Origin of the sequence: Formosa sp. S-31 (assembly GCF_051172795.1) — a bacterium.
GTDB lineage: Bacteria > Bacteroidota > Bacteroidia > Flavobacteriales > Flavobacteriaceae > Formosa.
Genome location: NZ_JAENDK010000007.1, coordinates 226,231 through 271,241, shown reverse-complemented (window position 1 = coordinate 271,241; position 45,011 = coordinate 226,231). Strand labels below are relative to the sequence as shown.

Genomic DNA, 45,011 nt, shown 5'->3' with positions numbered 1-45,011 from the left:
AATATTATTGTAATCAATAAATACAAAATTATTCATGTTATTAATTTTATTCTTTTTTAAAATTTTAAAAACTAATTTTATATTTAGTAAAGTCGATTTAATTAGGCTCTTGTATTTTTGAGGTAATAGATAGTAGTAAATATTTTTATGTTTACCTATAAACAAGGAGTTGTAGCCTTTTTCTCCTTTACACTCGTTAATTACAACGGCTCTGTCTCCTTGTTCTATTAACCCTTTGGCAATATATTCAACTTTAGTATTACATGCTGAAAATCTAACAGGAAAACCTTGAGTGCTATCTAAGAACACAACATTATTTTTTACGTTCATATTATTCATATCTGCTTAATTACTTTACAAGGGTTACCCGCAGCAATCACATTTGCAGGTATACTTTTAACTACAACACTATTAGCTCCAATGATGGTGTTTTCTCCAATGGTGACTCCTTTTAATACAACAGCATTTACACCAAGCCAAACATTGTTTTTTATTACAACAGGTTGTGATTCACTTACTCTAGGGTCATCTGTATGCCAGTCAGAATCAGTAATTAAGGTGTTAGCACCACATCGAACAAAATCGCCTAGAGTTATTGTTGAAAAAGCACCAATTACAGTTCCGCTAAACCCGCAATTGTCTCCAATTTTAATAATAGCTTGTTCTGATTGGGTGCTTAATATGCATTTTCTATTAATGCCGATTAAATTGGAGGTAGGTGAGGAAAGGAATTCATTTTCTGAACCAATAACAATTTCACTATTAGGCGTTCTTTTTACACAAGGTATTCCAATAAATTTATTATTACTTCCTGATTTTACACCATTTAACCATAGTGAGATACTAGTTATGGGACTAAAAATAAACAGCTTAGTTTTTCTTTTAATGATGAGGAAGATTTGCATAAGTTCTCCTCTAAAATCAGATTTAAAATATGAAAGATGTTTCTGGATTTTAATTATCATTTTAAGATGTAATTTGTTTTAGTATTTTTTTGTCGGTTAATTTTACGTTTTCTTTAGATAAACAACACCCTGTTAACACCCAAAAAGTCACACTTTCTAATGAAAATGCAGGAGTAATTCCTATAAATGATAACGCAAAATATGTAGAAAGAGCCATTGCTGTAATAATTAAAAACTTATTATTTGAATGCTTTATTGCGTAAAAAATAGCAATCCAAACTAATAGAGTTTCCAGTATAGCATAAATCAGTCCTCCACGTCTTAAATATTCTAAAAACCCGGCTTCTAGAAATTGTCGTTTACCGTCCTTTACAGTAGGATCTACAAATGATGGTAATTCTGTTTTTATAGTTCCGTTCATTCCTTTACCAAATAATAATGCTTCATTCTTACTTAAATCATTAAATACTTCCTTCCATATAAAAGTTCGAGTGTCTTTAGAAGTATTTTTATCACTTGCTAAAAATTCAAACTCTTCACTTAGGTTAAAAATAGAAAAGCCTGTAAAATGGCCAATCGAAAGAAATAAAAAGGGAATTGTTAGAAGGGTTAATGCAAAAGGTTTTGCAATTTGCTTTAAAGTGTTTAAGGAAGGAGAAAAATTATAAATACAATAAATAAAACCCATTAAAAAAGTTACAATAAATAGCGAACGGTTATCTACATAGAAAGCATTAATGATGCTTGTGATAATTAATAATAAAAACATAAGCCATCTTTTTTTTCTGTTTTCGATAAAGGGGATAAAAGCAATAAAGAAATAGCTTACAACATTTGTAATATTAGCTGTACTAGTAGAAAATAAAAACAACAAGCAAGGAATACTAATTATAAGAACCCAGTAAATCATCATATTTGTTTTTTTTAAAATATAGGGAGCCAAACTTAATAACATGAAAAAAGGTAAACAATGGTATAATGTATAACCAGAATTGCCCAAAACAGTAAAAATGGAATTATATCCACGGTTCATGATACCTAATATTATTATGATAATATTGAAAATTAGAAAAACACAAAAAAGAAGTATGCTTGGGTAATAAAAATGTTTTTTTAAAGCAAATAATCTTTTATAGGGTAAAAAAAATAAAGCAAGCATGTTTAAACTCATAAAGAAATACTTTCCTTGAGGAAATAAACTGAAGCCAAGATTAGCTATAAAAATTAAAATAAAAATTGTAATCGTTTTGTTTAAATACATATAATTTGAAGAGCAAAGACTACTTATACCAAATACCTTTTGCTTTTTTATTTAATATTTTTGAAACTTGAATAACCTGTATGATACACATCATAAGTTTTGATGTTAAAAAAGCAATCGTAATACTTATACTATTATGGAATAGTTTGTCGAAACAATAAATGCCAACTAAATAAATGACAATTTCTAGATAAGTTAGCCGGGTTGTTAATTGAATTTTACCAATTCCATTTAAAAAAACAGAAAAAGGCATAATAATTACTAAAAGTATAGCATACGCAGCCATGCAAATTTTTAGTAGGTAAGGTATTTTAATTTCACTGCCAAGCCAAAAATGAAAAATCACATTACTACAAATAAGCATTATTAAAATGCCAATACTAAAAATTATAGATATAGATTTTAATTTTTTTAATGTTCGTTTTAACCATAAATAATCCTGTTGATAGAATGCGTCTGTTACTGCAGACCATATAGGGTTGGCAATAATGGCATAGCTTACAATAAAAATTTGAAAGTATTTGTAGGTACTATTATAAATAACAACTTCTTTTGGACCGTAAAGTTGAGCAACAAAAAAATTGCTAGACATAAAGAGTAACATGGCTGAAATTTGTAAAAAGAAAAAATTAGCTCCCAAATTAAAAATACCTTTTCCTGCTTTAAGATCTACATATTTAAAAGATGGTTTTAAGTGTTGATATTCCCTGTTAAAAGCACGCTGTGATATTATTATGTAAATAAGTACTGGAACTCCACTTATAATTAATCCTACAAGTAATAAGTTACCTAATTCTTCAGTTTTAGAGATGAAAAGGATTAATAAAAAAGACAGTAAACTTGCGCAACCATCCACTATATCTTTTATCGAAGATTTCTGGTTGGCTTGATAAATAACTACAATATTTTGTGTTATTAATCTTATAATTACCATACTAAATAAAGTGCTTGTTAATAGAACTAATTCATTTTTAGTAAAAAGGGAAGTGTTTAAAAGCTGTTGCCAATTGATAAACTGATTGCAAAGTAGAAAGATAAATAACAAAGGAATAAAAATACAGAATATGTAGAAATACGTTGTACTAACATAAATTTTGCCTAATTCATCATTATTACTAGCAAAGGTTGGAGTAAGTTTATTCCTTAAACCGTTACCAAGGCCTAAATCAAATAAGCTCATCCAATTAAATATTACTGAAAGTGTTAACCAAATACCATATTTTTCTTGCCCTAAAACCTGAATTAAAAGTGGGACATAAAAAAATCCAACTAAAATATTAATGCCTTTAAAAATAAATGATTGGCCTATTTGTGTCTTTACTTTTCCAGTCCTACTTTTATCATTTAAAGATTTTGAAATAATTGCAATTGCACTTTTCATTTTATGTTCCGAAACTTAAAATTAAATAAGGTAATCTTGAGTAAATTCTTTTTTTAATTTAAATCCATTTAAGAATTTCCTGTAATCTATTCCTGAATAATTATCTACTTCTGTAATTACTAGTCCTGTGTTTTTTTTGAAATTGTTTAAGATTTGTAAGTTATTTTTTAAACTATAATTCTGGCGTAAAACAATTATTTTATAGTCTATATTTTTTTCCAAATTTTGTGAATCGGAAAACAAAGCTATCGGAGCAGTTTCAATAATAATATATTCATAGGTGTTCTTAAAGTTGCTAATAAGTTCATCCATTTGTGGTAACAAAAATAAAGCTTCAATATCTTCATTTATTAAGGTTGTGTTGTTTCCTATTGGTATGAAATCTACATTTTCGTACTTAGTTTTTACTATTAATTGAGATAAATTTTTGCCATCTCTTAAATAGTTTATAATGCCATTGTTATTTGTATACCCTAGAGTTTTAGTTAGTTCTGGTTTTCTGAAATCTAAGTCTAATAGTAAAGCTTTTTTATTAGCTTGAGCAATGGTTGTTGTTAAGTTTATGCAGCAGTAAGTTTTATTTTCCCCACTTACACAAGAGGATACTTCTATTACTTTAGGTGATTTGTACTTCAAAATTTTAAATACCTCGCTTCTTAATCTGCGAAACGCTTCAAGGGTATTTGTAGAATCATTCGGAACTAATAAATTATTTTTTTTGTTCGAAGATTTAGGGATCAGACCTATAATGGGTAAGGTTGTAAGTAATTCTATTTCTTTTAAGTTAGTAATTTTTGAGCTAATAGCTTCTTTTCCTATTAAAAATATACAAGGAATAAAAAGGGCTAAGCTTACAGGGACTATTAAAGACAGTAACTTATTGAATAAACTTGAAGATGTTGTTTGCTGGGATGCATGATCGATAATACGAATATTAGGAACCGTTGAAGCTCCTGCAATACTTACTTCAGCTTTTTTTTGTAATAAAAAATTATAAATTTTATCATTTAACTCAAATTTTCGCTCAAAACCTACCATTTGTAATTCAGTTGTTGGCATTTCAGAAATTCTACCATTTATTTGGTAAATTTGGTTGTCTATATACTGCATCTCTGTTATAGAGCTTTCTATTATATTAGTAACAAATTCTTTAATAGAATCAATATTCGCTTGTATAGTTGTGTTTAACTGTATAAGTCTTGGGTTTTGAGGCGATACAGACCTTGAAATCATGGTTTTTTCGTTATATGCATCATTTAAATCTTTAATTAATTTGTTTAGTAACGGATCGTTAATATTTGCTCCTGGTGGAGAGATAGTTTTGTTAACTTGATCTGATTTATTGATATAATTCAATATGTTAGAATAATATTTAAGTTTAATTTCTAATTCAGATTTATCTTTTTCTAGTGTGTTTAATTTTTCTAGGTATACATAGCCTTCTTTCCCTAAATCAACAATTTTATTATCTTGACGAAATGATTGTAGAGCTCCTTCTGCTATTTTTAAGGAATCTACAACCTTAGCTAGCTGAGCGTCTATAAAGTTTATAGTATTATGAGCTGTAATGTTTTGATTATTTAAATCCACTTCAATATATACATCCATTAGTTTATTAAGAAAGTCTACGTTCCTTTTGGCTATATTGCCACTAAATCCTAGATTTATAATATCAGCATCTTCATTTGCTAAACTAACTTTTAATTTTTTTTGGTAATCACTTGCAAGTTGGTTTAAATTATTTATAACAAAGTAAAAAGAACCCGAGCTAAGAGAACTATTGGAGTCTTCTTTTATAATTTTAAATGCAAATCTGTCATTAATTAACCATTCATTGAATCTTATAATAGTATCTGTTTTTATTGGGTTTTGTATGTGTATTCTACAACTTATATCATTTATCTCTCTTACAAAAATGGGTTCATTGTGAAGTTGGGTATGCTCTGGGGCTAGTTTTATTTGAAATGGAGATTCTTCGTATAATTCTTTATCGTCAAAAATTTCTTCTTTAAAGTATGAAACGTCGACGGATAAACGTTCCAATGCTTTTTTTGTTAGATGAAGTGAATTTAAAACAATAAGTTCTGTTTCAATTTTTTTAGTGTTTATGGGGGTGTTTTGTTTAAATTGTTGAAATATAGTAGCAATATCATCAGTTTGATTATTTTGATTATATAATAAGGTCGCATAAGTGTAATAATTATTTTTATTCATTAGTAAAATTGAAAGTACTAATGCCATAATAAAAAATATCAGAAACAAATTCTTATGCTTTTTTAAGACTAATAAATATTTGTTTAAGTTAATGTCTTCTTCTTTATATTTTTTGTTCATAATAATTTATGGGAATCTAAGAATGTAGGTTTGGAATAATACTATTTTACAGATAATTGAGATGAATTATTGTAAGGTAATATATAATTCGTCATGTGTACTGAGTTAAAAAGTTATCTAATTGGCTGCATGGAAAACTGTTTAATACTAGAGATTTTAGAACCAATTAAATGAAACATAAAAATCACCCCATAATAAATGTAGCGTTTCCACATGCGTTTAGGTTCATTTAATAGCCGTCCCAGCCATTCTAATCCTAGGTTTATCCATTCTTGGCTAGGTCTGTTAACCGTGCCGGCATAGAAATCGAATACAGCTCCTATAGAGCAAATAGCGCCAACGTTTAGGTCAGGTTTATTTTTACTCACCCATTTTTCCTGCTTTGGAGCAGTCATGCCTACAAAAAGAACATCAGGTTGGAAGTCATTGATGGCTTTAATCATAATTTTATTTTCCTCGTTGTTGAATTCGTCTTTGTAAGGGGGCGAATAGAAACCAACTTTAATATTGGGGTATTCTTTAGTTATTCTTTCTTGAATTTTTGATAATGTATTAGAGGACGAGCCGAAGTAATAGCAACTGCCATTCTCCTTATTGAGTTTTTTTAAAATAAACTGATGAATATCTGCCCCTGCAATTTTTTTTATTTTTTTATTCCTTAAAAATTTATAAGCTAAAGTTATTCCTATACCATCTGGTAGTAGAATGTTACTGCTATTAAGAGCCTCCTTAAATTTCATGTCTTTTTCTGCAATACAAAATGAGTATTGATTAATAGTGTTGATTACAAGCTTATCTCTAAACTTAATTTTTGATAGTTTACCATTATAAATGGAATAGCCTAAGCAGTTTACGTTTAAATCCTTTTTCATAGCAATTATTTTAGAAATTATTAAAAACTGAGGTTGGTAATAATAGGCTAAGAAAATGGAGTGGTAATTGATATAGTTATCAGTAATAGGGACCCTAATAACTAGATGATTTGATTTAAGGCTTAATTTGTGGGTGTTTTATTGTTTTATATAGGCGTTTGTGATTTAATTATTTATTTTTTTAGTATGGCTTTTAATGCCCTTTATTTGAATTGGAAAAAGGTTCAATTTAGGAGCAGTTGATATTTTTTGTCTAGATTAAGTAAAAACTAACATAGGCAATAATATCTAAGGATTTATAAATCAATTTTCTATGGTGTCAAAATTTTAAGGCGCCAGCTTCGGATACTCTAGATGATTTGGGAGGCTCATAAACGATGTCGTTGGATTGTAAGTAGAAATATGGATCGTTAAAAATTTTACTGGATGTTAAATCGATTCCTTGAAATATTTTTAGACTTTCTTTTTCTCTTATTAAATACAACTTCTTCCTTATTGCCGTGAATGGTAATATCGCCAGCCATACTAAGGGCTTCTAAAATGGATATTTTTTCACTTGGTATAGTAAAGACATCCGGGTTTTTCACTTCACCTAAAACAGATATCCTAAAATTAAGATAACGTATATCTACAATAGGATCTAAAAGTAGTTTGCGATCAATTAAGGCTTGGGTTATTTCATTTCGGAGTTCTTTTTTTGTTTTTCCTGCAGCTTTAATTTTTCCGAGTATGGGAAATCTTATTAGACCTTCTTGGTCAATAAGGTATCCTGAGGCTTGTGCCAAAACACCACTAACAGAAGTTGTGCCTGTAGCTACTTGGTTTGAGGAATTAAACATTTGAGTCGCTTCCTGATTTTTTACTGCCGCATGACGTGACAAGGGGTATTGAGATTAGAACACAGATTTTATGAATCCAGTTTATTCTAAAAAGTATTTTTAAGGCTAGTGTTGAGTTAATCATAATTATATTACTTAATATTAATGGTAGATTCGTTTTTTTGTGGCACGGCTTCGCCTCTTAAGTCACACTAAAGAAATAATTGAAAACTGATTTTTTAGGTATGGTGAAGTGGGGTTAATGTGTTGTAATACAGGTTATTTGGTGGTTTTAAATTAAGGTAATTAAATTTAAAATGGTTAAAGTTTAATTGAAAAAATGAGTTTTAACTTTCGAATTATTGTATTAATAAATTTTATTATTTTTTATTAAAAATTAATAAGAACTACTTTAGTTAAATTTTTGATAATGCATTGTTTAGCGTTGTTGTGTTAATTTTTTATCTGCATACTAGAGATTTGAGTAGCCCTTATGTCGTTATAGTTTTTTTGGGGTAGTTTATTTTTAGGGTTTTAAAATGATTCATTTTTCCCTGTTTAATGGTTTCAATTTCTTCGTCGGTGGCAAGCGCAGGTTTTCCGTCCGTGGTGAAAAAGCCTAATACATGGGGTATGCCAAAAATGACCCCCCTGTACTTTTTAGCTAGCTTTACAAAGAGATAAGATTTGTTAGGAGTTATTTCTTTATAATCTTTAAAGGTATTTACCGTCTCCTGTTTTGCTTCTATATTAGGACAAAACGTCTCGATATTCATCTGATGAAATATATCGGCTACGTGTTGTGCTTCATTTGATTTGATGTTTAATAAAAACCAGTTCATAATTAAAGTTGTTTATAGTTGATTAATAAGCTTTATCTTCTCCTTTAATGACATTATATACTGTGGAATAAATAATTCTTAAGTCAAGACCTAAAGAATATTTTTCCACATACATAATATCAAGTCTAATTCTGTTTATAATATCTCGAGGGCTGCAAATTTCACCCCGGTAACCTCGTATTTGGGCCAGACCAGTTATTCCTGGTTTTACCCAATGTCTTACGAGGTATTTGTTAACAGAAATTTCAAAATCTTCAGTATGTTTAGCCATGTGGGGCCGAGGCCCTACTACACTCATGTCTCCTTTAAAGACATTAAAAAATTGAGGCAATTCATCTATACTGGTTTTGCGTAAAAATTTTCCAATTCCTGTAATTCTTGAGTCATTTTTAGTTGCCATTTTTTTATTAGCTTCCGCATTAGATGTCATAGACCTGAACTTGTAACACCAAAATGCTTTCCGTTTATATCCATGTCTTTTTTGCTTGTAGAACAATGGGCCAGGAGAATCTAATTTTATAATGATAAATAATAGAGGGGTAAGCCAGGACAATACTCCAAGAATAATTATGGAGGAAAAGCAAATATCGAAAATTCGCTTAGCGATTCTTTCTATTTCAAAATCTAAAGGGACTGTTCTTAAATTCAATACAGGCGTATTGTCGTACTGCTGTATTTTCATGGATCTGGTGAAAACCTCCTTGTTGTCAGGTATGATTTTTAATTTAATTAAATTATTGTCAGCGAAGTTTATAAAGTTTTGTAATTCTGATTTGCTTAACACAGAAGCTGTACAATACATTTCATCGATATGTTCATCTATGATAAACTTAAAAGCATGAAGTATTGGGCCTAAATATGTGGGGCTTTTAGAGGTAGTGTTGTCAAAATATCCGCAATACCGATATCCCAGATCAGGCGTGTCAAAAACCTTACGTATACGTTTTAAATTTTTATCTCTTCCAATAACTATTACTTTAACATAATTACCTCCTTTAGATCTATAATTGCTTATAAAAGTGTAAAACAGCCATCTGTAAATTGTAAGACAAAGACAGAGAGAACCATATACGAATAATTGATATAAAACAGATTTAGGATTTGTACCTGATACACTAAACCAGGCAAAGTAGGATAATCCGTAAATGAGATATAGATGAATCAACTTTTTTATGTTGGTCATAAATCGTTCTGTTCGGGATGTAGGGTAAAAATCAAGACTGTAAGTAATAATTAGCCAAGAAAAATTATAGAAAAGAATATTGAATGGTTTTAGGTAAGTCTCTGGAGTCAATAAGAAAAACACACCATTTATTATCGTTAAGTGGATAATTAATGATATTGGCTTGATTAAATGTTGATATCCTCCAAATTTCATATAGCAAACAGACTGCAACTCTAATTGTTTTGATTAATAATCAAATTTTCGAGTTAATTAATTCTAATTTTAAAAAACATAAACGGAGTAATTCTGGTTAGTAATTACTCTGTTAGAAAAAGGGGCAGTGTGCTTTAATACAATTAGTTAAGTTTGCTAAATGCAATTGTATATTAAAGGAAAGCAAAAAATAAAGTTTAAAAATAATTTAATCTTTAAGTTGCTTGTATTATCGGTAAAATGCAGATAGTTAGTGTTTTGTATTACATTGGCGTCGAAATCGTCGAATTTCTGTAAGGTAAATAGTGTTAAATTACGAATTAGCTAAATGTTGTTTGGTAATATTAAGTAGAGCGTAATTATTGCTGGGATTTAGATGATAGTATTGTGAATGTGTTAAAAACTTTATTAGCTAAGAGTAGCTGATTTTTTAATGTTGAATTTAAACATTAAAAAAACTCCCCTGAGATTTCAGGGGAGTTTTAAAGTGGAGTCGGAGAGAATCGAACTCTCGTCCAAACAAGTTACCAAAGGGATTTCTACACGCTTATTCTTTTCTTGGGTTTTCGATTGAAACCTGGTTAAAGACAACCTAGTTGCAACTTATCTTCTTAAGTTTCAAAAATTAGTCGAAGCGCCTAACTTTCTATATTGACTTTTACGATGCCTCTAAATAGAACGCCGCCAATCAAGGCTTTCAGGAGACATTTAGCTTGTACACCTTGTGTACCTAGGCAAATCTTACTATAATTCAGATTAAGCAGCTAAAGCGTAGTTATTCTCGCCGTTTAAAAGTTCGACCTAGCCTTTTACGTGTTTCAATGTCATTACACGACGTGCTTACCGTTCAATAAATCTCGCTGTCAAAACCAGTCGACCCCATTGTAGTAAGTGTTTTTGTCTCCTTTTAAAAGGACTGAATTTCGCAAACATCAATTCTTAAAAAGAGCTAAGATGTTTGACTAAAACTTCAGACAAATTATTCTCTATAATATAAGAGAAAATTTGGAGAGCAAAGCTATTAAAAAATTTGTTTAAACTCGCATTTCCGATTAATTTAGTGCAAAAGTTATGCCATTAAACCGGCTGTCAGGTCACCTATAAAATCTGAATTATGAAATTTGCGATTATTAAAGAACGTAAAACACCTCCGGACAGACGCGTGGTGTTTTCTCCCAAAACCTTATTACAAGTACAACAGCAATTTCCTGAAGCCGATTTTATAGTAGAGAAATCTAAAATTAGAGTGTTTCCAGATGAGGTTTATAAGTTAGCCGGTTTTTCTGTGGTGAAAGATGTCTCCGATTGCGATGTGTTTGTTGGAGTAAAAGAAGTGCCTGTAGATGCTTTAGTTCCAGATAAAAGTTATTTCTTTTTTTCTCATACTATAAAAAAACAACCGTATAACAGAAATTTATTGAAAGCCATTTTGACTAAGAATATTACGTTGTACGATCATGAAACTATAGTCGATAAAAGAGGATTAAGATTAATCGGTTTCGGGCGTTACGCCGGAATTGTTGGAGCTTATAACGGATTTCGTACTTGGGGATTGAAATATAATTCCTGGGATTTACCAAAAGCCAACACTCTGGCAGATCAAAAGGCCTTGATTAAACAATTACGTGCAATTACTTTGCCTTCAATTAAAATTTTATTGACAGGAGGAGGTAAGGTGGCTTCCGGGGCTCTGGAAATGCTCGAAGCTATGAAAATAAAAAAAGTGAGTGTTTATGAATACTTGAATCTTACTTTTAAAGAGCCAGTGTATTGTAACATAGATGTTTTAGATTATAATAAACGTAAGGATGGCAAACGGGCTACTCAGTCACATTTTTTTAAAAATCCGTCAGCATATGAATCAGATTTTATGAGATTTACGAAGATGACCGATTTGTTTATTGCTGGTCATTTTTACGGGGATGGAGCGCCTTTTTTATTTACCAAAGAAGATGCCAGACAAAATGACTTTAATATAAAAGTTGTGGCTGATATAAGTTGCGATATCGATGGTCCCGTTGCTACAACTATAAAGGCATCCACAATAGAGAATCCAATTTACGGCTATGATCCAAAATTAGAAGCTGAAGTAGATTTTAAAGGCGAACGGGCTATAGCAGTAATGGCTGTAGATAATTTACCTTGCGAGCTCCCTAAAGACGCGAGTCAGGGTTTTGGAAAAATGTTTTTAAAACATGTTATTCCTGCTTTTTTTAACGGAGATGCCGATGGTATTCTAGAGCGTGCCCGCATAACTCAGTATGGAAAACTAACAGAACGGTTTGCTTACCTTCAGGATTACGTGGACGGGAAGGAATAGATTTCTATGCTACAGTGTTTTAGTTACGATATAATTTTCGAATCCCATACCTTTAAAAGATTTTTTCTGCTTTTTTATTGTTGTGTAATCCCAAGCTTCAAAAAACGGTAAGGCTGTTTTACTTACATCCGATCGTATTTCAGGGAATTCTTCAATCATAACACGAGATTCTATGGTGCGTAATAGGGCAGAAGCAATGCCTTGTCTTTGATAATCCTGATGCACAAATAATCCATCCAGATAATATCCTTTTTTCAAGTAGGCAAAGCCTACAATAAGGCTGTTTTGTTCGGCTACAATAAAATAATAGTCGTTTATCCGCTCTATCCAGGTATCTGTATCGTTGGCAGCAGAAGCCCAGACATTAATTTGTTTTTCACTGTAATCCTTAGAACAGGTATTAATTATGGTGCTTCTGAATAAGGCGGTAATTTCAGGTAAGTCTTCTTTAGTGGCTTGTCGTATTGAAATAGAAATGTTCAAAATTAATCTACTTTTTTAAAAACCAGGGTCTCGGTGTCTGGATTTGATAAATATAAGTGCTTGTTTTCAATTTTAAATGTTGTGGTAGCTTCCAGAGCTTTTAAAATTTCAGGTTCTTTATTTTCAGGCAAACACATTTTTCGAGTTGTAATAATTTTAGTGAAACGTATTTTAGAACGTTCAGAAAAAATAGAGCCTCGCATAGTATTGCATCCGGTAAAACCATTAAATGTATTATCTGTTGTGTTAATTTCCAGTTTTGGTAATTCCTTAGGGAAATCGGAAGGGCTTATTTCTATACCTTTAATGGAGCTTAGAACCCAAATATCTTGTAACCGATAATCTGTAATGTAGTATCCGCAACCTTTATAAGATGTAAATTCGGTGTCCTTAGATGATTTTATGTCTATAGACACTTTATAAGGAAAAGATTTGCCTTCTGTTTCGCATTCTCCCATAGCTACTTGAATTCTTATAGAAGCCGATTCAGTCTCAGCCCTGTACATCTTTATATTTGCATCAGCGGCCAGGATAGGTTCTGGTAATGGGAAATTATAGTGTTTAGAATCTTCGGTATTCAATGAGAAAATTATAGTCTGTTCTGTTAACTCCAGATTCCACTCAGAGGCATATCCTTCACCTTTAAAAAAGGCAATGTCTTTTGTCGTGGGGACTTCAGAAGTTTGTTTCAATGTGTTAGAGTTTTCACTCGGTTCGGTGCCAGCCTTTTTTGAATCTTTTTTAGCGTCCTCGCAATTTAAGATCAAAACACTAAGTAATATAACGGATAAAAAACTAATTGCTCTCATGCTCTTAAAGTTAGGAATTATATTTTAAAAATACCACCAATAGAGAGTTGTGTTTCGCCATAAAAGAAATGTTGAGATGCGCGATCTTTTGGATTGTAAGAAGTTCTGATATCAGGCATGTTTATAAATCCACCTCTTAAATCGCCTTGAATGTAAAAGTGTTTGAAAAACGTGAGATTTATACCGGCGCCTGTAGAGATGCCGTACCCTGCAATATGAAAATTGTCGTGACGCTGATAAACCAATAGTTTGGAATTTGTTTTAGGAAGCAGTAGTCCACCACCGAAACTTTCGGTCAGGTTTATCTGAAAAATATCTGTATCTCGTATTCCGAAAAGTTTTGAAATATCATCGAATCTGGCAATTTCTGTATAAATGTAATTTAAGCCATCGGTATGTTCGAAGGTCAAAAAGCCTTCATGAAGGTAAACAGCATCATCTTTAAAAGTGTTGTTGTAAATAGAGCTTTCATCAGATTCAGGAATATCGATATATCCATTTCCTCTTACCACCTGATTTTGGGTCATAACATATTTCATATGATCCAGATTAATCGAAATGGCGTAATGATCGCTGATAAAATATCCTAGCCTGAAATTCGTTTGAGGAATGGTCATGCTAAACGGGTTAATATAATCTATATGCCAGCCTTTAGGTTTATCGTGAGCTTTTACATCGTAAAGCGTAAAATTATAATGCTCTCCTGTAAACGTAATATCCGATTTTGAATATTTTTCTCGATTTCCTCCCCAGCTAATAAATACTTTTCCTTTTTTAGATGCTGTAAATTTTAAAGCATCCAGATCCTGGGCATTTAGGTTAAGTAAAGGCAATAACAGAGTTACTATTAAAAACTTAATAGGACTAATTTTCATAACAATAAAACACTAAAATCTAAAACGCGGTTACTGTTTTTCTAATAGCAACTAAATGGGTTAATAATTGTTCCAAGTGATCCAGATGCAGCATATTAGCACCATCACTTTTTGCGTTAGAAGGGTCAAAATGAGTTTCGATAAATAAACCATCTACATTGTTTACTATACCTGCTCTGGCTATAGTTTCAATCATGTCTGGTCTACCACCGGTTACTCCACTAGTTTGGTTTGGTTGTTGTAATGAGTGTGTAACGTCTAATACTGTTGGAGCGTATTGTCTCATAGTTGGAATTCCTCTGAAATCAACTATCATATCCTGGTATCCGAACATCGTACCACGATCGGTAATCCATGCTTTGTTGTTACCTGAGTCTTTTACTTTCTGAACGGCATGTTTCATGCTTTCCGGGCTCATAAACTGTCCTTTTTTTAAGTTTATTACCTTACCGGTTTCGGCAGCAGCAACAACTAAATCGGTTTGGCGAACCAAAAAGGCCGGAATCTGAAGTACATCTACATATTCTGCAGCCATGGCAGCATCAGACACCTCATGAATATCCGTAACCGTTGGAATATGAAACGTTTCAGATACTTTTTTTAAGATTTTAAGCGCTTTTTCGTCTCCAATTCCTGTAAAACTATCTATTCTGCTACGGTTGGCTTTTTTAAAACTGCCTTTAAATACATATGGTATTTCGAGTGCATCTGTAATACTTACAATTTTTTCGGCAATTCTTAGTGCCATGTCTTCACCTTCTATGGCACAAGGCCCTGCTAGAAGGAAAAAATTATTCGAAGATGTATATTTTAATTGAGGAACTTCAGATAAATTCATTTGCTAAAATTTTGAATGCAAAGGTACATAAAATAAATACGAGATATTGTATCTAAAGTTACTGTTTAGAATACTCTTTTTGTACTATTACGAACCATCCACAATGCCATAAAAAGGTTAACAAGAATAAAAAGGATTGTAAGGTTGTTTGTATGAAAGACGTGTATTATAGAAAGCTTGGTAAAAAGATATCCAAGAATGAGATATGATGAAAGACAAACAAAACAGATACCTAAAGAAAAATTGAGTTTTGAATTTGGTTTTAAAAGCTGCCAGACAAAAGGAATTGCTAGTAACAAAATTGTATATGCACCAATACCAGAGTGCATCTTTGTTTTCGTAAACCAGGCAAAAATTACAGAAATATAATATAAATACGGTACTTGTCTGGAGTATTTTTGTAATAAATCCATGGTTTTAAGGTGTTGATTTACAGGTTTTAAGTTTTGCTAAAGACGCTGTAAAGTGCTAATTTGCAGACTCTGCGTAAATAAAGTTATAAAGAGAAATTATTATATGTTTAAATATTAATATATAATTAACTAATTCACAAAATATAGTGTACCTTTGCGCGCTCAAATTAGGCATCAATTATGGCTCAAATTAAAAACATTGCAATTATTGCACACGTAGATCACGGTAAGACAACCTTGGTTGATAAAATCATGTACCACTGTCAATTATTCCGTGAAAATGAAAATACAGGAGATTTAATCCTTGATAATAACGATTTAGAACGTGAAAGAGGTATTACCATCACGTCTAAAAACGTATCGGTTATTTATAAAGACACAAAAATAAACATTATTGATACTCCTGGTCACGCCGATTTTGGTGGTGAGGTAGAGCGTGTACTTAACATGGCAGACGGTGTTCTTTTATTAGTAGATGCTTTTGAAGGGCCAATGCCACAAACGCGTTTTGTACTTCAAAAAGCTATTGACTTAGGTTTAAAGCCTTGTGTTGTTGTAAATAAAGTGGATAAGGAAAACTGTACTCCAGAAGAAGTGCATGAGAAAGTGTTTGATTTAATGTTTGAGTTAGGTGCTGAAGAATGGCAGTTAGACTTTCCAACCGTTTACGGTTCTGCTAAAAACAACTGGATGAGTGACGACTGGAAAAGCCAGACTGAAAACATCGAGCCGTTATTAGATATGGTAATCGAGCATATTCCAGCTCCTAAATTTGATGAAGGAACGACTCAAATGTTAATTACATCTTTAGACTTCTCAAGTTTTACAGGACGTATCGCTATTGGTCGTTTAACTCGCGGTGAATTGAAAGCAGGACAAAACATTTCGTTGGTAAAACGTGATGGTACTGTTGTTAAAAATAAAATTAAAGAACTTCATATTTTTGAAGGACTTGGGCGTGTTAAAGTAGAGCAGGTTCAAACCGGAGATATTTGTGCTATTGTTGGACTTGAAGGTTTTGAAATTGGAGATACAGTTGCTGATTTTGAAAATCCGGAAGCTTTAAAAACAATTGCTATTGATGAGCCGACAATGAGTATGTTGTTTACAATTAACGATTCTCCTTTCTTCGGTAAAGATGGAAAGTTTGTAACATCACGTCATATTAAAGATCGTTTAACTAAAGAGCTGGAGAAAAACCTGGCTTTACGTGTTCAGGAAACTGATAGTGCCGATAAATTTTTAGTGTTCGGCCGAGGTGTACTTCACTTATCTGTATTGATCGAAACCATGCGTCGTGAAGGGTATGAACTTCAAATTGGTCAGCCACAGGTAATTATCAAAGAAATTGATGGCGTTAAATGTGAGCCGGTTGAAGAGATGACTATCGATTTGCCAGAAAATGTTTCTGGTAAGGCGGTTGAATTAGTAACCATGCGTAAAGGTGAAATGTTAAGTATGGAAGCTAAAGGCGACCGTATGGTAATTGAATTCATGGTACCTTCTCGTGGTATTATAGGTTTACGTAACCAATTATTAACGGCTACTGCTGGTGAGGCTATTATGGCGCACCGTTTTAAAGAATATCAACCATTAAAAGGAGGTATTCCTGAGCGTCAAAACGGATCTTTAGTGTCTATGGAAAAAGGTACTGCTATTCCGTATTCTATCGATAAGTTACAGGATAGAGGTAAATTCTTTGTAGATCCGGGTGAAGATATTTACGAAGGTCAGGTAATTGGTGAGAACTCTCGTCAGGACGATATGACTGTAAATATTACTAAAACTAAAAAGTTAAGTAACGTACGTTCTTCTGGAGCAGATGATAAAGCGAAAATTGTACCAGCAATTAAATTCTCTTTAGAAGAAGCTTTAGAATACATTCAGAAAGATGAGTATGTAGAGGTAACACCAAATCACTTACGTATCCGTAAAATTTATTTAACTGAAGTAGAGCGTAAGCGTAATAAATCAATTTAAAAAGTATCGACTCTTTTAGAAGTCTGATTCAATTTATATAAAGGGGAATTCTAATATAGGATTCCTCTTTTTGTTTTTAAACTTGGTCTAGTTTAAATAAATGAATTATTATTGTTCTCAATTATAATTCAAATATAAGTAAGCGCGTTTTAATGCTTTTCAATTCCCTAGATTTTGCCGTGTTTTTGCCAATAGTGTTTGTGCTTTATTGGTCTGTTTGTAATAGAAGCCTGGCTGTTCAAAATGCATTAATTGTTGCGGCTAGTTACTTTTTCTATGCCTGGTGGGACTGGCGTTTTTTATCACTTATATTTTTTAGTACCCTTGTAGATTACAGTATAGGTTTAGCTTTGGCTAAACAGGAAGAGGTCTTAAAACGAAGGGTGTTACTTTATTGTAGTATAGCAGTTAATCTGGGACTCCTGGGAATATTTAAATATTATAATTTCTTTCTGGAGAATTTTGTTCAGATGTTTACTTTGTTTGGTAGTTCTGTTCGCTACAATTCATTAGATATTGTTTTACCGGTTGGGATTAGTTTTTACACTTTTCAAACCCTAAGTTATACTATCGATATTTATAGAAAGCAGTTAGAGCCAACAAGAAACTTTATAAATTTTATGGCATTTGTAAGTTTCTTTCCACAGCTGGTTGCAGGGCCTATTGAGCGAGCGGTTAAATTATTGCCTCAGTTTCAGAAACGACGTGTTTTTAATTTCGATAAAGCTGCGGACGGATTAAAACAGGCGCTTTGGGGCTTGTTTAAAAAAATGGTTATAGCAGATAATTGCGCGTTTTTTGTCGACGAGTTTTTTGCTAATCATGAAGCCTATTCTGGAAGCACATTACTTATAGGAGCTTTTTTCTTTACAATTCAGATTTACTGCGATTTTTCTGGGTATTCGGATATAGCTATCGGAGTGTCCAGATTGTTTGGTTTTGAGTTATCTAAAAATTTCGCTTTTCCATATTTTGCCAGAAATATAGGTGAATTCTGGAGACGTTGGCATATTTCCTTAACAACCTGGTTTAGGGATTATTTTTATATCCCTTTAGGCGGAAGCCGTGGATCTAAAGCCATGCAAATAAGAAATACGATTTTAATATTTGTAGTAATAGGCTTCTGGCATGGCGCTGCCTGGAAATTTATAGTATACGGGTTTATAAATGCCTTACATTTTTTACCGCTAATAATCTGGGGCAAGAAAAAGGCATCAAAAGAAAAACAGCACTTACAATCGGTTTGGCCAAGTAGATCTCAATTATTGGGTATTTTAAAAACATTTAGTTTTTTAGTACTGGTCCGCATATTTTTTAGAGCAGACGATTTGACCACTGCTTTAAGTTATTTAAATACAATTTTTTCTAAAACCTTATTTACAGTGCCGCAGTTTGCCAATCGTACCGGAGCAGTAATGGTTTTTGTAGGAATACTCATTTTTACTTTTATTGAATGGATTGGAAGAGATAAAGAATACGGTATTGAAACTTTGGGGAAGACATGGAAACGGAAGTACCGTTGGGGATTCTATTATGTGTTGGTGTTCTGTATTTTTTACTTTTACGCCAAGCCACAACAATTTATATATTTTCAATTTTAAATGAAGCGCTTTATAATTTTTGTAATATCATTTTTAATTCCAATCCTTTTACTTGGTGTGGTTTTGGAAGTGTTTATTCGAAAAATTCCTAACGATTATATTTCTAAGGCTGATTATTTAAATAAGAATGCAAATACAATTGAAACTTTAATTTTAGGAAGTTCGCATGCCTTATACGGTGTAAACCCGGACTATTTAAACGGAATTGCTTATAATGCGAGTTTTGTGTCTCAAACACCGGATTTAGATCTTGCTATTTTAAAGCAATACGAGTCGGAATTCCAATCGTTAAAAAACGTAGTGATTAGGTTGTCTTATGCTACTTTATTTGAAAAATTATCCGATACTTCTGAAGACTGGCGATTAAAAGATTATAACTTGTATTTTAATTTAAAACAGGATTACAAATTCAAATATAATTCGGAGTTGCTGAGCGTCAAGTTGAAAACCAATTTAAAACGTCTTTATAATTACTACATTTTAGAGGAATCGGAGCAAAATATTTCAGAACACGGGTGGGGGATAAATAGCGGTTTAAAGCCACCGAATGATTTGGACGAAGCGGGAAAAAAGGCTGCGATACGGCATACGGCCGACGATTTTGAATGGTATAAGGAGAATACAATGATTTTTGAAGAAATTGCTGAGTTTTGCCAGCAGGGAAATATTAAACTTATAGTGGTTACATTTCCTACGATCAGTGCTTACGGAGCTAATATGAAAAAGGATCAATTTGAGAAGACCTTAGAATACGGGAAATTTCTGGAAACAGAATATTCCAATTGCAGGTATTATAATTTTTTAAATCATCCGATTTTTGAGACTGAGGACTTTTTTGATGGAGATCATTTAAATGCTCAAGGGGCAAAGAAAATGACTGACTTAATAAACACTGTTTTAAATTAAAAAATTCAAATAGTCTGTTTAAATTCAGGTTATTAGTGTAAATTGTAGTTGTTTAACCAATTAACTTGAATATTATGGAAATTCTGGGTATTTCGGTCACAGAATGGGTAGGGTATTTGGCATCAGCTTTTTTGCTTCTTTCCTTTACGATGAAAGATGTTTTAAAACTTCGGGTTATAAATTCCATCGGGTGTGCCTTATTTGTTATTTATGGTTTTATGTTACAGACATCATGGCCAATAATTATTACCAACGCCTCCATATTGATTATTAATTTCTACTATTTGTTCCTGAAGAAAATTTAGTATTTTCGTTGTTCAAATCTAAAAATTAGCCTATTTTTTCAATTCGTAAATACCAAGCACAGGACCAGTCGGTCTGGGATGATTTTGTTCGTACAGCAAAAAATGCCACATTTTTATTTCAAAGAAATTTCATGGATTATCATAGCGATAGATTCCAGGATTATTCTTTAATGGTATTTAAGGGCGAGCAATTGGTGGCTCTTTTTCCAGCTAATCAGGTGGAAAATGCTCTGTATTCCCATCAGGGGCTAAGCTATGGGGGAATTCTGGTGAAAGCTTCCGTTCGGATTGAAATATATACCAGAATTGTTGGCGCTTTGCTGGATTTTGTTTTAAACGAAGGTTTCGATTGTATTTATATTAAAGAATTGCCACCTGTTTATCACAAGAGTTTGAGTCTGGAGTTCGATTATTTGTTAGGATATCTTCCATCAGAATGTGTAAAGACAGACAGCTATTTTGTGATTGATGATTTGGAACATTATCAGCCAAACAGAAACAGGAAACGGGCATTAAAAGTAGCGCAATCTCAGGATATTCAAATTGTTAAAAGTAATGATATAACATTCTTTTGGGAAGCTATTTTGGCTAAAAATTTACAGGAACGATTTAATGTTTTACCCGTGCATAAGGTTGATGAAATGACACGTTTAATGCAAGCCTTTCCAGAAAATATAGAGTTTTATACTGCTCTGCGTAACACAGATGTTTTAGCAGGGGTGGTTCTTTTTGTTATGGAAGATATCGTGCATTTTCAATATAGTTCCGGGGATGATTTAAGAAGTGAAACCGGAGGCTTAGATTTATTGTTCCATGCCATTATAGAAAAATATTCGTATAAGAAGTTTGTGAGTTTTGGAAGTTCTTCTACAGATAGTTCTTTAAAAATAAATACCGGTTTAGCATACTGGAAAGAAAGTTTTGGAGCCAAGGTCATTCCACAGAGAACGTATAAATTGGATTTGAAGACATTGAAACCTGTTAATTTGTTTTTTTAATGATAAAATTTTTAGACTTAAATAAAATTAATAAACGGTTTGAAGCGGAATTTAAAACTGTTTTTTATGAGTTTTTAAATTCAGGTCAGTGCATTCTTGGTAAGGGAGTAGAGACTTTTGAAAAGGAATTTTCGGAATACTGTGGCGCTCGATATTGTATTGGTGTAGGAAATGGTCTGGACGCTATAACGCTAATTTTTAAAGGATATATAGAGTTAGGTTTGCTTGCAACAGAAGATGAGGTTTTAGTGCCAGCCAATACATTTGTCGCAAGTGTATTAGGAATTTTGCAAGCCGGATTAAAACCAGTTTTTGTAGAGCCCGATTTGGAATCATACAATATTACAGCTGAAACCATAAAACCACATATAACGGCTCGAACTAAAGCTGTTTTATTGGTCCATCTTTACGGGCAGCTGGTAGATGTGGAGGAAATACAAAAAGTTGCAAAGCATATTCTTGTAATCGAAGATGCAGCTCAGGCTCATGGCGCTAAAGCTAAATCCGGTAATAGGGCTGGAAATTTGGGCAATGCGGCAGCTTTTAGCTTTTATCCGGGGAAAAACCTTGGGGCATTGGGAGATGGTGGTGCCGTGACAACTAATAATTTAAAGTTGGCAGAAACTATAAGTAAATTAAGAAACTATGGTAGTGTTTCTAAATATGTTAATGAATACCAGGGCTGTAATTCCAGGTTAGACGACCTTCAGGCGCGATTCTTAAGTGTGAAATTAAAGTGCCTTGATGCAGATAATGACGTTCGTCGAAAAATTGCAAATCGCTACCTTTCTAACATAAAAAATAGCAAAATAATATTACCTTTATGTCTCGATTTAGATGCTCATGTGTTTCATTTATTTGTAATTAGGGTACAGCAAAGAGATGAATTTATAGCATATGCAAAACAGCATCAAATTGAAACTTTAATCCATTACCCAATCCCTCCACATAAACAAGAAGCCTTAAAAGAATATAAAAACTTAAAGCTTCCAATTACAGAGCAGATTCATGAAACCGTGGTGAGTTTGCCTATAAGTCCTGTTATGGAAATAAATGAAGTGGATAAATTGATAACAGTTTTAAATGCCTATTAATTGAAACGATTAATTAATTATATTAATAATAATGTACTTATAAAAGTAGCTTCGTTAAACTCGGCCTCTGTAATTACGAGAATTATAGCAGGGTTTTTAACATCTAAAGCTATTGCTATTTTTATTGGAGCAGAAGGTCTGGCTCTTATAGGTAACTTAAGGAATCTGGTTAGTTCTACTCAATCTTTTGCGATATTGGGTATGTATAACGGGGTGGTTAAATACATTTCCGAATTTAAAAACAATACGCTCGAGCTTACCAAGACTTTATCGACATCTTTTTATGTTGGTTTTATTTCCACCATTTTGGTGTCTTTTTTCTGTTATTTTAACGCAGAGTACATTAACACACTCATCTTTCCAACGTATAATGATTATGCTTATGTTATTCGGGTTATGGCGATAGCCCTTCCGTTTTACTCGATGAATATGTTCGCGTTTTCTATTATGAACGGGTATGCTAAGTATAAGATGTTGCTCGTTATAAATATTATCGGGCAGATACTGGGAGCGTCTATAACACTAATTTTAATTTATCAGAACAGGATAGACGGGGCTTTAATTTCGATAGTAATTGCTGAATCTATAATTTTCCTGATAACTCTTGTGGGCGTAGTAAATCAACGTAGTTTAATTCCTTTGATAAAAGCGAGTTATGTTGATTTTGGTTATGTGAAGAAGCTGAGTTCTTATTCCATAATGGCCTTGTTCTCTGCAATTGTTTTGCCTTTGGTGGCTATTTCCATTCGGACTTATATAATTGATAATGTAGGGTACAAAGATGCCGGATTTTGGGAGGCCATGGTTAGAATTTCCAAATATTACCTCATGTTTGTAAGTTCTTTATTATCGCTTTACATCCTTCCTCGATTTTCAGAAATTGATAACGTTAAGGAGTTTAGAGATGAGGTATTTGGTTTTTACAAAACCATTATCCCTGTGTTTGCTTTGGGCTTGTTGTCTATATTCCTATTAAGACGATTTATCGTAGCCATAGTGTTTACCAGTGAATTTAAACCCGTAGAGGATTTGTTTTTATGGCAGCTTTTAGGAGACTTTGTCAAAGTGCTTTCTGTTGTAATATCTTACCAGTTTTTGGCGAAAAAAATGTTTTGGCACTACATTATTACTGAAGCATTTTCGGTAGTGATTTTGTACGTTACGAGTATTTATTTCATCGATCTATATGGTGTTAAAGGAGCGACAATAGCGCATTTCGTGACATATGTAATGTATTATGGATTAATATTGTTGATATTCAGTTCGTCTTTATTCGGTGTTCTTCCAGAAGATGAAGACCTTTTGGAAGATGAAGACTATAGCGAAGACGAAGAAGAATAACTAACTAGCCGCTTTTTGCCATACATTTAAATAGTGTTTGGCAGATTGAATATAGTTGTGCTTTTCCAAAACAAAAGTTCTGGCATTCTTTGATATTGTAATTAATGTTTCAGGATTTGTTATAAGCCATTCTAATGATTTATAAATGCTTTGTGCATCGGGTAGAGCATTTATAGCTACAGTGTTTTCTTTTATGTTGTAGTATTCCAGCCATTCTTGTTCTGCACCTGTAAAAACAACTTTGCCTTTAGCCATGGCTTCAAGGGCATTAAATCCTTGGTCGTAAGCATAGACCTGATCTAATACAATATGTGCTTTGTTGAATACAGAAATGTATTCTTCGTAAGGTAAATCAGTTGTTCTTATTATTTCAATTTTATTGCTGTATTTTTCTTTTAAAAGGTCTAAAGCCTTATCGAAAAAATCATTCCCTTTTTGATAATATTTAGAAGTGTTAATACCGTGAAAGATTATAATTTTATTACTTAATTCTAAAGGTGTGTATTTTAATGTGTCCGTGTTTATTGGGTTCGGAATTAGTCCCAGATATTTAGATGTCGTTAATAAAGGGATATGGTAATCCAGATCGGAAGCTATTATTCCTTTTATGTTTTTGTAAATATAGTTATGTAAGTCTTCGTAAGGTTTACTTGTGAATTTTAGGGCATACCAAAATGCTTTTTTACTTTCCTTACCTTCAAAATATGGTGTTAAAATAGAATATCTAAATCCGTTGTTTATGGCGAAATTTACGCTAGTATAGTCAGTGCCACACGACATTAAAAATACATTTTTATTGTTTTTGAAAATAAATTGTAATAGTGTTTTTTCAACATTCGGAATAGTAGAAAACGCATTCTCATTAATTAACTGCACAACATCATACCCTGTTAACTTTGGTTTTAATTGGTTAACCTGATGTTTTATACTTAATGATGTTAAATCAATTTTTAATATTTTATAAATAACCCGCTTTATAAATTGAGAAAATCCGGATTGATATTTTAGGTTTAATTTTATATCTACAGGGTAGTTTTTAAAATAGTCGCCACAACCAATTATAGTAACGTTATGACCTAAATGCTCTAAACCTTCTTTTAGCGAATTGTGTAGTCGGCTGTATTCTCCAATTAATAAGATTTTCATTTAGTATATTTGAGTGCAGTTAATTAGTTCGTAGTGCAAAGAAACAATAAAAAGATTTGTATCGTAGCATCCTCTTTAGGAAAAGGAGGAGCAGAACGATCTTCGGCTCAGTTGTCTATAATGTTATCTCGTCTAGGGTATGAGGTATATATAGTCACGGTGTTAAATCAAGTGGATTACAAATATGAAGGTGCACTTTTTAATCTTGGGGAATTAAAAGAAAAAAGAGATACTTTTTTAGGTCGATTTGGCCGATTGTGGCAATTTAAGCTGTTTTTAGAAGCTCATGATTTTGATATCATTATCGATTCAAGAACTCGGGTTCAGGGCTATCGTGAGTTTTTAGTATCTAAAGCTATTTATGCCAGAAAAAATGTGGTTTATGTGCTGCATAACTACAATTTATCCAAAGCTTTTACACGCTATATGTTGCTTAACAGGTATTTGTACAGAAAGGCAAATATGATAACGGTTTCTAAGGCAGCCGAAAATTACTTTAAAAAGCGATTAGGGCTTCAATATATTCAGACTATTTATAATGCATTTGATTTTGAAGACATAGAACAAGAGTCAAATATGTTAGCAAAACATGATATTGGGTTTGATAAGTATGTGGTTTATTATGGCAGACTAGACGACCATCATAAGAACTTAAGGCTGTTATTAGATGCTTATAACTTGTCTAAGTTACCAGAGAATGATGTAAAGTTATTAATCTTAGGAGATGGTCCTGATAAAAGCAGTTTAATGCGGTATGCTTCGAAATTACAAATTGAAGACCAAGTTGTATTTAAAGGTTTTCAAGCCAATCCATATCCCTATGTAAAACATGCTTTGTTTTCAGTTTTAACCAGTCGTTACGAAGGATTTCCTATGGTTATTCCGGAAGCGCTTGGTTTAGGAACGCCGGTAATTGCTGTAGATTGCAAGTCAGGACCAAATGAAGTTATAAAAACGGGTTTTAACGGACTTTTAGTTGAAAACTTTAACGTAAATGCAATATCAGAAGCGATGAATAGTTTTATCTTTGACTCAACCTTGTACCAACGCTGTAAAACGAATGCGAGTCAAAGCGTTCAACGGTTTTCGGTTCAGCAAATAACTAACGATTGGAAACATTTATTAAACAATATACTACAACAAAATTAACGGACCTTGAACTTATTGAAATCCCTAAAATTAAAGATTCCAGAGGGAATCTGGCAGTTATAGAAAAGGAATGTATTCCGTTTGAAATTAAACGGGTGTATTATCTTTACGATGTGCCAAGCGATGCTTTCAGGGGAGGACATGCTCATAAAGAGTTGTTTCAGTTTTTAATTCCGCTAAGCGGAAGTTTTGAAGTCCGTTTAAAGGATGGTGAAGAAGAACGATTGGTGTCTTTAAACAAACCGGATAAAGGCTTGTTAATTACACCGGGTATCTGGCGTGAAATAGAGAACTTTTCTTCGGGATCTGTTTGTCTGGTATTGGCTTCAGATGTTTATGATGAAGCTGATTATATCAGAAATTTTGATGAGTTTTTATTATTTAAGGGTCTGTAATATAGTTTCCTTCCTTTTAGAGCCTTTAGCTGTAAAAGACTACTTAATACCCATCTAGGACTGTTCAATAAAATATTTTGTCTCAGTGTTAAATTAGAGTTTTTAATTTTTGAGCTATAAAATTGAAAAGCGTGTTTGTCTTTTTGCAGACGACTTAATATGGCTAAAGAATATCTGTTTTTATCTATAAAAGCTTTAACAGCGGGATTGTGTTGTTCTTCAGCTTCGTATTTATCATATTTGGGTTTTAAAGCAAGATTAAATGTGGTGTTTGATAAGCTAGAATCGATATAATTATAGTAGACCAGCGTTTTATTAATAAATACGATAGGGTAATTCAAGCCTATGCGAATCCACATATCTGTATCCTGACCAGATTTTATACTAGTGTCAAATCCTCCTGTTGTTTTTAAAATACTGGTTTTAAATGCAATGCTGGAGCTAGTCAAAAGCGTGTATTTTTTGCTGTTTTCGAAATAATTTTTAATTGAAACATTTCCATTTATTTCAAAGTTATATGTTACAGGAACAATTTCATTCTTGTATTTATCTGCAATAGCCGAAGCAAAAACACTTGCTTCAGGAAAATTTTTCTCAGCATTTATGATAGATTCTAAATAGGTTTCATGCCAAGTGTCATCGCCATCTAGAAGGGCGACAAAATTAGTGTTAGCATGTGCTATCCCATTATTTCTCGCTACAGAAGCGCCTTGGTTGGATTGTTTTATGTAATGAATTCTGGTATCGGTAATTTTTTTTATAACAGATTCGCTTCTGTCTGAAGATCCATCATTTACTATTATAATTTCGAAGTTACTATAGGTTTGATTCAGAACACTTTGAATAGTGTTGTAAATGTAATGTTCTTTGTTGTATACCGTGATGATTACAGAAATATCAGGGGTCATATTTTATTTTTTGAGGTATAAAGATAGTAGCCTAGCCGATAAAAATCCATTAAAAATAAAGAAGGCTTCTTAGAAAGTAGATTTTGTCTAATTATTTTTTTACTGCAACCATATAGTGATAAAACAACCCAATCCAATTTGGTTGTTTTTAATTTAAAAGCAGCTCTTCCAAGTTTTGTGTAAGAAATTGGTATTAAATCATTAGAAATTAGATGATGCAAAGACCAGACAGATTCTTCAGATTTTTTTAGAAATGTTCTACTATCTTCCAAGCCAAGATGTAGAACAGGATTATCGATATGAGAAATTTTAATTTTATTTTCTTTAAGGTTAAAACTAAATAAAGTGTCTTCGTGCCTTAGGTTAGGTATGTTTTCGTTAAAAGGGATTTGTTTTATTATTGTTTTTTTTATGAGAAAATTGAGTGTAAGAAAGCTTATGTATGGCGATCTTTGTCTTTCTGACGCTAATACACTTTCTCTATCTATACCGTATATCCAACGCAAAATCTGGAAGTGTTGAGGTTTTTTTATTTGATATGAAATACCACCATAAATTACCTCATAGCCTAGATCAATAATCTTTAGGTATTTTTCAATAAAATTAGAATGAATAGGTAAGGTATCGGCATCTAGAAAAAGTAAATTCTCAAATTGAGAAAGCGAAGCCAAATAATTTCGTGCAAAACTTCTTCCGGAATTCTTCTTTAATAAAATATGTCTTGTATAACTGAGTTGTTTAACTTCTGTATTGAATTTTACTGATTCGGTGTTGGTTGACGCATCGTCAACCACTATAATTTCAAAGTTTATTTTAGCGTTTAAACATTGTTCATGAACGGACTTAACTAAATGGAAAATGTTATAGTTATATGTAGGAATTAAAATAGAAAGCATAAATTACGCTTTGCGTTGAACTACTTCGTAAACCTGATTGTCATCGCACTTCAATGTTTTACTGGGGTATTTTAGTAAAAGCGCATAATCGTGCGTAGCCATTAAAATAGTGTTGCCATTTTTGTTAATGTCCTGCAGTACTTTCATAACTTCAATACTAGTTTGCGGATCTAAGTTACCAGTAGGCTCATCGGCTAAAATAAGTTCAGGGTCGTTAAGTAACGCTCGTGCAATGGCTACACGTTGCTGTTCTCCACCTGAAAGTTCGTGAGGAAATTTAAAACCTTTTGTTTTCATACCTACCTTATCCAATACGGCTTCTATGCGTGTTTGCATTTCCTTTTTATCCTTCCATCCGGTAGCTTTTAAAACAAAAAGTAAATTTTCGTTTACATTTCTGTCGACCAGTAATTTAAAATCCTGAAAAACAACCCCAAGTTTTCGTCTTAAAAAAGGGATGTCTTTTTCTTTAAGTTTGCGTAAATCGAAATCTACAATACTGCCTTCGCCCTGTGTTAGTGGTAAATCGCCATAAAGGGTTTTCATAAAGCTACTTTTTCCTGTACCTGTCTTACCTATAAGGTAGACAAAATCTCCTTTGTTAATTTCTACATTTACATTAGAAAGTACCAGGCTGTTTCCTTGAAAAATTGAAACATCTTTTAATTCTAGAACAGGTTGAGACATAATTTGTATTGGGATTTTTGCGATGTAAATGTATCATTTTATAATAACTTTTAAAACAAGCGCTTCTTGGAATTTTTTTAATATTTGCAGGTCTGACTTTGTATAGGATAATTATTACATAATTCTTTCGTTATAGAATTCAGATTAAATTATCTTTGATTTCAATAAAACTAAAGGTTAATGACAAGACATAACATTGTGATTTTTTTGTTGGCAGTATGTTTTAACTGCCAATTATTTGCCCAAAGATCTGCTATTTACACCAACGACCAGGTAGAATACCAAAAGGCTCTTTCCTTGTTTAATAATAAACAATATTTAGCGGCTCAAAATATTTTTACAAACATTCAGAAACATACTTCGGAAGAGGTAATGCAGTCTGAATGTGCATATTATATAGCCAACTGTGCCATACGTTTAAATCAGCTAAAGGCAGAGGATCTCGTTGAAACTTTCGTGGAGGATTATCCTACAAGTCCAAAGCGTAATTCGGCGTATATGGATGTGGCTGATTTTTACTTTGTAAACGGAAAATATGCGCACGCGAGAAAATGGTACGATAGAGTAGATCAACGCTCTTTAACCAGTCTGGAAAAAGATCGTTATAACTTTAATCAGGGGTATACTGCATTTGTTACCAAGAATTATAAGGATGCCAAGAAGTATTTTGGTAAAATTGAAAATTCAGGTAAATACGGTACGCAGGCCAAATACTATATAGGGTATATGGCATACCAGAGCGATAATTATAACGAAGCAACGCAATACTTCGATCAGGTGGCCGATCAGAAAAAGTATCAGGAGCGTATGTCGTATTATAAGGCCGATCTTAACTTTAAATTAGGGAAGTTTCAGGAAGCTATAGTTTTGGCGGAAGAACAGCTGCCTTATAGTTCGAGAGAAGAAGAATCCGAACTTAATAAAATTATAGGAGAAAGCTACTTTAATCTAGGTCAGTACGATAAAGCTATTCCTTATTTACAGGCGTATAATGGTAAGCGAGGAAAGTGGAATAATACCGATTATTATCAATTGGGATATGCGTATTACAAGCAGCAGGATTACGAAAGTGCTATTTCAGAATTCAATAAAATAATCGAAGGGAATAATGGTGTAGCTCAAAATGCATATTATCATTTAGGAGAAAGCTATATAAAACTTAACAAAAAGACCGAGGCTTTAAACGCTTTCAGAAATGCTTCTCAGATGGAGTTTGAGCCTAAAATACAGGAAGATGCCTGGTATAATTATGCTAAAATAAGTTATGAAATAGGTAACCCTTACGAGTCGGTGCCAACGGTACTGGCTGGTTACATAACTAAATATCCTGAAACTGCTTACAGGAGTGAAGTTGAAGGGCTTTTGGTAGATTCATATATTACGTCTAAAAACTATAAAGAGGCTCTAAGCTTATTACAAGGCAAGAAGGACTTTGCGAGTAAAGAAGCTTATCAAAAAGTAGCGTTTTATAGAGGTCTGGAGTTGATAGAAGATGAAAACTATACCGAAGCCAAAACGTTTTTCGAATATGCTTTACAGGAACCAATAAATGATGAGTATACCTCCAGAGCGTATTTTTGGAAAGGTGAGTGTAATTATAATTTAAATAATTATGCCGAAGCATTGTTGGATTTTAAAGCGGCTAAACAATATTCCGGATTTGAAACTGAAGAGCAAAAAGTAGTAGATTATAATTTAGGGTATGCGTATTTTAAACAGAAGGAATACAGCCAGGCCACCGAACACTTTAATGCATTTACTCAAAGTTTTTCTGGTGATCCGGTTAAGTTAAACGATGCTTATTTAAGACTGGGAGATGGTTATTTTGTGTCGAGTAATTACGATAAGGCGATTACTGCGTATAATGAAGCAATAAAATTAAATCAGTTCGAGTCCGATTATGCTGCATTTCAAAAAGCCATTAGTTATGGTTATTTAGGCCAGGATAAAACTAAAGTTGCCGAACTGGAAGCGTTTGTAAATACTTACCAAAAATCGAAATTACGGGATGATGCGTTATACGAATTAGGTAATTCTTATACTAAATCAAATCAAAGCGATAAGGCAGTGGCTATGTATAATCAGTTAAGTTCAGAATACAGAATGAGTTCCTTAACACCGAAGGCCATGCTACGTGAAGGCTTGATTTTTTATAACGGAAATCAAAACACAAAAGCCTTGGAGAAATTTAAAACCATAGCATCTAATTACCCGGGAACACCAGAGGCGGTTCAGGCAGTTTCTACTGCTCGATTAATTTATGTGGATTTAGGGCAGGTAGACGAATATGCTGCTTGGGTGAATACTTTAGATTTTGTGTCGGTAACAGATGCAGATCTTGATAATTCGACCTACGAAGCTGCAGAGAAGAAATATTTAGACAATAATACAGATGAAGCGATAAAACAGTTTAATGGTTATTTAAACGAGTTTCCAAATGGATTACATGCAAATCAATCGCATTTTTATTTAGCACAGTTGTATTATCAAAAGGGGTTAAAAGTTAATGCGGCACCTCATTATAAAGCAGTGGTCGATGCTCCAAGAAGTGAATTTTCCGAAGAAGCCTTAATGCGTTTATCGCAAAGCTATCTGGAGGGTAAAAACTGGATCGATGCTGTTCCTGTTTTAGAACGTCTGGAAAATGAAGCAACATTTCCACAAAATGTTGTATTTGCACAATCTAATTTAATGAAAGCAAATTATCAACTTAGTAAATATAAAAGTGCTGTAGCTTATGCAGAAAAAGTGCTGGCTAATACCACTGTGGATAATAAAATAAAGAGCGATGCTCATTTAATAATCGCAAGGTCTGCATTTAATTCTAACGACATGGATCGGGCAAGATCAGCTTACGAAGAAGTAAGTGGTATAGCAAGTGGTGAAGCAGCAGCAGAGGCTTTGTTTTATAATGCCTATTTTAAATATAAAGATGGCGATTATGAAGGTTCCAATGAAGCTGTTCAGAAATTGGCAAAAGATTACTCCAGTTACAAATATTACAGTGCAAAAGGCTTGGTTGTCATGGCTATGAACTATAAAGCTTTAGACGATGCATTTCAGGCAACTTATATTTTAGAAAGTGTAATAGAGAACTTTGGAGCTTATAAAGATGTGACTGCAGAAGCCCAAAAGCAGCTTAGCGAAATTAAAAAGGAACAAGCCAAAACCAATTCATCAATAGATACCCAGGACTAATTACCATTAAATACTATTTATCTTATGCGTAAGCAAATTCAATATATATTTATACTAGTAGCCTTAGTAGCGGTTAATTTAATATCTGCCCAGGAAAAGGATACGATTCAGACTGATGTAATCAATGTGGTAAAGCCATATACACCAACGATTTCTGATGCTTTTAAAGTGAAAACCACACCTACTTTAGATGATAATGCCACTACCGAGAAAAAGGACGTTCAATATGAAATTTTGTCGGTGCCTGTAGCGTCAACTTTTACCCCGACAAAAGGAAAAGCGGCAACGATAGAGCGCGAAAAATCCACGCCGTTTTTCGATAATTATGCTAAACTAGGATTTGGTTCTTTTAAATCACTTTTGGCTGAGGTATATGTTACTAAAGAAATTAAAAGAACAGGGTCGCTAGGAGCGTATTTGTCTCATATGTCATCCAGAAAGGGATTGGAAGATAAAATTCTCGATGATGGAAATGCGTCTACCCAATTTAATTTAGATTACATAAAAAGGTATCGCGATTTAACATGGAGTATAAAAGGAGGACTGAACTATAAGGATCAGAACTGGTATGGAGTGCCTAATAATTTTAACAATGCAACTGTTGCCAAAAGGATAGATCAGGAACAGGCTTATTACGATGTGTTTTTTGGCGGTGATGTTTCTTTCGATTATACTTATATAAAATCAGGAAGCCTGGAAGTAAGACGGTTTTTGGACGGAATAGATTCTAACGAATACAATATTACTTTCGATGGTACTGTAGATTTACCAATAATGGATCAGGAAATTTCTACGGATGTCACTATGAATTTCTTGTCAGGTATGATGAGTAATGCCTATAGTTCGGGAGAAAAAACACCAGAATATAAAAATATCTTGTTTGGAGTGTCACCATCTTATAAATTCAGAAGAGATGATTTAACGCTGGATATAGGTCTTTCAATTTATTATTTACTGGGTATGAAAGATACGCCTAGCGATTTTTATGCTTTGCCAAATGTTACGGGATCGTACAGTATAGTGGAAGATGTTTTAGTGGCTTACGGAGGTTTAAAAGGAGATGTTATTCAAAATACGTATCGCGATTTAGTAGGTCAGAATCCATTTGTATCGCCTACTTTAGACATTAAGCCTACGGAATTAGGTTATAATGCCTTTTTAGGAGTCCTGGGAAAGTTCACTAATACAATTAGTTATAATGTTAAAGCCAGTTATTTGTCTGAATCTGATAAGCCGTTGTTTCAAAATAATGCCTATCAATCCAATTATAACGGAAATGACGCATTTAGATATGGAAACTCATTTGGAGTGGTTTACGACGACGTAAGAACGTTTAAGTTTAAAGGAGAGTTAACTGTAGATGCCAACAGAAATCTTAAAATGGGACTTAGAGCCGAGTATTTTAATTATAACACCAAGAATGAAGCAGAGGCATGGAACTTACCAGATATTAAAGCTTCTGTTTTTGGAGATTATCAAAGTGATCAAAAATGGTTTGCCGGAGCAAATCTCTTCTATGTAGGTGGACGTAAAGATTTACAGACAGTAACAGCTAATAGCAATACAACATCAGAAACTATTAAGCTTAAAGGATATATCGATTTAAATTTAAATGCCGGGTATAATGTAAATGAGCGTTTAGCAGCATTTGTTCGTTTGAATAATATTGCAAATCAAAATTACGAACGATTTAATCATTACAATGTTCAAGGTTTTCAGGCCCTGGCCGGAGCAACTTATAAGTTCGATTTTTAAATCTAATTGGTACTATAATATACGAAAAGCACTGCCGTATTTAGGTGGTGCTTTTTTGTTTGGAGCGTGTTGTTTATCAGTTAATTGTATGGTTTTTTACTGTGAGTTAATTCTAAATTAGTATATTTAAATCCTCAAATCTTGAAAATTAACGTGCTAAGGCACATAACCTACATTATGAATTATGAAAAAAATTATACTCTTATTTTTAGGATTAATATCCGGCATTTCGGTATTTTCACAAACCGAAGCCTACAGTGCCGATGTAAAACAATGTTTGAAAAGTAACGGAACTTATACGTATTATGAGTCCGTTTTTGATGCTTGTTTTAGCCAGATTGAAGCGCAATATTCTAAATTCGGAATTTCTTCTGAAACCTGGGACGAACTAAAATCGGTAAAGCCAGAGGCTATGGAAGATGTTAGCGATAAATTAGTTTTAGCTTATCAGGATTATTTTAATCATGACGATGTAAAACGAATGAATACCTTGTTTGCTTCTAATACGGGACAGACTATGTTATCCAATCCAGAAGCCCTGACTAAAAAGGATAAAAAAACCATCGACGAATTCTACAGAAGTGCCACCGGAAAAAAGATTACAAAATCGCAAGCCGGAATGCAGGAAAAAATGCAGGTAATTTCCGATTTCTGGTGCGGCGAAATGTACAAGACGGTTAACAAAAAACTTGAAGAAAAAGGGTATTCCGTGCGTTAAAGACTTAATTTGGCGAGATAATCGAAATGCTCGCCTTCCAAAAGTTTAGTGCATTTTATGCCTATAGTTGTGCAGGCGGTTTTCAGGGTTTCAAAATCTAAATATAACCAGGTTAACGGGGTTTCTTTTTCTCCTTTATAGCTTATAAAGTAATCGAGTTCGCCGTAATAATTGTTATTGGTGTCAATCCAGAGGCCGCCATCTTCATCTTCGTACATATATTGAATGTCTGAAGAATCTATTAAAATTTGTCCGCCAGAATTTAATAGTAATTTTAGATGTGATAAATATTTAGTAACGTAACTTAACTTTTGAAAAATACCAGTGCCATTCATTAGAAGTAATATGGTATCAAAAGTTTCTGTTTCATCTAAAACATCCTTGACTTCAACATTAGACAGTTGCCTTAATCTACAAACTTCTATAGCACCTGCGGAAATGTCAATGCCTTTTACGGTTAAGCCTTTATTTTGTAAAAATAAACTATGACTTCCTGCGCCGCAACCCACATCGAGAACTTTACCTTTAGCACGTTTTAATGCTTCCTGTTCCAGTTTAGGCATGTCTTTATATCTTCTAAAAAGATAGGGCAAAGGCAAAATGTCTTCTTCAGAAATACTGGTAGAAGTAATAAGGTCTTCGGTATAGTTACCGTGCTGATAATCTAAAAGGGCTTGTCCAAAAAGGTCTTTCATGTGTTTTTATATTACGGTGCAGTTAAAACAAAAATCTCAAGAATTAAAATAGTATTTTTGCATCATGCAGGAGATTATAGATAATTTGCCTAAACAGGCCAAAGATAAGCATAACGAGAATAGAAACTTTTTTAAAAAACTAAAAAAGAAACCGCCTAAACAACTCGATTACATTATGCAGGATTTGCATGAAGAAGAGTTTAAGCGTACAGATTGTTTGCAGTGTGCAAACTGTTGTAAAACGACAGGACCATTATTTACAGATAAGGATGTTGAGCGTATTGCTAAGTATTTTAAAATGAAACAGCAGCAATTTATAGATCAGTTTCTTAGAATCGATGAAGAGAATGATTACGTATTACAAAGTGTGCCGTGTACGTTTTTAGGAGCCGATAATTATTGTTCTATTTATGATGTGAGACCCAAGGCCTGTCGTGAATTTCCGCATACAGACAGGAAAAAGTTCCAGCAAATTTCTAATTTAACCTTAAAGAATGTAGCGATTTGTCCGGCAGCTTATAATATTGTAGAGGCTATGAAAAAACAGATTAAATTGTAGACTTCTATGTAATAGAGATTTTCTTCAGTTAATTTTTTAGTATCTTATAGTCTGCTAAAATTACTGTTTTTTGGAATCTCTTGTTAATTATTTTGAAACTATACCGTCCTTGCATCGCAGTTTAATTCTGGTCGGAGGGATTACTTTTTTCTGGGTGCTGGAAGGCGCGATTCCTTTATTTAAATTTAGATATAATAAATGGAAACATGCTGTGCCTAATTTCTTTTTTACATGCACAACTATAGTTGTTAATTTAGGAATGGCTTTTTTGTTGTTAAAAACGGCCGATTGGGTAGAAAATTATGACTTCGGAATTATAAACTGGTTGCCAGAATTACCCTTATGGGCTTATTTAACTTTAGGTGTATTGTTACTGGATTTTTTTGGAGCGTATCTGGCGCACTTTTTAGAGCATAAGATAAAACTTCTTTGGATGGTACATTTAGTACATCACACCGATCATAAGGTAGATACCACCACAGGAAACCGACATCATCCTATAGAAAATATGGTGCGATTTGTATTTACTGTTTTTGGGAGTATAATTGCAGGGACACCAATTGCTGTAATTATGATGTATCAATCCTTATCTGTCGTGTTTACGCAGTTAACCCATGCAAATATTAAAATGCCAAGATTAGTGGACAAGATTATTAGTTTTGTGTTTGTTTCGCCTGATATGCATAAAGTCCATCATCACTATGTGTTGCCTTATACGGATTCTAATTATGGAAATATTTTTTCAGTTTGGGATCGTTTATTTGGCACGTATATGGAACTGGATCGCGAGAAAATTCATTATGGTGTCGATACTTTTCCTGATGAAAATACTAACAGCAATATTAAAGCTTTATTGAAACAGCCTTTTCAGAAGTATAGAAAGCCAACTACAGGGTAATTTTAAAAAGGCAAGGTCTTCTATTTGTAAATTAAGTATTTGTTTCGTTTTTGTTTAAAGTCACTCAGGTCTTTTTCCCAGCTTGCCTTTATTTCATTTACGGTTAAACCAGATTCTATTTGTTGTTGAAGTTGTTTTGTGCCTGCGAGTTTTGTAAAGAAGGAATTGAAAAAATCACCTTTATTACTTGTTGTTGAATATGCAGTTATAAGGTATGATAAGTTTAATTCAGATAAAGGTTTTATTTTACTTAAATCTTCTCCGTAACATAATTTTCCTTCATGCTTTGGGTGTTTGGCTCCGGCATTAGGTTTTGGGGTATAGCTAAAACCAGATTTAGGTAAGTGAGGAGAACCATATATTTGAAATTGTTTATCTGTTCCTCGACCTGCGTTTACATTTGTGCCTTCAAATAAACACAAGCTTGGGTAAAGATTTATGGATTGGTCGTTAGGAAGATTTGGTGATGGTTTTATAGGTAAATGATAGAAAGATGTATGCGTGTAATGTTCCATAGGAATAACTGTAAGATCGCAGGAAATTTTGTGCTTTAACCAGCCTTCACCATTTATCATTTGGGCATATTCACCAATAGTTAAGCCGTGAACAACGGGGATAGGGTGCATGCCAACAAAACTGGAATGTTCAGGTTCTAAAACTGGTCCGTCAATATAATGCCCGTTCGGATTCGGGCGGTCTAAAACCAAAACAGGAATATTGTTTTCGGCACAGGCTTCCATTACATAATGCAGCGTTGAAATATAGGTGTAAAATCGAGCGCCAACATCCTGAATGTCGAAAACTAATAGGTCTATGTCGTTAAGTTGTTCTTTCGAAGGCTTTTTGTTAGAACCGTATAATGAAACTATAGGAAGATTAGTTTTAGTATCGATACCGTCTTTTACAACTTCACCTGCATCTGCCTGCCCTCTAAAACCATGCTCTGGCGAGAAGACTTTGGTTAATTTTACATCTGACACTAATAAAGAATCTACAATATGAGTAAACTGGCCATTGGTTTTAAAAATAACAGAAGTCTGATTGGCAACAATGCCAATTTTTTTACCTTGTAACATAGGGAGGTAGATTTCCGTGCGATTGGCTCCGACAATAATAGGAGGCTCAGTTTTAGTTGATTGTACTTGTTTAATTTCGGAGGCTTTAGTGGAAGAATTACAAGCGTAAGAAATCATGATGAAAACAAATAATAAAACTGTATTTTTGAACACATTAAAAGGCATACCTAAAGTTTGAATTTCGAATATTTTTTAGCAAAACGCATTATTGGCAGTAAAGCGTATAAAAGTAGTGTTTCGGCTCCAATTATAAAAATTGGTATTGCGGCAATTACTATTGGTTTAGTGGTTATGATGATTGCTATTGCAACAGGTATAGGGCTTCAGCAAAAAATTAGAGATAAGGTAGTTGCTTTTAACGGGCATATTACTATTTCGAATTTCGACAGTAATAATTCTCAGGAAAGCGGAGTTCCTATTTCCAAAGATCAGGAGTTTTATCCGGAATTTAAATCAGTTTCAGGTATAAACCATATTCAGGCCGTAGCCACCAAGTTTGGAGTAATCAGAACAGCAACCGATTTTGAAGGCATTATTTTAAAAGGTGTCGGTAAAGATTACGACTGGCATTATTTTAAAGAGTTTGTAACAGCTGGTCGTTTACCAGATTTTACAAAGGAACGGAATGAAGAGATTTTAATGTCTCAGTATTTAGCCAATAAAATGGGGTTTACGGTGGGAGATCGGGTAAACACTTATTTCATTAAGGATAATACAAATAAACCACCAAATGTAATTACTTATACAATAGTAGGGATTTATAATTCTGGATTTCAACAGTTCGATGCGACTTATGTTATTGGAGATATTCGGCATATTCAGCGTTTGAATAAATGGGAGGATTCCCAAATTGGAAATTTTGAATTGTTTGTAGATGATTTTGATGCAGTAGCAGAAACCGGGATGGAAGTTTATAAGAATACGCCTCCAACTTTAAACACTCAGACAATTATTGAAAAATTTTATTCCATTTTCGAATGGATTAAAATTTTCGACAACAATATTTATGCAATTATAGGTATAATGATATTGGTAGCCGGAATTAATATGATTACTGCATTATTAGTACTGATTTTAGAGCGCACACAAATGATTGGGATTCTAAAAGCGCTTGGTAGCAACAACTGGAGTATAAGAAAAGTCTTTTTGTTTAACGCTTCGTATTTAATAGTATTAGGATTATTTTGGGGAAATGTTATTGGCTTAGGCCTGTTGTTTGCTCAAAAGTATTTTAAACTTTTTCCATTAGATCCAAGTGTGTATTATGTTACAGAAGCACCTGTTTACATTAATTTAAATTACATTCTGGCGTTAAATATCGGGACATTTATTTTGTGTCTGGTTATGCTCTTGGTGCCTTCATTTATCATTACAAAAATATCACCGGTAAAAGCCATTCGTTTTGAATAGGTGTTTGATTTACCGAGTTTATAGTATGTAAAAAGCCTGAGATCTCTCCCAGGCTTAGTACTTAAATATTGAAATGTTTATGGACTATCCTTGTGGGATACCTTCTTCACCACCAGTTTCTCCACATGGTCCTAAAGTGTCATTAGGGTGTTGAAGAAAATGAGCAACGGCAGCAGGAGCTGCAACCGTAATGGTATGCGGATTGTGATCCACATTGTGGCAAAGTGTCACTTTTGTTTGTCCAAGGATGGCTAAAGCACCAATACCAAGAACAACACCAAGACTAATTCTTGTTTTCATATGTTAAGATTTAGGGGTTAATAGAGTATAATATTACAAATCTTAGAGGGGAATTTTAAATGTTTGTGCGATTTTTCGACGAAATGCAGGTCTGTTTTTTTAGAATTAGTGTTTTAATGTAATTGTAATTCAGTGTATTGTGTTTTTGTTTTATTGGGTTTTTGGTATATTTAAAAATGCAAGAAGATTATTTACATTACCTGTGGAAATTTAAAAAAATAGACACGAAACACTTAATTAGTGTTGATGGAGAGGTTTTGAATATATTAAGTGTGGGACAGCACAATTACAATTCAGGCCCCGATTTTTTTAATGCACAAATTGAGATAGACAATCAGTTGTGGGCTGGCAATGTTGAAATTCATTTAAAGTCTTCCGATTGGTACGTACATAATCATGAAACAGATAAGGCTTACGATAATATTATTCTTCATGTCGTCTGGGAACACGATGTGGATGTTTTTAGAAAGAATAATACCGTAATTTCCACCCTGGAACTTCAAAATTATATTTCTAAACCGGTGTTAGACTCCTATTATAAATTGTATTCCGGTAATAAACGGTGGATTAATTGTGAGTCTGATTTTAAATTTACAGATGAGTTTTTACTTAAAAACTGGATAGAGCGTTTGTATTTTGAACGATTAGAAAGAAAATCAACTCAGATTGAAGAACTGCTTAGTGTAAGTAATCAGAATTGGGAAGCGGTATTGTTTCAAATGCTGGCTAAGAATTTCGGACTTAAATTAAATGGAGAGGCTTTTTTGAGTATGGCTACCTCTTTTGATTTCTCTATAGTGCGTAAAATTCAAAATAAAGAAGCGCTTCTGGAAGCTTTGTTTCATGGCCAGTGTGGCTTGTTAGAGGAGCCAATAGATGAACCGTATTATGTTTCACTTCAAAATGATTATAAATTTTTAAGTCAAAAATTTCAATTGAATAATCAGAAGGTTTTACCTGTGCAGTTTTTTAGGCTTCGACCGCCCAACTTTCCAACAATCAGATTATCTCAGTTGGCTCAGGTCTATGCTTTAAATGCCAATTTGTTTTCAAAAATAATGGAGGAAACATCTTTAGAAGGATTTTATACTATGTTTTCTGTCGAAACTTCCGAGTTCTGGAAGAATCACTACACGTTTAAAAAAGCTTCAAAACCGGTAAGAAAAAAAATATCAAAGTCATTTACAGACCTTTTGTTAATTAATACCATTTTACCGTTAAAGTTTAGTTACGGTAAATATTTAGGAAAAGACAATTCGGAAGTCGTATTAGATTTAATAAAGGCTATACAACCCGAGAGAAATACCATTGTTGAAAAATTTGAATTACTAAAACCTATTTTTAGTTCTGCATTACAAACTCAGGGTGTAATTCAGTTAAAAACCGAATATTGTAATAGAAATAAATGCCTGCAATGTGCCGTTGGAAATTCAATATTAAATCGAATTTAATTAACTTGCGGCATGAATATTTTCTACAACACTTTATTGAATTTTCAGAAACACGGATTTTACGTGTGTCAGCGTATTGCCGATCGTTTAGGTATGCGTGCCAAGGTAGTAAGAACCTCGTTTATTTATTTAACGTTTGTTACCGTTGGTTTTGGCTTTGCGCTTTACCTGTTTTTGGCATTTTGGATGCGAATTAAAGATATGTTATACACCAAACGCTCTTCGGTTTTTGATTTGTAATTCATGAAATTTTTCTTTTTTACTGCTTATTCTTTTAAAAACCAATTATTTTTAGCAACTTGGGGCGCTTTAAACGGGCACCCTTACCCTAATTATTAACTAATACTATTTAAATTATGAGGAAATATTTCCTATTTCTACTTACTTTAATCATTCCCATTTTAACCTTCGCTCAAGATTCAACCTCTGCAAAAGTTGATGCCATTTTTAAAAATTATACGAGCTGGTTTGTAGATGGGATTTTTTATGAAATACCATTTACAGAAAATTTCAAATTACCTTGGGTTTTAATAGTATTAATAGGTGGAGCTATTTACTTTACCATCTATTTTAAATTTATAAATTTTACTGGATTCGTTACTGCCTTAAAGGTGGTAAAAGGACAATATGAAGATATTGAGAAACACGGCGCCGATACATTATACGGTGATGTTACGCCTAATGATCATGAAAATATAATTGAAACGTTGCGTGATGATAGTGCAGAAGGTGAAGTGTCACACTTCCAGGCGCTTACAGCAGCGCTTTCTGCTACAGTCGGTTTAGGTAATATTGCTGGTGTAGCCGTAGCATTATCTATTGGTGGACCTGGTGCAACATTCTGGATGATTGTAGCAGGGCTATTAGGTATGGCTTCTAAATTTGCTGAGTGTACACTTGGTGTTAAATACAGAGACGTTGGTAAAGACGGAACTGTTTATGGAGGACCAATGTACTACCTTAAAAAAGGACTAGGAGAAAAAGGTTTTGGTGGTTTAGGAAAAGTACTAGCCGTTGTATTTGCCATTTTCGTTATAGGTGGTTCTTTTGGAGGTGGAAACATGTTCCAGGCTAACCAGGCAGCAGCTCAATTTGTTAAATTATTTGATATTCAAAGTGAGAACGGCGGACTTTATTTTGGTCTTGTTATGGCTGTTTTAGTAGCTGTGGTTATTATTGGAGGTATTAAAAGAATTGCATCTGTTACCGAAAAAGTAGTACCATTTATGGCTGGAATTTATGTTTTAGCCTCATTAATTATTTTAGGAGCAAATTATAATCACATAGGAGATGCCTTCAGTTTAATTATAGAAGGTGCTTTTTCCGGTTTAGGAATTGCTGGTGGTTTAATTGGTGTAATGATTCAAGGTATACGTAGAGGAGCTTTCTCTAACGAAGCAGGAGTTGGTTCTGCTGCAATTGCGCACTCTGCAGTAAGAACAAAATATCCGGCTAGTGAAGGAATTGTAGCATTACTAGAGCCGTTTGTCGATACTGTTGTAATCTGTACTATGACTGCATTAGTAATCATAATTACTAACTTCGATGGTCAATTTATGGAATATGGTGTGCCGATTAAAGAAGGTGTTGAGTTAACCGCAACAGCATTCGATACAGTGATTCCGCATTTCTCTGTAATTTTAACTATTGCAGTAATTTTGTTTGCTTTTTCTACTATGATTTCTTGGTCGTATTACGGTATGCAAGGTTGGGTATATTTATTCGGAAAAGGAAAAGTTTCAGATTTAGTTTATAAATTTTTATTTTTAGTATTTGTAGTAATCGGGGCGTCAATTAGTCTTGGAGCTGTAATAGACTTCTCTGATGCTATGATTTTTGCTATGGTGGTTCCTAATATTATTGGTGTAGTTATGCTAACACCTATAATTAGACGAGAGCTGAATAAATATATGAACGCAATAAATAAAAAGGAAGATGCTTTAGAGGAAGGCGCAACAGACTTTACAGAGCATATGTAAAAAAAAACTTATGAAGATTTTAAAATCCCATATCACGTTTACTAATAAACAACGATATGGGATTTTTTTATTGCTTTTCATTATTTGTGTACTGCAGTTGGTTTATTTCTTCGTTTCCCGGACTGAAGTAGAAATTAATTTAGAAGCAGATACTCTGGCTGTTTTAGAAGCCGAAATAGATTCTTTAAAACAAGAATCAGCAGGAAAGGAAAAAACTAAGATCTATCCTTTTAACCCAAATTATATTACAGATTTTAAAGGCTATACTTTGGGAATGTCTAATGAAGAAATTGATAGGTTCCATACTTATAGAAGTCAGGGTAAGTGGATTAATTCAGCAGAAGATTTTCAGAAGGTAACAGGAGTTTCAGATGAGTTGCTGAAAAGTATTTCACCGTATTTTAAGTTTCCGGATTGGGTTTTAAAGCAGAAAATTTCAGGCATAGAAGATTCTAAAGTTACTTCAAGAGCGTCTTCATCTAATATTAAAGGTGATTTAAATACAGTAACGACTCAGCAGCTTCAATCGGTTTACGGCGTTGGAGAAGCTTTGGCGACACGTATAATCAGATTCAGAAATACATTTGAAGGTGGATTTATTTCCGATGTTCAGTTGCTGGATGTATATGGTTTATCGCCTGAGGTTATAAAAAATATAACTTCACAATTTACGGTTAAAACGCCGCGAAATGTAGAAAAAGTGAATATTAATCAGGCAAATATTGACGACTTGGTTAAAATACAACATATAGATTATCCCTTAGCTCAGCATATAATTGAAGAGCGTACGCTTAGAGAAGGCTTTAAAAGTTTAGATGACTTATTAAAAGTAAAGAACTTTCCTGTTCAAAAAATAGATATAATTAAGTTATATTTGGCGCTCAATTAATTCTGGTATTCTAGAATATAATAAATACCCTAATATGAATACTATGTACTTCACAGAAGAACATGACCTGTTTAGACAAAGTCTGCAAGATTTTTTAAAGAAAGAAGTAGTTCCACACATTGAAAAATGGGAGAAATCAGGAACGATAGAGCGTTTCATCTGGAAGAAATTTGGAGAGATGGGCTTTTTTGGTATTGCTTATCCTGAAGCTTATGGCGGACTGAATTTAGATATATTTTATACCGTTATCTTTTTAGAAGAATTACAAAAAATTAATTCATCCGGTTTTGCTGCTGCAATGTGGGCGCATGCTTATCTCGCTATGACGCATTTAAACAAGGAAGGCGACGAGGCAATTAAACAAAAGTACCTGGCTCCAAGTATAGCAGGAGACAAAATAGGATGTTTATGTATAAGCGAACCTTTTGCTGGAAGCGATGTTGCCGGTATGCGGACTACAGCTGTAAAGCAGGGAGATAAATATGTAATAAACGGATCAAAGACCTTTATTACAAATGGTGTTTACAGTGATTATCTGGTAGTTGCTGCTAAAACAGATACTACTAATGCTCATAAAGGGATTAGTATTTTTGTTGTAGATCGAGATACTCCAGGCATTTCTTCTACAAAATTAGATAAGTTAGGATGGAGAGCCAGTGATACTGCAGAGATCGCTTTTAATAATGTTGAAATTCCTGCTTCTAATTTAATGGGAGAAGAAGGAAAAGGTTTCCCTTATATTATGCAGCATTTCGCTTTAGAGCGATTAATTATGGGGGTTAATGCCCACGCCAGAGCAGAATACGCTTTAGACTATGCACAGAACTATATGTCGGAGCGTATGGCGTTTGGAAAAACTATCGATAAATTTCAAGCATTACGGCATAAATTTGCCGATTTATATGCAGATATGAGTCTTTGTAAGTCCTTTAATTACGAAGTTGCTTACCGTTTAAATAAAGGAGAGTATGTGGTAAAGGAAGCAACAATTTCAAAATTGAAATCAACTAAAATGTCAGATGAGGTTGTGTATGAATGCTTACAGTTTTTGGGCGGTTATGGCTATATGGAAGATTATCCGCTAGCACGTTTGTTGCGCGACAGTAGATTAGGACCAATAGGAGGGGGAACTTCAGAAATTCTTCGGG

Annotated in this window: 40 protein-coding genes and 1 other RNA gene; 20 read left to right on the top strand and 21 right to left on the bottom strand. The window is 33.3% G+C overall.

Annotated features, from left to right (window positions below):
• From I3217_RS09520 to ssrA, 10 genes are all read right to left on the bottom strand, one after another.
• Positions 1-339: hypothetical protein (locus tag I3217_RS09520; RefSeq protein WP_435049525.1), on the bottom strand; the 339-nt coding region annotated here is incomplete at its 3' end.
• Positions 336-965, bottom strand: coding sequence for an acyltransferase (locus tag I3217_RS09515; protein WP_435049524.1), 630 nt, complete (start codon positions 963-965; stop codon positions 336-338). The genes I3217_RS09520 and I3217_RS09515, both read right to left, overlap by 4 nt.
• Before the next feature lies 1 nt (position 966).
• The gene (locus I3217_RS09510) at positions 967-2,166 is read right to left on the bottom strand and encodes a hypothetical protein (RefSeq protein ID WP_435049523.1); all 1,200 of its coding nucleotides are present in this window, start codon (positions 2,164-2,166) and stop codon (positions 967-969) included.
• A 19-nt stretch (positions 2,167-2,185) separates the two neighbouring features.
• Positions 2,186-3,547, bottom strand: a complete 1,362-nt coding sequence (locus I3217_RS09505; RefSeq protein WP_435049522.1) for a lipopolysaccharide biosynthesis protein — start codon at positions 3,545-3,547, stop codon at positions 2,186-2,188.
• Positions 3,548-3,568: 21 nt separating this feature from the next.
• Positions 3,569-5,881: a GumC family protein gene (locus I3217_RS09500; RefSeq protein ID WP_435049521.1), complete on the bottom strand. Its 2,313-nt coding sequence runs from the start codon at positions 5,879-5,881 to the stop codon at positions 3,569-3,571.
• Between the two features lie 113 nt (positions 5,882-5,994).
• On the bottom strand, positions 5,995-6,753 hold the full coding sequence (locus I3217_RS09495) for a WecB/TagA/CpsF family glycosyltransferase (RefSeq protein WP_435049520.1): 759 nt from the start codon (positions 6,751-6,753) through the stop codon (positions 5,995-5,997).
• A gap of 419 nt (positions 6,754-7,172) precedes the next feature.
• Positions 7,173-7,634 (bottom strand): polysaccharide biosynthesis/export family protein, encoded by a 462-nt coding sequence (locus tag I3217_RS09490; RefSeq protein ID WP_435049519.1) that lies wholly within the window; start codon positions 7,632-7,634, stop codon positions 7,173-7,175.
• A gap of 428 nt (positions 7,635-8,062) precedes the next feature.
• The gene (locus I3217_RS09485) at positions 8,063-8,413 is read right to left on the bottom strand and encodes a transcription termination/antitermination NusG family protein (RefSeq protein WP_435049518.1); all 351 of its coding nucleotides are present in this window, start codon (positions 8,411-8,413) and stop codon (positions 8,063-8,065) included.
• Between the two features lie 22 nt (positions 8,414-8,435).
• A complete protein-coding gene (locus I3217_RS09480) occupies positions 8,436-9,791 on the bottom strand; it encodes an exopolysaccharide biosynthesis polyprenyl glycosylphosphotransferase (protein ID WP_435049549.1) in 1,356 nt (451 codons plus the stop codon).
• Between the two features lie 485 nt (positions 9,792-10,276).
• Positions 10,277-10,672, bottom strand: a transfer-messenger RNA (tmRNA) gene (ssrA, locus tag I3217_RS09475).
• 233 nt (positions 10,673-10,905) lie between these two features.
• On the opposite strand from ssrA, the gene I3217_RS09470 reads away from it, so the two are divergent.
• A complete protein-coding gene (locus tag I3217_RS09470) occupies positions 10,906-12,111 on the top strand; it encodes an NAD(P)-dependent oxidoreductase (protein WP_435049517.1) in 1,206 nt (401 codons plus the stop codon).
• A 9-nt stretch (positions 12,112-12,120) separates the two neighbouring features.
• Here I3217_RS09470 and I3217_RS09465 read toward each other — a convergent pair whose 3' ends face one another.
• Genes I3217_RS09465 through kdsA form a run of 4 tightly spaced genes read right to left on the bottom strand, consistent with a single transcriptional unit; the run spans position 12,121 to position 15,116 of the window.
• Entirely contained in the window at positions 12,121-12,594 is a 474-nt protein-coding gene (locus I3217_RS09465; protein WP_435049516.1) for a GNAT family N-acetyltransferase, read from the bottom strand.
• 2 nt (positions 12,595-12,596) lie between these two features.
• Positions 12,597-13,403: an META domain-containing protein gene (locus I3217_RS09460; protein ID WP_435049515.1), complete on the bottom strand. Its 807-nt coding sequence runs from the start codon at positions 13,401-13,403 to the stop codon at positions 12,597-12,599.
• 17 nt (positions 13,404-13,420) lie between these two features.
• Positions 13,421-14,278 (bottom strand): hypothetical protein, encoded by an 858-nt coding sequence (locus I3217_RS09455; protein WP_435049514.1) that lies wholly within the window; start codon positions 14,276-14,278, stop codon positions 13,421-13,423.
• 19 nt (positions 14,279-14,297) lie between these two features.
• On the bottom strand, positions 14,298-15,116 hold the full coding sequence (gene kdsA, locus I3217_RS09450; RefSeq protein ID WP_435049513.1) for a 3-deoxy-8-phosphooctulonate synthase: 819 nt from the start codon (positions 15,114-15,116) through the stop codon (positions 14,298-14,300).
• Positions 15,117-15,709: 593 nt separating this feature from the next.
• On the opposite strand from kdsA, the gene typA reads away from it, so the two are divergent.
• The 6 genes from typA (at position 15,710) to I3217_RS09420 (ending at position 23,754) form a co-directional block, all read left to right on the top strand.
• The gene (typA, locus tag I3217_RS09445; RefSeq protein ID WP_435049512.1) at positions 15,710-17,509 is read left to right on the top strand and encodes a translational GTPase TypA; all 1,800 of its coding nucleotides are present in this window, start codon (positions 15,710-15,712) and stop codon (positions 17,507-17,509) included.
• 152 nt (positions 17,510-17,661) lie between these two features.
• Positions 17,662-19,110, top strand: coding sequence for an MBOAT family O-acyltransferase (locus tag I3217_RS09440; protein WP_435049511.1), 1,449 nt, complete (start codon positions 17,662-17,664; stop codon positions 19,108-19,110).
• A complete protein-coding gene (locus I3217_RS09435) occupies positions 19,111-20,016 on the top strand; it encodes a hypothetical protein (RefSeq protein ID WP_435049510.1) in 906 nt (301 codons plus the stop codon).
• Between the two features lie 436 nt (positions 20,017-20,452).
• Entirely contained in the window at positions 20,453-21,319 is an 867-nt protein-coding gene (locus I3217_RS09430) for a hypothetical protein (protein WP_435049509.1), read from the top strand.
• On the top strand, positions 21,319-22,413 hold the full coding sequence (locus tag I3217_RS09425; RefSeq protein WP_435049508.1) for a DegT/DnrJ/EryC1/StrS family aminotransferase: 1,095 nt from the start codon (positions 21,319-21,321) through the stop codon (positions 22,411-22,413). The genes I3217_RS09430 and I3217_RS09425 overlap by 1 nt, the downstream gene beginning before the upstream one ends.
• Positions 22,414-23,754 carry an O-antigen translocase gene (locus I3217_RS09420; RefSeq protein ID WP_435049507.1) on the top strand — a complete coding sequence of 447 codons (1,341 nt, stop codon included), beginning with the start codon at positions 22,414-22,416 and terminating at the stop codon, positions 23,752-23,754.
• On the opposite strand, the gene I3217_RS09415 is transcribed toward I3217_RS09420, so the two are convergent.
• Positions 23,755-24,900, bottom strand: coding sequence for a glycosyltransferase (locus I3217_RS09415; protein WP_435049506.1), 1,146 nt, complete (start codon positions 24,898-24,900; stop codon positions 23,755-23,757).
• 33 nt (positions 24,901-24,933) lie between these two features.
• On the opposite strand from I3217_RS09415, the gene I3217_RS09410 reads away from it, so the two are divergent.
• Positions 24,934-26,049 (top strand): glycosyltransferase, encoded by a 1,116-nt coding sequence (locus I3217_RS09410; RefSeq protein WP_435049505.1) that lies wholly within the window; start codon positions 24,934-24,936, stop codon positions 26,047-26,049.
• On the top strand, positions 26,010-26,444 hold the full coding sequence (locus tag I3217_RS09405) for a sugar 3,4-ketoisomerase (RefSeq protein WP_435049504.1): 435 nt from the start codon (positions 26,010-26,012) through the stop codon (positions 26,442-26,444). The genes I3217_RS09410 and I3217_RS09405 overlap by 40 nt, the downstream gene beginning before the upstream one ends.
• On the opposite strand, the gene I3217_RS09400 is transcribed toward I3217_RS09405, so the two are convergent.
• The 3 genes from I3217_RS09400 to I3217_RS09390 are packed head-to-tail and all read right to left on the bottom strand — an operon-like array spanning position 26,399 to position 28,935.
• Positions 26,399-27,352: a glycosyltransferase family 2 protein gene (locus I3217_RS09400; RefSeq protein WP_435049503.1), complete on the bottom strand. Its 954-nt coding sequence runs from the start codon at positions 27,350-27,352 to the stop codon at positions 26,399-26,401. The genes I3217_RS09405 and I3217_RS09400 overlap by 46 nt on opposite strands.
• The gene (locus I3217_RS09395; RefSeq protein ID WP_435049502.1) at positions 27,349-28,248 is read right to left on the bottom strand and encodes a glycosyltransferase family 2 protein; all 900 of its coding nucleotides are present in this window, start codon (positions 28,246-28,248) and stop codon (positions 27,349-27,351) included. Before I3217_RS09395 ends, I3217_RS09400 begins: the two co-directional genes overlap by 4 nt.
• A 3-nt stretch (positions 28,249-28,251) precedes the next feature.
• Positions 28,252-28,935, bottom strand: coding sequence for a cell division ATP-binding protein FtsE (locus tag I3217_RS09390; RefSeq protein WP_435049501.1), 684 nt, complete (start codon positions 28,933-28,935; stop codon positions 28,252-28,254).
• A 180-nt stretch (positions 28,936-29,115) separates the two neighbouring features.
• Between I3217_RS09390 and I3217_RS09385 the strand changes: the two genes are divergently transcribed.
• From I3217_RS09385 to I3217_RS09375, 3 genes are all read left to right on the top strand, one after another.
• A complete protein-coding gene (locus I3217_RS09385; protein WP_435049500.1) occupies positions 29,116-32,133 on the top strand; it encodes a tetratricopeptide repeat protein in 3,018 nt (1,005 codons plus the stop codon).
• Between the two features lie 24 nt (positions 32,134-32,157).
• The gene (locus I3217_RS09380; RefSeq protein WP_435049499.1) at positions 32,158-33,888 is read left to right on the top strand and encodes a TonB-dependent receptor; all 1,731 of its coding nucleotides are present in this window, start codon (positions 32,158-32,160) and stop codon (positions 33,886-33,888) included.
• A 184-nt stretch (positions 33,889-34,072) separates the two neighbouring features.
• Complete coding sequence (locus I3217_RS09375; protein ID WP_435049498.1) at positions 34,073-34,606, top strand: DUF2059 domain-containing protein; 534 nt, start codon at positions 34,073-34,075, stop codon at positions 34,604-34,606.
• On the opposite strand, the gene I3217_RS09370 is transcribed toward I3217_RS09375, so the two are convergent.
• A complete protein-coding gene (locus I3217_RS09370) occupies positions 34,603-35,301 on the bottom strand; it encodes a class I SAM-dependent methyltransferase (protein ID WP_435049497.1) in 699 nt (232 codons plus the stop codon). The genes I3217_RS09375 and I3217_RS09370 overlap by 4 nt on opposite strands.
• Before the next feature lie 64 nt (positions 35,302-35,365).
• Here I3217_RS09370 and I3217_RS09365 point away from each other — a divergent pair, with 64 nt between their 5' ends.
• Positions 35,366-35,860 (top strand): YkgJ family cysteine cluster protein, encoded by a 495-nt coding sequence (locus tag I3217_RS09365; protein WP_435049496.1) that lies wholly within the window; start codon positions 35,366-35,368, stop codon positions 35,858-35,860.
• Positions 35,861-35,930: 70 nt separating this feature from the next.
• Positions 35,931-36,758, top strand: a complete 828-nt coding sequence (locus tag I3217_RS09360) for a sterol desaturase family protein (RefSeq protein WP_435049495.1) — start codon at positions 35,931-35,933, stop codon at positions 36,756-36,758.
• 20 nt (positions 36,759-36,778) lie between these two features.
• Here I3217_RS09360 and I3217_RS09355 read toward each other — a convergent pair whose 3' ends face one another.
• Complete coding sequence (locus I3217_RS09355) at positions 36,779-37,999, bottom strand: exo-beta-N-acetylmuramidase NamZ family protein (RefSeq protein ID WP_435049494.1); 1,221 nt, start codon at positions 37,997-37,999, stop codon at positions 36,779-36,781.
• Positions 38,000-38,008: 9 nt separating this feature from the next.
• Between I3217_RS09355 and I3217_RS09350 the strand changes: the two genes are divergently transcribed.
• Positions 38,009-39,244, top strand: a complete 1,236-nt coding sequence (locus I3217_RS09350) for an ABC transporter permease (protein ID WP_435049493.1) — start codon at positions 38,009-38,011, stop codon at positions 39,242-39,244.
• A gap of 84 nt (positions 39,245-39,328) precedes the next feature.
• Here I3217_RS09350 and I3217_RS09345 read toward each other — a convergent pair whose 3' ends face one another.
• Positions 39,329-39,544, bottom strand: coding sequence for a hypothetical protein (locus tag I3217_RS09345; protein ID WP_435049492.1), 216 nt, complete (start codon positions 39,542-39,544; stop codon positions 39,329-39,331).
• A gap of 176 nt (positions 39,545-39,720) precedes the next feature.
• Between I3217_RS09345 and I3217_RS09340 the strand changes: the two genes are divergently transcribed.
• The 5 genes from I3217_RS09340 to I3217_RS09320 all read left to right on the top strand — a co-directional run.
• Positions 39,721-40,995, top strand: coding sequence for a DUF2851 family protein (locus I3217_RS09340; protein ID WP_435049491.1), 1,275 nt, complete (start codon positions 39,721-39,723; stop codon positions 40,993-40,995).
• 12 nt (positions 40,996-41,007) lie between these two features.
• Positions 41,008-41,235, top strand: coding sequence for a PspC domain-containing protein (locus I3217_RS09335; RefSeq protein ID WP_435049490.1), 228 nt, complete (start codon positions 41,008-41,010; stop codon positions 41,233-41,235).
• 116 nt (positions 41,236-41,351) lie between these two features.
• Complete coding sequence (locus I3217_RS09330; protein ID WP_435049489.1) at positions 41,352-42,974, top strand: alanine/glycine:cation symporter family protein; 1,623 nt, start codon at positions 41,352-41,354, stop codon at positions 42,972-42,974.
• A gap of 10 nt (positions 42,975-42,984) precedes the next feature.
• Positions 42,985-43,863, top strand: a complete 879-nt coding sequence (locus tag I3217_RS09325; RefSeq protein WP_435049488.1) for a ComEA family DNA-binding protein — start codon at positions 42,985-42,987, stop codon at positions 43,861-43,863.
• A 34-nt stretch (positions 43,864-43,897) separates the two neighbouring features.
• Positions 43,898-45,011, top strand: a 1,114-nt coding sequence (locus I3217_RS09320; RefSeq protein WP_435049487.1) for an acyl-CoA dehydrogenase family protein, incomplete at its 3' end; no start/stop codon positions are given.

Excerpts from the sequence above, each read along its gene's own strand:
- I3217_RS09365 (WP_435049496.1), top strand. The coding sequence starts at position 35,366 with ATGCAGGAGATTATAGATAATTTGCCTAAACAGGCCAAAGATAAGCAT.
- I3217_RS09340 (WP_435049491.1), top strand. The coding sequence starts at position 39,721 with ATGCAAGAAGATTATTTACATTACCTGTGGAAATTTAAAAAAATAGAC.
- I3217_RS09345 (WP_435049492.1), bottom strand. The coding sequence starts at position 39,544 with ATGAAAACAAGAATTAGTCTTGGTGTTGTTCTTGGTATTGGTGCTTTA.
- I3217_RS09385 (WP_435049500.1), top strand. The coding sequence starts at position 29,116 with ATGACAAGACATAACATTGTGATTTTTTTGTTGGCAGTATGTTTTAAC.
- I3217_RS09485 (WP_435049518.1), bottom strand. The coding sequence starts at position 8,413 with ATGAACTGGTTTTTATTAAACATCAAATCAAATGAAGCACAACACGTA.
- I3217_RS09375 (WP_435049498.1), top strand. The coding sequence starts at position 34,073 with ATGAAAAAAATTATACTCTTATTTTTAGGATTAATATCCGGCATTTCG.
- I3217_RS09425 (WP_435049508.1), top strand. The coding sequence starts at position 21,319 with ATGATAAAATTTTTAGACTTAAATAAAATTAATAAACGGTTTGAAGCG.
- I3217_RS09355 (WP_435049494.1), bottom strand. The coding sequence starts at position 37,999 with ATGCCTTTTAATGTGTTCAAAAATACAGTTTTATTATTTGTTTTCATC.
- I3217_RS09330 (WP_435049489.1), top strand. The coding sequence starts at position 41,352 with ATGAGGAAATATTTCCTATTTCTACTTACTTTAATCATTCCCATTTTA.
- I3217_RS09325 (WP_435049488.1), top strand. The coding sequence starts at position 42,985 with ATGAAGATTTTAAAATCCCATATCACGTTTACTAATAAACAACGATAT.
- I3217_RS09415 (WP_435049506.1), bottom strand. The coding sequence starts at position 24,900 with ATGAAAATCTTATTAATTGGAGAATACAGCCGACTACACAATTCGCTA.
- I3217_RS09510 (WP_435049523.1), bottom strand. The coding sequence starts at position 2,166 with ATGTATTTAAACAAAACGATTACAATTTTTATTTTAATTTTTATAGCT.
- I3217_RS09440 (WP_435049511.1), top strand. The coding sequence starts at position 17,662 with ATGCTTTTCAATTCCCTAGATTTTGCCGTGTTTTTGCCAATAGTGTTT.
- I3217_RS09380 (WP_435049499.1), top strand. The coding sequence starts at position 32,158 with ATGCGTAAGCAAATTCAATATATATTTATACTAGTAGCCTTAGTAGCG.
- I3217_RS09505 (WP_435049522.1), bottom strand. The coding sequence starts at position 3,547 with ATGAAAAGTGCAATTGCAATTATTTCAAAATCTTTAAATGATAAAAGT.
- I3217_RS09400 (WP_435049503.1), bottom strand. The coding sequence starts at position 27,352 with ATGACCCCTGATATTTCTGTAATCATCACGGTATACAACAAAGAACAT.
- I3217_RS09500 (WP_435049521.1), bottom strand. The coding sequence starts at position 5,881 with ATGAACAAAAAATATAAAGAAGAAGACATTAACTTAAACAAATATTTA.
- I3217_RS09435 (WP_435049510.1), top strand. The coding sequence starts at position 19,111 with ATGAAGCGCTTTATAATTTTTGTAATATCATTTTTAATTCCAATCCTT.
- I3217_RS09455 (WP_435049514.1), bottom strand. The coding sequence starts at position 14,278 with ATGAAAATTAGTCCTATTAAGTTTTTAATAGTAACTCTGTTATTGCCT.
- I3217_RS09430 (WP_435049509.1), top strand. The coding sequence starts at position 20,453 with ATGGATTATCATAGCGATAGATTCCAGGATTATTCTTTAATGGTATTT.
- typA (WP_435049512.1), top strand. The coding sequence starts at position 15,710 with ATGGCTCAAATTAAAAACATTGCAATTATTGCACACGTAGATCACGGT.
- I3217_RS09480 (WP_435049549.1), bottom strand. The coding sequence starts at position 9,791 with ATGAAATTTGGAGGATATCAACATTTAATCAAGCCAATATCATTAATT.
- I3217_RS09390 (WP_435049501.1), bottom strand. The coding sequence starts at position 28,935 with ATGTCTCAACCTGTTCTAGAATTAAAAGATGTTTCAATTTTTCAAGGA.
- I3217_RS09515 (WP_435049524.1), bottom strand. The coding sequence starts at position 965 with ATGATAATTAAAATCCAGAAACATCTTTCATATTTTAAATCTGATTTT.
- I3217_RS09495 (WP_435049520.1), bottom strand. The coding sequence starts at position 6,753 with ATGAAAAAGGATTTAAACGTAAACTGCTTAGGCTATTCCATTTATAAT.
- I3217_RS09460 (WP_435049515.1), bottom strand. The coding sequence starts at position 13,403 with ATGAGAGCAATTAGTTTTTTATCCGTTATATTACTTAGTGTTTTGATC.
- I3217_RS09335 (WP_435049490.1), top strand. The coding sequence starts at position 41,008 with ATGAATATTTTCTACAACACTTTATTGAATTTTCAGAAACACGGATTT.
- I3217_RS09470 (WP_435049517.1), top strand. The coding sequence starts at position 10,906 with ATGAAATTTGCGATTATTAAAGAACGTAAAACACCTCCGGACAGACGC.
- kdsA (WP_435049513.1), bottom strand. The coding sequence starts at position 15,116 with ATGAATTTATCTGAAGTTCCTCAATTAAAATATACATCTTCGAATAAT.
- I3217_RS09370 (WP_435049497.1), bottom strand. The coding sequence starts at position 35,301 with ATGAAAGACCTTTTTGGACAAGCCCTTTTAGATTATCAGCACGGTAAC.
- I3217_RS09395 (WP_435049502.1), bottom strand. The coding sequence starts at position 28,248 with ATGCTTTCTATTTTAATTCCTACATATAACTATAACATTTTCCATTTA.